The sequence below is a fragment of the Providencia sp. JUb39 genome (assembly GCF_012272845.1).
In the GTDB taxonomy this organism is placed as follows: domain Bacteria; phylum Pseudomonadota; class Gammaproteobacteria; order Enterobacterales; family Enterobacteriaceae; genus Providencia; species Providencia lanzhouensis.
On the sequence record NZ_JAAWXD020000001.1, the window covers coordinates 1,557,132 to 1,614,617 of the forward strand.

Annotated in this window: 62 protein-coding genes (2 of these 62 running past the window's edge); 36 read left to right on the plus strand and 26 right to left on the minus strand. The window is 43.1% G+C overall.

The window, feature by feature from the left end; all coding sequences use genetic code 11:
• The 10 genes from motA to HFU86_RS06965 form a co-directional block, all read left to right on the plus strand.
• Positions 1-787: the 3' portion of a flagellar motor stator protein MotA gene (motA, locus tag HFU86_RS06920; protein ID WP_036951501.1), read on the plus strand. Its footprint begins 101 nt before the window's first position; the window shows 787 of its 888 coding nt (coding positions 102-888); its start codon lies beyond the left edge, outside the window; the stop codon is at positions 785-787.
• Between the two features lie 6 nt (positions 788-793).
• Positions 794-1,729 carry a flagellar motor protein MotB gene (gene motB, locus HFU86_RS06925; protein ID WP_036951498.1) on the plus strand — a complete coding sequence of 312 codons (936 nt, stop codon included), beginning with the start codon at positions 794-796 and terminating at the stop codon, positions 1,727-1,729.
• 92 nt (positions 1,730-1,821) lie between these two features.
• Positions 1,822-4,020, plus strand: a complete 2,199-nt coding sequence (gene cheA, locus HFU86_RS06930) for a chemotaxis protein CheA (RefSeq protein ID WP_187128970.1) — start codon at positions 1,822-1,824, stop codon at positions 4,018-4,020.
• Positions 4,021-4,036: 16 nt separating this feature from the next.
• Complete coding sequence (gene cheW, locus HFU86_RS06935) at positions 4,037-4,534, plus strand: chemotaxis protein CheW (RefSeq protein ID WP_006662059.1); 498 nt, start codon at positions 4,037-4,039, stop codon at positions 4,532-4,534.
• Between the two features lie 120 nt (positions 4,535-4,654).
• Complete coding sequence (locus HFU86_RS06940; protein WP_036951493.1) at positions 4,655-6,340, plus strand: methyl-accepting chemotaxis protein; 1,686 nt, start codon at positions 4,655-4,657, stop codon at positions 6,338-6,340.
• Positions 6,341-6,452: 112 nt separating this feature from the next.
• Positions 6,453-8,018, plus strand: a complete 1,566-nt coding sequence (locus HFU86_RS06945) for a methyl-accepting chemotaxis protein (RefSeq protein ID WP_132494643.1) — start codon at positions 6,453-6,455, stop codon at positions 8,016-8,018.
• Positions 8,019-8,176: 158 nt separating this feature from the next.
• Positions 8,177-9,016 (plus strand): CheR family methyltransferase, encoded by an 840-nt coding sequence (locus HFU86_RS06950; protein ID WP_132494645.1) that lies wholly within the window; start codon positions 8,177-8,179, stop codon positions 9,014-9,016.
• The gene (locus HFU86_RS06955) at positions 9,013-10,080 is read left to right on the plus strand and encodes a protein-glutamate methylesterase/protein-glutamine glutaminase (RefSeq protein ID WP_036951484.1); all 1,068 of its coding nucleotides are present in this window, start codon (positions 9,013-9,015) and stop codon (positions 10,078-10,080) included. Before HFU86_RS06950 ends, HFU86_RS06955 begins: the two co-directional genes overlap by 4 nt.
• Before the next feature lie 42 nt (positions 10,081-10,122).
• Positions 10,123-10,515, plus strand: a complete 393-nt coding sequence (cheY, locus tag HFU86_RS06960; RefSeq protein WP_036951481.1) for a chemotaxis response regulator CheY — start codon at positions 10,123-10,125, stop codon at positions 10,513-10,515.
• Positions 10,516-10,539: 24 nt separating this feature from the next.
• The gene (locus HFU86_RS06965) at positions 10,540-11,184 is read left to right on the plus strand and encodes a protein phosphatase CheZ (RefSeq protein ID WP_132494647.1); all 645 of its coding nucleotides are present in this window, start codon (positions 10,540-10,542) and stop codon (positions 11,182-11,184) included.
• Between the two features lie 149 nt (positions 11,185-11,333).
• On the opposite strand, the gene HFU86_RS20290 is transcribed toward HFU86_RS06965, so the two are convergent.
• Both HFU86_RS20290 and yajD read right to left on the minus strand, forming a co-directional pair.
• The gene (locus HFU86_RS20290; protein ID WP_132495132.1) at positions 11,334-11,480 is read right to left on the minus strand and encodes a CcdB family protein; all 147 of its coding nucleotides are present in this window, start codon (positions 11,478-11,480) and stop codon (positions 11,334-11,336) included.
• A 110-nt stretch (positions 11,481-11,590) separates the two neighbouring features.
• A complete protein-coding gene (yajD, locus tag HFU86_RS06975) occupies positions 11,591-11,938 on the minus strand; it encodes an HNH nuclease YajD (RefSeq protein ID WP_006657500.1) in 348 nt (115 codons plus the stop codon).
• Between the two features lie 284 nt (positions 11,939-12,222).
• On the opposite strand from yajD, the gene flhB reads away from it, so the two are divergent.
• The 3 genes from flhB (at position 12,223) to HFU86_RS06990 (ending at position 15,858) form a co-directional block, all read left to right on the plus strand.
• On the plus strand, positions 12,223-13,374 hold the full coding sequence (flhB, locus tag HFU86_RS06980) for a flagellar biosynthesis protein FlhB (RefSeq protein WP_036951475.1): 1,152 nt from the start codon (positions 12,223-12,225) through the stop codon (positions 13,372-13,374).
• The gene (flhA, locus tag HFU86_RS06985) at positions 13,367-15,463 is read left to right on the plus strand and encodes a flagellar biosynthesis protein FlhA (RefSeq protein ID WP_187128971.1); all 2,097 of its coding nucleotides are present in this window, start codon (positions 13,367-13,369) and stop codon (positions 15,461-15,463) included. Before flhB ends, flhA begins: the two co-directional genes overlap by 8 nt.
• A gap of 257 nt (positions 15,464-15,720) precedes the next feature.
• Positions 15,721-15,858: a hypothetical protein gene (locus HFU86_RS06990; RefSeq protein ID WP_187128972.1), complete on the plus strand. Its 138-nt coding sequence runs from the start codon at positions 15,721-15,723 to the stop codon at positions 15,856-15,858.
• A gap of 76 nt (positions 15,859-15,934) precedes the next feature.
• Here HFU86_RS06990 and HFU86_RS06995 read toward each other — a convergent pair whose 3' ends face one another.
• The 3 genes from HFU86_RS06995 to flgA form a co-directional block, all read right to left on the minus strand.
• On the minus strand, positions 15,935-16,375 hold the full coding sequence (locus tag HFU86_RS06995) for a flagella synthesis protein FlgN (protein WP_036951468.1): 441 nt from the start codon (positions 16,373-16,375) through the stop codon (positions 15,935-15,937).
• 11 nt (positions 16,376-16,386) lie between these two features.
• Positions 16,387-16,689 carry a flagellar biosynthesis anti-sigma factor FlgM gene (flgM, locus tag HFU86_RS07000; RefSeq protein ID WP_036951464.1) on the minus strand — a complete coding sequence of 101 codons (303 nt, stop codon included), beginning with the start codon at positions 16,687-16,689 and terminating at the stop codon, positions 16,387-16,389.
• Positions 16,690-16,935: 246 nt separating this feature from the next.
• On the minus strand, positions 16,936-17,607 hold the full coding sequence (gene flgA / locus HFU86_RS07005; protein WP_132494651.1) for a flagellar basal body P-ring formation chaperone FlgA: 672 nt from the start codon (positions 17,605-17,607) through the stop codon (positions 16,936-16,938).
• A 240-nt stretch (positions 17,608-17,847) separates the two neighbouring features.
• Here flgA and flgB point away from each other — a divergent pair, with 240 nt between their 5' ends.
• The 13 genes from flgB (at position 17,848) to HFU86_RS20085 (ending at position 29,933) form a co-directional block, all read left to right on the plus strand.
• Positions 17,848-18,261: a flagellar basal body rod protein FlgB gene (gene flgB, locus HFU86_RS07010; RefSeq protein WP_187128973.1), complete on the plus strand. Its 414-nt coding sequence runs from the start codon at positions 17,848-17,850 to the stop codon at positions 18,259-18,261.
• A 5-nt stretch (positions 18,262-18,266) separates the two neighbouring features.
• Positions 18,267-18,671, plus strand: a complete 405-nt coding sequence (gene flgC / locus HFU86_RS07015; protein WP_036951457.1) for a flagellar basal body rod protein FlgC — start codon at positions 18,267-18,269, stop codon at positions 18,669-18,671.
• A gap of 12 nt (positions 18,672-18,683) precedes the next feature.
• On the plus strand, positions 18,684-19,550 hold the full coding sequence (locus tag HFU86_RS07020; protein WP_036951454.1) for a flagellar hook assembly protein FlgD: 867 nt from the start codon (positions 18,684-18,686) through the stop codon (positions 19,548-19,550).
• A 45-nt stretch (positions 19,551-19,595) separates the two neighbouring features.
• Positions 19,596-20,864, plus strand: coding sequence for a flagellar hook protein FlgE (gene flgE / locus HFU86_RS07025; RefSeq protein WP_036951452.1), 1,269 nt, complete (start codon positions 19,596-19,598; stop codon positions 20,862-20,864).
• A 15-nt stretch (positions 20,865-20,879) separates the two neighbouring features.
• Positions 20,880-21,635: a flagellar basal body rod protein FlgF gene (locus tag HFU86_RS07030; RefSeq protein WP_036951450.1), complete on the plus strand. Its 756-nt coding sequence runs from the start codon at positions 20,880-20,882 to the stop codon at positions 21,633-21,635.
• Positions 21,636-21,682: 47 nt separating this feature from the next.
• On the plus strand, positions 21,683-22,465 hold the full coding sequence (gene flgG / locus HFU86_RS07035) for a flagellar basal-body rod protein FlgG (protein ID WP_006657513.1): 783 nt from the start codon (positions 21,683-21,685) through the stop codon (positions 22,463-22,465).
• An 80-nt stretch (positions 22,466-22,545) separates the two neighbouring features.
• Complete coding sequence (locus HFU86_RS07040) at positions 22,546-23,280, plus strand: flagellar basal body L-ring protein FlgH (RefSeq protein WP_154604439.1); 735 nt, start codon at positions 22,546-22,548, stop codon at positions 23,278-23,280.
• A 35-nt stretch (positions 23,281-23,315) separates the two neighbouring features.
• On the plus strand, positions 23,316-24,431 hold the full coding sequence (locus tag HFU86_RS07045; RefSeq protein WP_036951445.1) for a flagellar basal body P-ring protein FlgI: 1,116 nt from the start codon (positions 23,316-23,318) through the stop codon (positions 24,429-24,431).
• On the plus strand, positions 24,431-25,411 hold the full coding sequence (flgJ, locus tag HFU86_RS07050; protein WP_036951441.1) for a flagellar assembly peptidoglycan hydrolase FlgJ: 981 nt from the start codon (positions 24,431-24,433) through the stop codon (positions 25,409-25,411). The genes HFU86_RS07045 and flgJ overlap by 1 nt, the downstream gene beginning before the upstream one ends.
• A 139-nt stretch (positions 25,412-25,550) precedes the next feature.
• A complete protein-coding gene (gene flgK / locus HFU86_RS07055) occupies positions 25,551-27,191 on the plus strand; it encodes a flagellar hook-associated protein FlgK (protein WP_132494655.1) in 1,641 nt (546 codons plus the stop codon).
• Between the two features lie 49 nt (positions 27,192-27,240).
• The gene (gene flgL / locus HFU86_RS07060; protein WP_187128974.1) at positions 27,241-28,176 is read left to right on the plus strand and encodes a flagellar hook-associated protein FlgL; all 936 of its coding nucleotides are present in this window, start codon (positions 27,241-27,243) and stop codon (positions 28,174-28,176) included.
• Positions 28,177-28,900: 724 nt separating this feature from the next.
• Positions 28,901-29,152, plus strand: a complete 252-nt coding sequence (locus tag HFU86_RS07065; RefSeq protein WP_187128975.1) for a helix-turn-helix domain-containing protein — start codon at positions 28,901-28,903, stop codon at positions 29,150-29,152.
• Positions 29,153-29,789: 637 nt separating this feature from the next.
• A complete protein-coding gene (locus HFU86_RS20085; RefSeq protein ID WP_187128976.1) occupies positions 29,790-29,933 on the plus strand; it encodes a hypothetical protein in 144 nt (47 codons plus the stop codon).
• A 67-nt stretch (positions 29,934-30,000) separates the two neighbouring features.
• Here the strand turns inward: HFU86_RS20085 and fliR are convergent, their stop codons facing one another.
• The 13 genes from fliR to fliF form a co-directional block, all read right to left on the minus strand.
• On the minus strand, positions 30,001-30,780 hold the full coding sequence (fliR, locus tag HFU86_RS07075; protein WP_036951417.1) for a flagellar biosynthetic protein FliR: 780 nt from the start codon (positions 30,778-30,780) through the stop codon (positions 30,001-30,003).
• A 2-nt stretch (positions 30,781-30,782) separates the two neighbouring features.
• Entirely contained in the window at positions 30,783-31,052 is a 270-nt protein-coding gene (gene fliQ, locus HFU86_RS07080; RefSeq protein WP_036951410.1) for a flagellar biosynthesis protein FliQ, read from the minus strand.
• An 8-nt stretch (positions 31,053-31,060) separates the two neighbouring features.
• On the minus strand, positions 31,061-31,804 hold the full coding sequence (gene fliP / locus HFU86_RS07085) for a flagellar type III secretion system pore protein FliP (RefSeq protein ID WP_132494659.1): 744 nt from the start codon (positions 31,802-31,804) through the stop codon (positions 31,061-31,063).
• Between the two features lie 12 nt (positions 31,805-31,816).
• Positions 31,817-32,314 carry a flagellar biosynthetic protein FliO gene (gene fliO / locus HFU86_RS07090; protein ID WP_132494661.1) on the minus strand — a complete coding sequence of 166 codons (498 nt, stop codon included), beginning with the start codon at positions 32,312-32,314 and terminating at the stop codon, positions 31,817-31,819.
• A 2-nt stretch (positions 32,315-32,316) separates the two neighbouring features.
• Positions 32,317-32,733, minus strand: a complete 417-nt coding sequence (gene fliN / locus HFU86_RS07095) for a flagellar motor switch protein FliN (protein WP_036951399.1) — start codon at positions 32,731-32,733, stop codon at positions 32,317-32,319.
• Complete coding sequence (fliM, locus tag HFU86_RS07100) at positions 32,726-33,733, minus strand: flagellar motor switch protein FliM (protein WP_036951396.1); 1,008 nt, start codon at positions 33,731-33,733, stop codon at positions 32,726-32,728. Before fliM ends, fliN begins: the two co-directional genes overlap by 8 nt.
• A 5-nt stretch (positions 33,734-33,738) precedes the next feature.
• Positions 33,739-34,224 (minus strand): flagellar basal body-associated protein FliL, encoded by a 486-nt coding sequence (gene fliL / locus HFU86_RS07105; RefSeq protein WP_036951392.1) that lies wholly within the window; start codon positions 34,222-34,224, stop codon positions 33,739-33,741.
• Positions 34,225-34,386: 162 nt separating this feature from the next.
• Positions 34,387-35,802 (minus strand): flagellar hook-length control protein FliK, encoded by a 1,416-nt coding sequence (locus HFU86_RS07110; protein WP_187128977.1) that lies wholly within the window; start codon positions 35,800-35,802, stop codon positions 34,387-34,389.
• Positions 35,803-36,246, minus strand: coding sequence for a flagellar export protein FliJ (gene fliJ / locus HFU86_RS07115; protein WP_036951388.1), 444 nt, complete (start codon positions 36,244-36,246; stop codon positions 35,803-35,805). It lies immediately after the preceding gene.
• 11 nt (positions 36,247-36,257) lie between these two features.
• A complete protein-coding gene (gene fliI, locus HFU86_RS07120) occupies positions 36,258-37,622 on the minus strand; it encodes a flagellar protein export ATPase FliI (RefSeq protein WP_036951385.1) in 1,365 nt (454 codons plus the stop codon).
• Entirely contained in the window at positions 37,619-38,350 is a 732-nt protein-coding gene (fliH, locus tag HFU86_RS07125; protein ID WP_036951383.1) for a flagellar assembly protein FliH, read from the minus strand. The genes fliI and fliH overlap by 4 nt, the downstream gene beginning before the upstream one ends.
• Entirely contained in the window at positions 38,343-39,335 is a 993-nt protein-coding gene (gene fliG / locus HFU86_RS07130; RefSeq protein WP_006657530.1) for a flagellar motor switch protein FliG, read from the minus strand. Before fliG ends, fliH begins: the two co-directional genes overlap by 8 nt.
• A complete protein-coding gene (gene fliF, locus HFU86_RS07135; RefSeq protein ID WP_132494667.1) occupies positions 39,332-41,023 on the minus strand; it encodes a flagellar basal-body MS-ring/collar protein FliF in 1,692 nt (563 codons plus the stop codon). The genes fliG and fliF overlap by 4 nt, the downstream gene beginning before the upstream one ends.
• Before the next feature lie 250 nt (positions 41,024-41,273).
• On the opposite strand from fliF, the gene fliE reads away from it, so the two are divergent.
• The 4 genes from fliE (at position 41,274) to HFU86_RS07155 (ending at position 43,030) form a co-directional block, all read left to right on the plus strand.
• Positions 41,274-41,585: a flagellar hook-basal body complex protein FliE gene (gene fliE / locus HFU86_RS07140; RefSeq protein ID WP_187128978.1), complete on the plus strand. Its 312-nt coding sequence runs from the start codon at positions 41,274-41,276 to the stop codon at positions 41,583-41,585.
• A gap of 217 nt (positions 41,586-41,802) precedes the next feature.
• Positions 41,803-42,222: a hypothetical protein gene (locus HFU86_RS07145; RefSeq protein ID WP_222717605.1), complete on the plus strand. Its 420-nt coding sequence runs from the start codon at positions 41,803-41,805 to the stop codon at positions 42,220-42,222.
• A gap of 24 nt (positions 42,223-42,246) precedes the next feature.
• Complete coding sequence (locus tag HFU86_RS07150) at positions 42,247-42,660, plus strand: hypothetical protein (RefSeq protein ID WP_036951373.1); 414 nt, start codon at positions 42,247-42,249, stop codon at positions 42,658-42,660.
• 10 nt (positions 42,661-42,670) lie between these two features.
• On the plus strand, positions 42,671-43,030 hold the full coding sequence (locus HFU86_RS07155) for a hypothetical protein (protein WP_108479072.1): 360 nt from the start codon (positions 42,671-42,673) through the stop codon (positions 43,028-43,030).
• A 95-nt stretch (positions 43,031-43,125) separates the two neighbouring features.
• Here HFU86_RS07155 and HFU86_RS07160 read toward each other — a convergent pair whose 3' ends face one another.
• The 3 genes from HFU86_RS07160 to HFU86_RS07170 form a co-directional block, all read right to left on the minus strand.
• Entirely contained in the window at positions 43,126-43,590 is a 465-nt protein-coding gene (locus HFU86_RS07160; RefSeq protein WP_108479108.1) for a DUF1097 domain-containing protein, read from the minus strand.
• Positions 43,591-43,848: 258 nt separating this feature from the next.
• Positions 43,849-44,982 (minus strand): YadA-like family protein, encoded by a 1,134-nt coding sequence (locus HFU86_RS07165; protein WP_187128979.1) that lies wholly within the window; start codon positions 44,980-44,982, stop codon positions 43,849-43,851.
• Between the two features lie 286 nt (positions 44,983-45,268).
• The gene (locus tag HFU86_RS07170; protein WP_154604148.1) at positions 45,269-45,751 is read right to left on the minus strand and encodes a DUF4822 domain-containing protein; all 483 of its coding nucleotides are present in this window, start codon (positions 45,749-45,751) and stop codon (positions 45,269-45,271) included.
• A gap of 563 nt (positions 45,752-46,314) precedes the next feature.
• Here HFU86_RS07170 and def point away from each other — a divergent pair.
• On the plus strand, positions 46,315-46,821 hold the full coding sequence (gene def / locus HFU86_RS07175) for a peptide deformylase (protein ID WP_036951367.1): 507 nt from the start codon (positions 46,315-46,317) through the stop codon (positions 46,819-46,821).
• A gap of 129 nt (positions 46,822-46,950) precedes the next feature.
• Here the strand turns inward: def and fliT are convergent, their stop codons facing one another.
• Genes fliT through fliD form a run of 3 tightly spaced genes read right to left on the minus strand, consistent with a single transcriptional unit; the run spans position 46,951 to position 49,166 of the window.
• Positions 46,951-47,340 (minus strand): flagellar protein FliT, encoded by a 390-nt coding sequence (gene fliT, locus HFU86_RS07180; RefSeq protein WP_036951364.1) that lies wholly within the window; start codon positions 47,338-47,340, stop codon positions 46,951-46,953.
• Positions 47,330-47,728, minus strand: a complete 399-nt coding sequence (gene fliS / locus HFU86_RS07185; RefSeq protein WP_006657543.1) for a flagellar export chaperone FliS — start codon at positions 47,726-47,728, stop codon at positions 47,330-47,332. Before fliS ends, fliT begins: the two co-directional genes overlap by 11 nt.
• Before the next feature lie 4 nt (positions 47,729-47,732).
• A complete protein-coding gene (gene fliD, locus HFU86_RS07190) occupies positions 47,733-49,166 on the minus strand; it encodes a flagellar filament capping protein FliD (protein ID WP_132494679.1) in 1,434 nt (477 codons plus the stop codon).
• A gap of 476 nt (positions 49,167-49,642) precedes the next feature.
• Between fliD and HFU86_RS07195 the strand changes: the two genes are divergently transcribed.
• Both HFU86_RS07195 and HFU86_RS07200 read left to right on the plus strand, forming a co-directional pair.
• Complete coding sequence (locus HFU86_RS07195; protein WP_187128980.1) at positions 49,643-50,797, plus strand: FliC/FljB family flagellin; 1,155 nt, start codon at positions 49,643-49,645, stop codon at positions 50,795-50,797.
• A gap of 384 nt (positions 50,798-51,181) precedes the next feature.
• Positions 51,182-51,898, plus strand: a complete 717-nt coding sequence (locus HFU86_RS07200; RefSeq protein ID WP_039861494.1) for an RNA polymerase sigma factor FliA — start codon at positions 51,182-51,184, stop codon at positions 51,896-51,898.
• A 187-nt stretch (positions 51,899-52,085) separates the two neighbouring features.
• Here HFU86_RS07200 and HFU86_RS07205 read toward each other — a convergent pair whose 3' ends face one another.
• Complete coding sequence (locus HFU86_RS07205) at positions 52,086-52,526, minus strand: GNAT family N-acetyltransferase (protein WP_036951356.1); 441 nt, start codon at positions 52,524-52,526, stop codon at positions 52,086-52,088.
• A gap of 271 nt (positions 52,527-52,797) precedes the next feature.
• Between HFU86_RS07205 and HFU86_RS20090 the strand changes: the two genes are divergently transcribed.
• Complete coding sequence (locus tag HFU86_RS20090; protein WP_154600289.1) at positions 52,798-53,193, plus strand: hypothetical protein; 396 nt, start codon at positions 52,798-52,800, stop codon at positions 53,191-53,193.
• Between the two features lie 74 nt (positions 53,194-53,267).
• Here HFU86_RS20090 and HFU86_RS07215 read toward each other — a convergent pair whose 3' ends face one another.
• On the minus strand, positions 53,268-55,310 hold the full coding sequence (locus HFU86_RS07215; RefSeq protein WP_187128981.1) for a choline transporter: 2,043 nt from the start codon (positions 55,308-55,310) through the stop codon (positions 53,268-53,270).
• A 209-nt stretch (positions 55,311-55,519) separates the two neighbouring features.
• Between HFU86_RS07215 and betI the strand changes: the two genes are divergently transcribed.
• Both betI and betB read left to right on the plus strand, forming a co-directional pair.
• On the plus strand, positions 55,520-56,122 hold the full coding sequence (gene betI / locus HFU86_RS07220; protein WP_036951954.1) for a transcriptional regulator BetI: 603 nt from the start codon (positions 55,520-55,522) through the stop codon (positions 56,120-56,122).
• Positions 56,123-56,143: 21 nt separating this feature from the next.
• Positions 56,144-57,486: the 5' portion of a betaine-aldehyde dehydrogenase gene (gene betB, locus HFU86_RS07225; protein ID WP_132494689.1), read on the plus strand. The gene runs 136 nt beyond the window's last position; the window shows 1,343 of its 1,479 coding nt (coding positions 1-1,343); its start codon is at positions 56,144-56,146; the stop codon falls past the right edge of the window.

Genomic DNA, 57,486 nt, shown 5'->3' on the forward strand with positions numbered 1-57,486 from the left:
TGTCATTATTTTAGGGGCTGGTTTAGGCGCATTTGTTGTGGGTAACAGTGGTAAAGCCATCGTTGCATTATGCAAAGTATTACCAAGACTCTTCCGTCGCTCTTCTTACAACAAAGCCATGTCAATGGACTTAATGGCTTTGTTATTCCAGCTTTTGAATAAATCTCGTCAACAAGGTCTACTTGCGCTCGAAAAAGATATTGAAAACCCGCAAGAGAGTGAGATTTTTTCTCAGTATCCTCGCATTCTCAAAGATCAAACTGCCATGATGTTTATCGTGGATTATTTACGTTTAATGGTGACAAGTAACTTACAAGCTCATGAAATCGAAGCATTAATGGATGAAGAGCTAGAAACATTCCGTCAAGAAAATGAAGTACCAGCATCCGGTTTGAACATGGTGGGTGAATCCATGCCTGCGTTCGGGATCGTGGCGGCTGTTCTAGGTGTGGTGAATGCACTTGCAGCTGCAGACCGACCTGCGGGTGAATTGGGCGCCTTGATTGCTCATGCAATGGTAGGAACTTTCCTCGGTATTTTAGTGGCTTATGGATTTATTTTGCCACTGGCTAGTTTAATTCGTCAGCGCAGTAGCGAACAATTAAAAATGATGGAGTGCATTAAAGTCACTTTCCTCTCTTCGTTGCAAGGGTATGCCCCTCAAATTGCGGTTGAATTTGGTCGTAAAGTCTTATTTAGCGTTGATAGACCATCATTCCTTGAGCTGGAAGACAAAGTCCGTGAAGTCAAAGTCGGTAATCGCGCAACAGAAACCACTGAGGAGTAATCGCTAATGGCAGCCAATGGCCCTCAAATTATTCGTGTTAAGAAAAAAGGCGGTCATCAGCAGCATGCCCACGGTGGAGCATGGAAAATTGCTTACGCTGATTTTATGACTGCGATGATGGCGTTCTTTCTGGTTATGTGGCTGATTTCCATCTCCAGTCCTCAAGAATTAACCAAGATAGCGGAGTATTTTCGTACTCCGCTCAGTACTGCCATCAATCCAGGAACGAAAAGCGGAGATGCCACTAACCCCATTCCCGGTGGTGGAAAAGATCCGATTTTTCGTGATGGTGACGTGATGCCAGAACCAAATGACATCATTTCCGGTGATGCGAATTATCGCTTTGAAAAATTAAAAGAAAATCTTGAGCAAGCAATTTTACAAGACCCGCGTTTGAATGAATTAAAACCCCATTTATTGATTGACATGATCAACGATGGTTTACGAATTCAAATCGTAGATAGCGCCAATCGCCCTATGTTTAAAGTGGGTTCTGCCACCGTCGAGCCTTACATGCGCGATATTCTGCGTGCCATTGCGCCACTACTCAATGATGTCCCGAATCGCATTAGTATTTCAGGACATACGGATGACTTGCCGTATGCCAGCGAAGCCTATTACAGCAACTGGGAACTCTCATCTGATAGAGCCAATGCCTCTCGCCGTGAGCTGATCATGGGGGGAATGGATGAGCGCAAAGTTTTACGTGTAGTAGGGATGGCCTCATCCATCCATTTAGACAAAGAAAACGGCTTAGCACCCGTCAACCGGCGGATCAGCATCATCGTATTGAATGAAGATGAAACAAATCAAATTTTACATGAATACGATGGCGCAACACCGATTAACGATGTGCTGAAAAAAGGCCCAGAAGATGTGCCAATACCGGCAAACAGTGATGTCGTGACTGTGAAGGTGACAAAGTCACCCGATAAACAGTAATGACAAAAACCATAATTACCCGAATCTCACTACTGCCGGACTTATCCGGCAGTCAGTGTTAAGTGAAACTTAAGCGAAATTGGATAAAAAGCATGGATATTACCGAGTTTTATCAAACATTTTTCGATGAAGCCGATGAGTTGCTTAGGGATATGGAACAGCATTTGCTTGAGCTTGATCCTATTGACCCAGATAGCGAGCAGCTCAATGCCATATTCCGCAGTGCCCACTCAATTAAAGGTGGGGCGGCAACCTTTGGTTTCACTCATCTGCAAAACACCACGCATACCTTAGAAAACTTGCTCGATAAGGCACGTCACGATGAGCTGACATTAACGCCAGATATTATTGACGTTTTCTTAGATGCAAAAGACGTGATGGTGTCCCAATTGGATGCTTATAAAAATGACTCATTACCGGATGATGAGACGTTCAAACGCATTTGTGATGTGCTCAAAAGCATTGAACATGATGTCAGCGAAGTCGGTCCGGAAGAGATTGCCGCTCTTGTTAACGTGAGTATTGAAGAGACTGACAGTGTTGTGGTCGACGGTGCTGCGACGGATGAATCCTCGTCGGAAATCGCGATGCAAACCCATGCGACATTGACAAATAACGAATTTTCTCACTATTTCATCATTACGTTGAACGGTTTGAAATCAGCGGAAGTGGATGTATTAGCGGATGAACTAGGCTTATTCGGTAGCTTATTTGGCTCTGAAAAAAGTGATTCCAGCTTAAAAGCGTGGTTAGGGACCAATACGGATATCGAAGATATCTGTGGGGTACTGTGTTTCGTCGTGGATGAGTCTCAAATCCAGCATAGCGAAATCAGTTTTGAAGAGTGCCAGCGTGCAACACAAGGTAGTAACCAGAAAAGTAAAGTTGCTGCAACTCTCGAAGAACTGGAAGCAACGGTGGAAGAGTTGGCAGCAATGGTTGAAGCACCTGCCGATCCAGTTGAAGCGACTCAAACGGTTGCACCGACACCTACACCTGTTGCGACACCAACGTCTGCATCATCATCTTCAGCATCGTCATCCGCAGCCACTAAAAAAGCCGCTGCAGCGAAGCCCAAAGGGGATTCAAGCAGTATTCGTGTTGCAGTTGAAAAAGTTGACCAACTGATCAACTTAGTCGGCGAGCTGGTAATCATCCAGTCAATGTTGACTCAGCATAGCCAACAAGTTGACCAAAACGAATATGCAGATTTACTCAGTTCTATCGTTCAATTAGAGCGTAACTCACGCGCTCTGCAAGAGTCAGTTATGTCCATTCGTATGATGCCGATGGATTATGTCTTCAGCCGCTTCCCGCGTATGGTGCGCGATATTGCCTCTAAACTGGGTAAGAAAATCGAACTGAAGGTGGAAGGTAGCTCAACTGAATTAGACAAGAGCCTTATCGAACGCATCGTCGACCCTCTTAATCACCTTGTCCGAAACAGTCTTGACCATGGTATTGAAAAACCAGAAGTTCGCTTGGCAAATGGTAAACCTGAAGCGGGAACATTAACGCTCTCTGCGGCACATCAAAGCGGCAATATCTGCATCGAAGTGCGTGATGATGGGGCAGGGCTAAACCGCGAACGAATTTTAGCAAAAGCTCGCTCTCAAGGTATGAATGTTCACGATGGCATGACCAACGATGAAGTCGCGATGTTGATCATGGCGCCGGGCTTCTCTACTGCCGAAGTGGTGACGGATGTTTCAGGGCGTGGTGTCGGAATGGACGTGGTTAAACGAAACATTCAAGACATGGGCGGACGTATTCAAATCGGTTTCACAGAAGGTAAAGGCACCATCATTCGTATTTTACTGCCATTAACCTTAGCCATTCTTGATGGTATGTCAGTCAAAGTCTCTGACGATGTGTTTATCGTGCCACTTAGCGCAATTATTAGCACATTACAGCCACGTCCAGAGGATATCTATCGCCTTGCCGGTGAAGAAAAAATGCTGCTCGTTCGCGGTGAATATTTACCACTGGTCGAATTGCATCACGTCTTTTCTATCAAGAATGCCGAACCAAATCTTGCCAATAGTATCGCGTTGATCATCCAAAATGCGGGGCATCGTTTCGCTTTATTGGTTGACAAGCTGGTGGGGCAGCAGCAGGTCGTGGTGAAAAATATCGAAAGTAATTATCGCAAAATTCCGGGAATTTCCGCTGCAACCATCATGGGCGACGGTTCTGTTTCGCTGATTTTAGACGTCGCAGAATTGCAGAGAATGAACAACAACATTTTGATTAATAAGAAACAGCCTGTTTCTCAACCAGTAATGCACTAAATAGAGGTTATATACCATGTCTATGTTAGATGACGATTTAAACAAGCTTGAAGAAGAAAAGAATGGCGAAGGCTACCTCATTTTTACGCTTGGTGAAGAAGAGTACGGAATCGAGATTTTAAAAGTGCAGGAAATTCGTGGTTATGAGCAAGTGACTCGTATTGCGAATACTCCTGACTTTATTAAAGGTGTCACCAACCTGCGTGGCGTCATTATTCCGATCATCGATCTGCGCATTAAGTTTTCCCATGAAAACGTAGTTTACAACGACAACACCGTCGTCATCGTTGTGAACTTAAAAGACCGAGTTGTGGGAATTGTGGTTGATGGTGTTTCCGATGTACTGGTGTTGCATGAAGAGCAAATTGCACCACCGCCAGATTTCGCGGTGACATTATCCACTCAGTATCTGACCGGTCTAGGAACAGTAGGCGAACGTATGTTGATTCTGGTTGATATCGAAAAATTATTGACCAGTGAAGAGATGGCGTTAATCGACAATATCGCGGAATAACGAGTCATTAGATGCGTTAAATACGCTGATAATTTGCTCAAAAATGCTAAGTGAATGACTAAAGTTTTTGAGCAACTGTCCGATATCCAAACTACAACAACACTATGTTAGTAAAACACCATGTACAGTCGAATTAAAATCGTATCAGGACTTTTGTCCGTTATTTTTGTATTTATTTTATTGCAGCTGGTATCAAGTGGTTTGATGTTTACCAAACTCGGCGATAACAGCGACAGTATTAATTATTTGAATTCTCTCCAACGCCAAAGACTCGTTCTGACTCAAAGCTGGGTCAATCTATTGCAAGCTCGTTCTGACTTAAACCGCGCTATTAACGCGTATTTATTAGAAGAGTTAAGCATTAAAGATGATGCCTCTGCTGCGGATCTTATTGCTTCAGCAAAAGGTAAATTCAAAGCTGCCGATGAAGCGTATGACAGCTACAGAAAGTTGATGGCAAACGCAGATGTGGATAAGGGGTTATTTGATAACTTACTAAAATCCTATGAGGATTATCGTGTTGCATTAACCAAACTGTCGGAATATGCAGAGAAGGGGGATTTAAACGGCTTCTATGCGCATAGAACGTCAGGGCTACAAGCCAAATTTGAAGAGCAATTTGGCCTCTATTTTGCTGAAATTTCTTCAGATTTTGAAAATGAAGTCGTGAATGCAGAATCCAATTACCGCCAATCACTGTATTTGCTGGTTATCTTATCCGTACTGTTAGCAGTGATCAGCGTGATTAGCTATCGCTATGTGCGTAAAGGGATCACTGAGCCATTAAATACGCTGATCGAGCGCATTAAAGTGTTCGCTTCAGGGGATTTAACGCCAAAAATTGATACCTCAGCGAACAATGAAATTGGTGAGTTAGCGCGTGGTGCTCAGCACATGCAACAAGAGCTGATCAATACGGTTCGTGGTGTACTGGATGGTAGTGAAACTATCTATCAGGGAACCACTGAAATCGCAGCGGGTAACAATGACTTATCTTCACGTACCGAGCAGCAAGTGGCTTGCTTAGAAGAAACGTCTGCTAGCATGAGTGAGCTGACAGCAACCGTTAAGCAAAACACTGAATATGCTCATCAAGCTAGCGAGTTTGCAAGCCAAGCTTCTGTTATTGCAAAAGAAGGCGGCAAAGTGGTGTCTAACGTGGTTCATACCATGCGCAACATTGCTGATAGCTCGCAAAAAATCTCTGACATTACCGCTGTTATCGACAGTATTGCTTTCCAAACCAATATCCTCGCATTGAATGCTGCGGTTGAAGCGGCGCGTGCTGGTGAGCATGGCCGTGGATTTGCTGTGGTTGCCGATGAAGTTCGTAGCCTTGCTCAACGCAGCGCAGATGCAGCAAAAGAGATCAAAGGCTTGATTGAAGACTCTGTTTCTAGAACAGACGTAGGGGCTCGCCAAGCAGAAGATGCTGGTGAAACAATGACAAAAATTGTCGACTCAGTCACACGTGTTACTGACATCATGACGCACATCGCAACCGCGTCTGATGAGCAGAGCAAAGGTATTGCTCAAGTGAGTATTGCCGTGGAAGAGATGGACAAAGTGACTCAGCAAAACGCCTCACTCGTTGAGCAATCCGCTGTTGCTGCAAATGTACTGGAAGAGCAAGTCGCTAAGCTTTCCCAGTTGATCTCCATTTTCCGTTTACCTGCAATGGATCAAGCAAAAGTACGCAACGCACAACCTGCACCAAGAACAGTATCTAATATTGTTAAAACACCAGATTTATCCAAAATCGCATCGAAAAATCATAAAGATGACGATAACTGGGAAACCTTTTAAGGGTAAATCTGTTCGAGCGCTGTGAGAGTTTCTCTCGCAGCGCTTTTATATGTTTAAGCTCGATAATTAAAAAAGGGCCAAATTTTTGGCTGGCATAAGTAGGGGATTAAATATGTTAGGAAAGAATATCCGAATTTCAGTGAGCTTATACTTACTCCTGATTTTATTTTGTGGCATGCAGTTAACCTCAAGCGGCGTTTCTGTTGGCATCGTTAACAGCGAATTAAACGCGCTAGAAAGAATCGATATGGGTTCTAAAAAACGCGCATTACTGGAAGAGACCAGTAAAAACTTAATGCAGGCGCGTAATAGCCTGACCCAAATTGCCTTACTGATGAAAGTGGGTGACCACGTTCCATTAATCGAAGAAACCCGTGTTGTTTTCGATAACTACTTAATTTCAGCTAACAAATCGTATAACGAATTCAAAACTCAGCCAGTGCTAAGCGAAAAAGAAAATTTAGCGGCATTGGAAGAGAAATTTAATGCCTTTGTCGTCACATTAAACGCATTGAAAGGTAATCTTGATAACAACGATGTTGCGGCTTATATCAATCTGCCTGCACAACAAAACCAAGATGAATTAATCAGTGTTATTAATAATTATCTCTCTGTTTTAAATGATGAAAGTAATGATTCTATTGCGGATGCAAGATTTTATAACCAATTTGCATGGGCTTCATTCTTTACCGTCATTGTCATTATTTTCGGTGTGATTGCCGTTGTGCATCTGTGGTTAAAACGTAAAGTCATTTCACCATTAAACAGCATGAGTGAACACTTTATGCACGTTGCGGAAGGAAAACTAAATCAGAATATTGAAATTAATTTCCGTGATGAAATCGGTGATGTATTCGAAAAATTAAAAGTCATGCAGCAATCACTGGCAAAAACCGTTACCTCTATTCGCTCTAATACAGACCAAATGTATACGGGTATTCGTGAGATTGCTTTAGGGAATAATAATTTATCATCAAGAACAGAACAGCAGGCCGCCTCGTTAGAAGAGACGGCAGCAAGTATGGAAGAATTAACGGCGACAGTGAAACAAAACGCCGATAACGCGCGTCAAGCTAGCGAACTTGCTGTGAGTGCATCGCGCACAGCGACAAAAGGCGGTGAAATCACGGAAGGTGTGATTGACACGATGACTGCCATTTCTAATAGCTCTCAGAAAATTAGCGCCATCATCAGTGTCATTGATGGCATCGCTTTCCAGACCAACATCCTTGCATTAAATGCTGCAGTAGAAGCGGCGCGTGCGGGTGAACAAGGTCGTGGGTTCTCGGTAGTTGCAGGTGAAGTTCGCGCATTAGCGCAACGAAGCGCTGAAGCGGCGAAAGAGATCAAAGGCTTGATTGACGAGTCAGTAGGGCGTGTGAACCAGGGCTCTCAGTTGGTGAATGAAGCAGGTCAAACCATGAATGAACTGGTTGCCGCTGTTAACCAAGTGACTGAGTTAATGGGCAATATTGCGTCTGCATCGAATGAACAGAGCCGAGGTATTGAGCAAGTTGCGATTGCAGTAAGCCAAATGGATTCTGTTACACAACAAAACGCCGCATTAGTAGAGCAATCAACCAGTGCGACAGCAGCACTTGAAGACCAAGCCAATAATTTGGTCGAGACTGTGGAATTTTTCGAATTACCAGAACAGTCGACCCGAGTTAGACGGTAATGGGTATTCATGCGATAGCGTGAATAATGAACTCTCAATCTAGATAACGAGAGCTAGGGAGAGGCGGTTAGTTAGACAACGCATAAGTTAGACGATGATAGTTAGGCAGCCACTTTCGGCTGCCTCGCCGGTTTTTATTGAATAGGACGACAAGTACGATGCTATTAGTACCACAGATAGAACCTTTGACTGATGACGAGTTTGGTCGGGTTTGTCGATTTATTCATAAAAAGTCTGGAATAGTCCTTACGATGAATAAGAAAAATATGGTCTATAACCGCTTATTAAAGCGCTTACGTGACTGTAATATCGACAATTTTTCTGACTACTTGCGGATGTTAGAACGTGAACCGTTGAATGCGGAATGGCAAGCATTTATCAACGCACTGACCACAAACTTAACGGCATTCTTTCGAGAGCCTCACCACTTTGCGACATTGACAGATTTTTTAAAAAGCCGTCGAAATAGCAATATCAATATTTGGTGTTCGGCCTCTTCGACAGGGGAAGAACCTTATTCTATCGCCATGACAGTGAGCGATGTTCTGGGAGCCAACGCTGTTAATGCCAAGGTCGTTGCCAGTGATATTGACACGGAAGTATTAGAGAAAGCGAAACAAGGGATCTATCGAATCGAAGAACTCAAAACCCTGACAGCACTGCAACGGCAGCGCTACTTCATGAAAGGGGTAGGTGAGTACGAAGGGTTTGCTCGCGTAAAACCCGCACTTAGCAACATGATTGAGTTTCGTTACTTAAACCTGACGGAAGGCGATTGGCAATTACAACATCGCTTCGATGCGATTTTTTGCCGCAACGTCATGATTTATTTTGACAAGGAAATGCAGATAAAACTGCTAGAGCGCTTTGCGCCACTGCTCAAGCCGGATGGCTTATTGTTTATTGGTCACTCTGAAAATATTTCGCAACTGACAAAACAGTTCGTGATCAATGGGCAGACCGTCTACAGCTTAGCGTCGGCGAGGAGAGGACAATGAAAAAAATAAAAGTATTGTGCGTCGATGACTCTGCACTCATGCGCCAATTAATGCGTGAAATTATCAACAGTCACACTGATATGGAAGTGGTCGACACAGCGCCAGATCCATATGTTGCTCGGGATTTAATTAAGCAACTGGAGCCAGATGTTATCACCCTCGATGTTGAAATGCCGAGAATGGATGGCATTGATTTTTTAGAGAAATTGATGCGGCTGCATCCAATTCCGGTCGTCATGGTCTCCACATTAACCTCTAAAGGTTCTGAAGTGACATTAAAGGCTTTAGAACTGGGTGCCGTAGATTTTGTGACAAAACCACAGATTGGTATTCGCGAAACCATGATGAGTTATCGCGATATGATCGGTGAAAAAATTCGCGCAGCGGCGATGTCTAAAATGTCGCAGCGTAACCGTTTTGCTCGCACAGAGAAAAAAGTTGCTGAGCCGACAACTCTCGCTAAACCGCTGACGCCATACGTGTGCAACAACCGTGTGATAGCCGTGGGAGCCTCAACCGGTGGAACAGAAGCTATCCGACAATTTTTAGAGATGCTGCCAAGAGAATGCCCGCCAGTGGTGATCACTCAGCATATGCCAGCAGGCTTCACTCGCTCTTTTGCTGAACGCTTAAATAAACTGTGTGCACTTACAGTTAAAGAGGCGGAGCACAATGAGATTTTGCAAAAAGGCTGCGCTTATATTGCGCCGGGTGATTCACACATGTTGATTGCCGATAAAGGTAAAGGTTATCAAGTGGTGTTGGAACAGAGCGAGCCGGTTAACCGCCATCGTCCTTCCGTCGATGTGCTATTTGACTCAGTCGCTAAGCATGTCGGACGTAAATGTATTGGCATTTTGCTGACAGGAATGGGAATGGATGGCGCTAAGGGCTTACTCAACCTGCGTCAACAAGGGGCTTTCACTTACGCTCAAAACGAAAGTAGTTGCGTCGTATTTGGTATGCCGCGTGCTGCAATCGAAATGAATGCCGCAGATGAAGTGCTGGATCTACTGAAAATCGCCCCAAGCGTATTAACAAAACTTTCTACTGTCACCGTTTAGTGGTGACAGTTTATTTATCATTGTATTTTTGAAGGAGTGGTTATGGCCGCTAAAGATCTGAGCTTTCTGGTTGTCGATGACTTTTCTACTATGCGTCGCATCGTCCGTAACTTATTAAAAGAACTTGGTTTTAACAAAATTGAAGAAGCGGAAGATGGCGTTGATGCTCTCGAAAAAATCCGTGCTGGGAATATTGATTTTGTTGTTGCTGACTGGAATATGCCAAATATGGATGGTTTAGAGTTACTCAAAACCATTCGTGGTGATGATGCACTTAAACATATCCCTGTCTTAATGGTGACCGCAGAAGCGAAAAAAGAAAACATCATTGCGGCAGCACAAGCTGGTGCAAGCGGCTATGTTGTGAAACCGTTTACCGCAGCTATCCTCGAAGAAAAATTAAATAAAGTATTTGAAAAAATGGGGCTGCAATAATCGCGGGCGGTAAAGGAGACAGTGATGATTGAACAAGTAGCAATGAATGGCAGTCGTAATGGCACTGGCAACGAAGATCTAAAACACGTCATTACACGTATTGGAACTCTGATGCGAACCTTACGTGAAAGTATGCGTGAGTTGGGTTTAGAGAAAAGCGTTCAGCAGGCAGTAGCAAGTATTCCAGACGGTAAAGACCGCCTGCGTTATATTGCGCAAATGACAGCCCAAGCGGCAGAAAAAACACTCAACGGCATTGATGTTATCAAGCCGCTGCAAGTGGAAATGAACAAAAATGCGATTGCGTTGCAGCAACAGTGGGAAGAGGCGGCATCCGGTGAAGTCTCCGAAGCGTTACGCGGTTCCACTCAAGCATTTTTGGGACAAGTTATCCAAGATAGCGAAGTGACGAAAGCTGAACTATTAGAAATCATGATGGCGCAAGACTTCCAAGACTTAACGGGGCAAGTCGTCAAAAAAATGATGGAAGTGGTTGAAGAAGCAGAGAAACAGCTATTAGCGTTGCTGATGGAAAATACACCACCAGAAATGCGAGTGAAGACTCAAAGTGAAAGCCTGCTCAATGGCCCTCAGATTAATAAAGAAGGTGTGAATGTGATGGCATCACAGTCACAGGTGGATGATCTGTTAGATGAATTAGGTTTCTAATTCGCTCCTTCGAGATATTTTGAGCTATAGCGTTATTGGCTGAGTTTACCTGCTTGCTATGGCTCAAATTATTTAGGGTAGTTGTGCATCATTATTTTATTAGCAATTTTTCATTAAAACCCATCGACCAGTAGATCGCATTTTTAATTTTATCTCTTTGGTACCCAATGCTGTCCTTCAATATCAATAATCGGGTTAAGTCGAATCGGTAGGGCGGCTTGTAGATGACGTGTATCAAATAATGGAATGATAAGGCGTGTTGTTAGGTCATGAATAAGTTGCAATTGCTGACGAATGACTGGATAGCGTGCCGAGAAATGTTGGGGCCGTAAAAGAGGATATTAATAGGGCATTAACGCAGGCTTGAATAGCTTTTCAAACCTGCGCAAACAAAACAGAGATAAAGTTATTTCTTTTTATTCAACATAGCTTTTAAATCTGCAAACGGGTTATAAGTGGCTTCACCCACATCTTTTTGTGCATCTTCACCCGCAACCACATTTGTTCCGTACTGGTCGGCTTCTGTATACTTAGAGTGCTCATGGTCATGGCAGAAGAGACACAATAATTCCCAGTTACTGCCATCTTCAGGGTTATTGGTATGATCATGATCGATATGATGAACAGTTAATTCTCTTAGATTCGAATAAACGAATTCCCGTGTGCAGCGTCCACATATCCATGGATAAATCTTGAGTGCTTTTTCACGGTAGCCACTTTCTAAGCGAGCATAGTTTTTAGGGATCAAAGCCATAACGAATATCACCTGCTATAAATAGAGTGTTTTATATTGATGCTGTCAATATACCCCATTTTACAGCACGGGTATTATATGAAGTGATTTTTTAGGTCATCCTTTTTGACTTTTTCTCTTGTTACCTTTCATTTGCCTCTTTGCGAAGCGCTTCGCAAAGTTGTTGCCATATTGCTCAATAGCCAAAAAACCCCTGCGAACTACGTCTATTTTCCACCATTGATTTTTTTACACTCTGTCATGCTATAGCGACTATGCGTATAGGCTAATTTTTTGGAAGTCACGTGTCCGACGAAAGTGATGTAGAAAAAACAGAAGAACCCACGCCCCATAAAAAGCAGAAAGCGAAAGATGATGGGCAAATTGTTCGCTCCAAAGAATTAAGCTCCCTCATGATGATGTTGGCTGGAGTCAGTTTGCTGTGGTTAAGTGGCGGGCATTTGGCAAACCAGCTACGACAAATCATGCGCCAAGGATTTATCTTTGACGGGCATTACCTGCAAAACACAGGGTTAATGCTCAGTTATTTGGGGAGGGTGGTTAGTGAGGCGTTATTTGCTCTACTTCCAATTATCGGGGGGTTAGCGCTGGTGGGGATCTCTGCTTCGTCACTGGTGGGTGGGCTGTTATTTAATAGCAAATTGATTAAGTTTGATTTGAAAAAATTAAACCCAATCAAAGGATTAAAACGAATTTTCTCCATGAATGCCTTATCTGAATTATTTAAGGCGATATTAAAATCACTGTTTGTGGGGTTAGGAGCATCCATTTTCCTCTGGCAAAGTTGGCCTTCACTACTCCATTTGGTGATGGAGCCACCGACAACGGCATTAGCGAATGCACTAGAGAAGGTAATTTTTGCAGGTTATTTAATTGTCTTTCTCTTAATCCCGATGGTGGCATTTGATGTGTTTTATCAATTTCGCTCCCACTTGAAAAAGTTGCGGATGAGCCGCCAAGAAATTAAAGACGAATTTAAGCAGCAAGAGGGTGATCCGCACATTAAAGCCAAAATTCGTCAGCAACAACGAGCGATTGCGCGTAACCGAATGATGGCAGATGTCCCCAGTGCGGATGTGATTGTTACTAACCCGACTCACTACGCTGTCGCCCTAAAATATGACGATAAAAAAATGGGGGCGCCGAAAGTTTTGGCAAAAGGTGCAGGAGTTATTGCTCAACGTATTAAAGAAATTGGTGCAGAGCACCGTATTTTACAACTTGAAGCTCCACCGCTCGCGCGTGCGTTATACCGTCATGCGGAGATTGGACAAAGTATCCCTGTTGCGCTGTATGCAGCGGTAGCAGAAGTTTTAGCATGGGTTTACCAATTACGCCGTTGGCGTCGTGAAGGTGGCCTGAAACCAAAGAAACCGAAGAATTTACCAGTGCCACCGACGCTGGATTTTGCTGGAGATAACAATCGCGATGGCTAATTTGGCTGCACTTTTAAAATTGCCGAAAAACTTACAAGGAACTCAGTGGCAAATCCTCGCTGGACCCGTGCTGATATTACTGATTCTGTCGATGATGGTCTTACCATTACCGGCATTTTTGCTTGATTTGTTGTTCACCTTTAACATTGCTCTGTCCATTATGGTTCTGTTAGTGGCGATGTTTACCAAACGGACATTGGATTTTGCCGCATTCCCCACCATTTTGCTGTTCGCAACCTTATTGCGCCTATCTTTGAATATCGCTTCAACACGTATTATTTTGTTGGATGGTCATACTGGGCCTGATGCCGCTGGGCGTGTTGTCGAAGCTTTTGGTCACTTCCTGGTTGGCGGTAACTTTGCCATTGGTATCGTTGTTTTCATTATCTTGGTTCTGATTAACTTTATGGTCATCACCAAGGGTGCGGGGCGTATCGCCGAAGTGGGCGCTCGTTTTGTGCTTGATGGTATGCCCGGTAAGCAAATGGCCATCGATGCCGACTTAAACGCCGGTATCATTAATGATGATGAAGCGAAAAAACGCCGAGCAGAAGTCACTCAAGAAGCCGATTTTTACGGTTCAATGGACGGTGCGAGTAAATTCGTCCGTGGTGATGCTGTCGCCGGAATTATGATCATGGTGATAAACGTCATCGGTGGTCTGATTGTTGGTGTGGGTCAGCACCATATGACCCTCGGTGATGCAACGAGCGTTTATACCTTATTAACCATTGGTGACGGTCTAGTTGCCCAAATTCCAGCATTGATCATTTCAACGGCAGCGGGGGTTATCGTCACTCGCGTTGCAACCGATGAAGATGTCGGTGAGCAGATGGTTACTCAACTGTTCAATAATCCGCGCGTGATGTGGCTCAGTGCTGGGGTGTTAGGGTTGATTGGTCTTATTCCAGGGATGCCTAACTTTGTTTTCCTACTGTTTACTGCGGCATTGGCTGCATTAGGCTGGTATCTGTTAAAACGCTCACGTAACCCAGAAAAAGTGATGGATGATAGCCAAGCGCAACATTTCCAAGAAGCCAATAAAGTGGTCGAAGCAACATGGGATGATGTACAGTTAGAAGATTTACTGGCAATGGAAGTCGGTTATCGCTTAATTCCGTTGGTTGATAACGATCAACAAGGGGAGCTATTGGGTCGACTTCGTGGGTTACGTAAGAAATTTGCTCAGGAAGTTGGATACTTACCTCCGGTGGTACATATTTGCGACAACTTAGAGTTATCCCCATGTGAATATCGCATTCTTATCAAAGGGGCTGAGGTGGGGCGCGGAGAAGCTCAACCTGGCCGTAACTTAGCGATTGATCCGGGTAATGCGGCGGGAACTTTACAAGGAGATATGACTAAAGAACCTGCGTTTGGTCTGCCTGCAATATGGATCGATGACGATTTACGTGAACAAGCACAAATCCAAGGTTATACCGTCGTTTCTGCAAGTACCGCGGTAGCAACACACTTTAACCAAATTTTACTTCAATACTCGAGTACTTTGTTCGGCCGCCAAGAAGCCCAAATGTTGTATGACCGAGTGAAAAAAGAGATGCCAAAACTGGCGGATGATTTGATCCCTGACACCATTTCACTGACCATCTTGCACCGCGTTTTACAAAACTTACTCATGGAAGATGTGGTGATCCGCGACATGCGCACCATTATTGAAACGCTGGCTGAAATGGCAGGTGAAAATGGTGAACAAAAAGACACTGATTACCTTACCTCTCAGGTACGTATTGCTTTAGGACGAGCCATTACCCAGCAATGGTTTGGTAGCGCTGAAGAGATCCAAGTGATTGGGTTGGATGCGAAGTTAGAGCAAATCCTGCTACAAGCCGCAAAGAATGGCGGTGGCTTAGAGCCAAACTTAGCCCAGTTTATTCAAACTCAAGCTGAAGAAGCAGTGGGGCATCAAGAAGCGATGGGGGCGCCAACCGTATTGTTAGTGAATCATGCCCTGAGGTTGATTTTATCCCGCTTCCTGCGTCGTAGTTTGCCGCAATTAGTGGTGATGTCCAATTTAGAAATGACAGATCACCGTAAGATTAGAATGACATCGATGATCAGTGGGTCATAAACAGTCGATTGATTTCAAGTTAACGAAACGCAAATAAGTATCACAATAGGCAGTGTAGTGAGATGAGTGTCATAACTCCTCACTCACTGCCTATTTTTTCGTGCATTAGTTTTATACAAAAGCACAGTTAAGGTCTTTGCAGACTTTAAACCGAACGCTGCGAACAGCATCAAGTCTCACTAACATGAGCCCAAAAATGCTAGATATTAATCATTAATGTGCATCGATACCTTATACATAATCATGGTGTAAAGAACATGGCAGACACATTGAAGGAATTATTGGAATTTGCTAAAGGACTAGAAAAAATCGGGGTTACAGATGGAGATGTTGTGAAACGTATTGAGGTGAGAATAAAAGCAAAAAAGGTGAAATCTAATCGACCAAAAGGCTAAATTTAATAAACCAAAAGACTCTGATCATTTAACCAGATAAAAATGGGGGGCGAGGAAAACAGGTTTAGTCAGAAATCTAAATTGAAATTTTCTTCCCTAACGCAGGGCGTTTAGATTCTAAGCCATCGGCACCGTAAGTTGACTGATTATTATGCTTTTTCACAAAATTTAGACGTTGTGCATTCAGCTCAATATGCAGTTGAAGCATTTGGTGATTACGATAATTTAAATCTTTTAGTTGGGTCGTTAGGTCTTTAATCGTATTCCAAGTATGGTTGAGCACTGGGTTACCTTCATAAGGTGCAACGATTTTTGCTTGCTCTTCCAGTTGTAAACGGTGGTTCTCACCATGACTGATAGCGGCAACTAAAAAACGTTTTTGCTCCGTCGTTTCCTGAAATGGAGAAGGTGGCACACGATGGTAACCCAATAATAACTCTTCATTCTTCATCACAATTTCCAGTGATTGCAAATGACCAAGCTGCTGTTCTAATAGTAGTAATAATTCGTCGTTCATAGTCGTTCAGTTTATTTCATAGAAAGCATGCATTCATGGGCATCACGTAAAATACCATCAGCGATTTTACCTGCATCCATGGTTAACGTACCGTCTTTGATGGCTTGTTTGATTTTTTCAACTTTAGCGACATCAATATCAGAAGCTTGAGGTTGAAGTAATTTCTTTTGTAACTCACTCGGTGCAAAAGAGCTTTCTTTAACGGCTTCATTTGCGGAGACTTTTTTCTCACGAACCAGCGCTGCGGTTTCTTGCGGATCGCGAGTGGTTACCTGAGTCAAGGCAGAGATTGCAGATGTTTGCTCAATAGCCATAGTATTTTTCCTGTTCCCGATATTTTTGATATAGAAGGTTATCGGCAGATATTAATGAACCTTTAATATTCGGTTAGCTTTCAAATTACCAATGAGATAGGTAATTTCACTTAAATCGCGATATAAATCCTGATAATTAACTGCATGTTTAACTACTTCAGACGAATTGCAAAAATTATACCTGTAATTCACTTCAAAAACAGAAAATTATCACGCTATAACTTGATGATTTAATTTTAAATTAAGTTAGTTAAGCGCTACTTGAACACTGCCATTTTCTTGAGCTTCACCATTAACCACTTGCCCATTGATAAGTCGAACTCGAATATTTTCACCCATGGCGGCATTATTAATTGCCCTACCTTCATATTTAACAGAAAAGTTATTGCCAGTGGCAAATACATACACGGTTTGACCCGCCTTAATAGCCCAAGGGCGCCTAACCATTGAGCTAGTAAACGTCTGCCCTGCGGTAATATTGCGAAGGGCTAACGTGCCACGCAGCGCCATCTTGTCGGTAGATGCCCCAGATGGCAATTGGTGAATAAGCCCTTTTTTGGTGCCAATATCCACAAATTCAATGGTTTCTCCCCGTTGAATATTACGGGTGGCAACATAATATTGCCCGGTGACATTCACCGTCAGCTGTAAATACTGTTTTTTCTTATCGCATTGCACAGGAAGTGAGATATTTCCCATATTACGACCCCCACTTGGTAAGCCAATTTGCGGCTTATCACAATTTGGCCATTTATCAATAGGGGTTTTTATTTCAATTGAAACGCTATTTTGCTTTCCATGAATTTTACGGAAATACTGGTCAATATCTTGTGGGAGAGATGCTTGTACAGAAAAAGAAAATAGATTTAATATACTGATAATTAAAATGTATTTAATTGAAAAAACAGTTTTCATCATCCCATTTCCTTTTTCATCCCATACCTTTTCACCCTTGAAGTTTACCTACATCGTCAATAATGAATGAGGCAAATAGGTCAATTATTTTGCCTTTATCTCGCCATTAGATTTTTTATCTGCCAGCTAATATGAGCATCGAATTTCTATATTCAAACTTTGCGTTTATAAAAACTGCAATTAAAAAATTCTTAATTTTCGTCTAAATCGATTAGGAATTAACTGAAATCCATTGAGGAAACCATGATTGATAAATTAGATGCCACCTTTGCTTTTCAGCAACGGGCTTTGTCCATAAGAGAAGCAAGACAGACTGTTTTGGCTTCTAACATCGCCAATGCGGATACCCCTGGTTATCAAGCGCGTGATATTGATTTTAATCGTCAATTACAACAAGCGATGGATAAAGGCGTGGTGAAAGGAAAGGGTATTTCACTGGCAGTGACAGTCAAAGGGCATATTGAAGGACATGATATGAAGCCTGCTGCATTGGATCTGAAATATCGTGTGCCTTATCAAACTTCAATGGATGGAAATACGGTTGATATGGATGTTGAACGCAGCCAATTTGCTGATAACACATTGAAATATCAAGCTGATCTTACATTCATCAATAGCCAAGTCAAAAGTATGTTGGCCGTTCTACAACAAGGGTAAGGGTTATGGGTCTACTCAGTATTTTTGATATCTCCTCTTCTGCATTAACCGCACAATCTCAGCGTTTAAACGTTAGCGCGAGTAACATGGCGAACGCAGAAAGTGTGGTGGGTCCTGATGGTGAACCGTACCGCGCGAAGCAAGTGGTTTTTCAAATGGCGCCACAAGGTCGCAATCAAGTCGGTGGCGTTCGTGTGAGTGAATTAATCGAAGATCCTGCTCCTCCGCGTATGGAATACAAGCCCGGTCATCCTCTTGCAGATGAAAAAGGCTACGTGAAGATGCCTAACGTCGATACCGTAGGTGAAATGATTAACACCATCTCCGCATCGCGCAGCTATCAAGCCAACTTAGAAGTCATGAATACCGCAAAAACATTGCTACAGAAAACCTTAACGCTAGGTCAGTAACGGAGGCGCGCAATGGGAATTTCTGCATCAATGAATGATTCTTTGGATAACACAGTTGCTGGGCCAGCAGCTGCAGCCAGTAACATTCCAAAGAAAAGTCAAAGTGATGATATGCGTGACACATTTTTAACCATGATTGTCACGCAGATGAAAAACCAAGACCCGACCAAACCAATGGATAACGCGGATTTAACGGGGCAACTAGCTCAAATCGCTACACTTGAGAGCATGAATAAGCTCAGTGATAGTGTGACAGGGATTTCGCAACAGATAGGGTCTGGGCAGTCATTACAGGCGACGCAACTCGTGGGCAAAGGGGTGCTTATCCCGCGCAATGAAATTGTGCTGGCACCACTGAAAAAAGAGAGTAGTGGCGAAAATAGCAATGTAGCTAAGCCAGCGAACCCATTACCTGACGATGTGATTAGCGCGAATAGCCCATCTAATTTTGGGCTCAGTAATTTTGGCGCAACAGAGGGTAATGAAGGCGGAGAAGGTACTGAAGAGCCGCAAACTGATTACATTTCATCGCCATTTGGCTTCTTCCTACCGAAGATGGCAGATAGCGTTGAAATTACCATTCGAGACAAAAACCGCACAGTAATCCGCACTATCACCTATGACTCAGAAGTGAAACCCGATATTTACGATATGGCATGGGATGGTCGCGATAACAACGGCAATGTGGTTGCCGATCCGAAAGGGAAATATTTCTTTGATGTGAAAGCCGTCAGGATGGGGTCTGAAATTGAGGTCACCAAACTCGGTTATACCCGTGTCAATGGTGTCACACCTGGCTCAGATGCACCATTACTGGATGTTGGAATAGGGCAAAGTGTGCCACTAAGCAGCATCTTTAAAGTGTATCCCGCATCTTAATTTTATTCCCCAAACTTTTATTCCCCAAATATTCATGGAGAAAATATGTCTTTTTCACAAGCAGTCAGTGGCTTAAATGCAGCATCAGCGGGGTTAGACTCGATTGGTAACAATATTGCCAACTCCGCAACTAACGGTTTTAAAGGGGCGACAACCTCGTTTGCTGATATGTTTGCCGGCTCTGGTGTTGGGCTAGGTGTTAACGTCGCAGCCGTTACTCAAAACTTCAAAGATGGTCCAATTACCCGTACTGACAGAGCAACCGACGTTGCGATTTCTGGTAACGGGTTTTTCCGTGTTCAAGACCAAAACGGTGATGTTTATTACAGCCGTGACGGTCAATTCCTGCGTGATAAAAGCGGTAACTTAGTCAACAACCAAGGCATGGTAGTGACAGGATATCCGGCAAGTGTGGATGAGAAAGGTAACATCACTGTGCAAAGCGGCGGTGTTCCGGCTGGGATGAATATCCCAACGGATATGATGGATGCGAAGCAATCTGATTTAGCTAAGTTAACGATTAACTTGAACTCAGAAGATAAAGTTAAAGATAAGCCTTTTGATCCAAACAAGCCTGATGATATCGCGACATATAACTTCAGCACTACCATGACAGCTTATGACAGCCAAGGTAACACCCATGAAATTTCTGTTTATTTTGTGAAGGATGCAGATAACAAATGGAGTGCATACGCTAAAGATTCTAGTGAAACCAAAGCTGAAAAGCTGGGGGAACTAGAATTTGACGGTAACGGTAAGCTAATGACTGAAAAAGTAGTCAAAGGTCCAAATCCTGGTGACCCAGATACTACGGTTCAATTACCAACAACGTTTGCTTTCCCATTCAAAGGCTTAAATGGTGCGAATGATGGTACTCTACAAGTTGATTTGGGCAAAACTCGTCAACAAAAAGTGAGTGAATCTTCAGTCAGTGCTATCGATGTGAACGGCTACCCAGCTGGTGAATACACCACCTTCAAAATCGAAGATAACGGTCTGATTGTTGCTAACTACTCCAACCAACAAAAACGCGTCGTGGGTCAAATTGCGTTATCTGCATTTGCTAACCCGAACGGTTTAGTTTCCCAAGGTGGTAACGTCTGGGCAGCGTCGAACGCTTCCGGTAACCCAATGGATGGCGTTCCGGGTGTAGGTCAATTCGGTAAGTTGACCAGTGGTGCGCTGGAATCGTCCAACGTGGATATGAGCCAAGAACTGATCAGCATGATCGTAATGCAGCGTAACTATCAGTCCAATGCCCAAACCATTAAGACCCAAGACCAGATGTTACAAACACTGGTTAACTTACGTTAATCCTAGAGGCTGGCGATGGATCATGTCATTTATACCGCAATGGGCGGGGCGCGTCATGCGCTTGAAAACCAAAGTATTGTTTCGAATAACATTGCGAACGTTTCAACAGCGGGCTTTAAAGCTCAACTGTCAGCGATGCGCGCAGTGCCTATTCACGGTGATACCGAGCAGACGCGTACGCTAGTTGTCGCATCAACACCGGGTGCGGATATGAGCCAAGGTCAACTGAACTATACCGGTAGACCGATGGATGTTGCGTTGAATGATAAACACTTTTTGGCAGTCGCTTTAGGCGATGGCACGGAAGCGTATACCCGCAACGGTAACATTCAAATTTCGCCAGACGGTGAATTAATGATTGGTGAGCGTGTGTTGCAAGGGGATGGCGGGGCTATCAACGTGCCACCTAACGCGGAATTAACCATTGGTAACGATGGCACCATTACGGCTTTGCTGGCAACCGATCCACCAACCATGTTGGGACAGATTGGTCGCCTCAAAGTGGTTGAAGCGCAGCCGCAAGACTTAGTCCGTGGCGAAGATGGATTATTCCATTTATCTCCTCAGGCACAAGCAGCAAATGGCGAAGGATTACCCATGAGCGAGCGTGCTATCGTGACTTCCGGCGTGATTGAAGGAAGTAACGTCAATGCCGCTGAAGCCATGGTCTCCATGATAGCCAATGCTCGCCATTTTGAAATGCAAATGAAAGTGATCCACAGCGCAGACGAAAATGCGCAGCGTGCCAATCAACTACTGACTATCAGTTAATCACTAACAGCTAGCCGCTAGTCGGCAAATGTTAGTAAGGAATGACTATGATCCGCTCTTTATGGATTGCAAAAACAGGGCTTGATGCTCAACAAACTAACCTTGACGTGATTTCCAACAACTTGGCAAACGTCAGCACTAATGGCTTTAAACGCCAACGTGCGGTATTTGAAGACTTACTGTACCAAAACATCCGTCAACCGGGTGCGATGAGTTCAGAACAAACTTCATTACCATCAGGTTTACAAATGGGTACAGGTGCGCGCCCAGTGGCGACCGTACGTATTCATAGCCAAGGTAACTTAAACAAAACTGGCACGACCACGGATATCGCTATCAAAGGTCAAGGCTTTTTACACGTTCAAATGCCAGATGGTACTGATGCTTATACCCGTGATGGTGCTTTGCAGCGTAACCAAGATGGTCAGTTAGTGACATCGAGCGGTTATCAAGTGGTTCCGGCGATCATGATCCCAGAAAATGCCAACAGCTTGAGTATTGCCCGTGATGGTACGGTTTCTGTCACCGTGTATGGGGATAACCAACCACAGCAAATCGGTCAAATCACGTTAACCACCTTTATTAACGATGCTGGCTTAGAAAGCATGGGTGAAAACCTGTATATGGAAACCGCAAGTTCAGGTGCACCGAATGAGAGTGCTCCGGGTACTAATGGTGCAGGGTTGCTGTATCAAGGTATGTTAGAAACCTCAAACGTTAACGTTGCCGAAGAGTTGGTGAACATGATCCAAACTCAACGCGCATACGAAATTAACAGCAAGGCAGTTTCTGCATCAGACCAAATGCTGCAACGTCTGACACAGCTGTAAGTAAGGATGGCAGTTCATGAATAACATTGTGAACTGCCTTTCGTGATGACAAAGGTATCCAGTAGCAAAAGAGTCGCATGATGATTGAAAACGGTATTGTTCCTAAGCGGAAAAAAACAGTGTTACAGACCACAAAATCCGTCTGTTTGGTTGCGGCAGTGGCGGTCACATTAAATGGCTGTGCACATATTAAGCCACGCCCGCTGGTGGACACACAAACCAGTGCAGTACCGACTGCACCCACAGCACCCGCTCCTAACGGTGCTATTTTTCAAAGTGCTCAACCTGCTTACTACGGCTACCAGCCGCTATTTGAAGACAGAAGACCACGTAACGTTGGCGACATCTTAACGATCAACCTACAAGAGAACGTGAGTGCGAGTAAAAACTCGTCGGCAAATGCAAACCGTAGCGGAAAAACCGGATTTTTGGCAGCGATTCTGCCTGGATTTATGCAAGGTTGGTTAGGCGGTAGCAACACAGAAATTGATGTGAAGGGAAACAGCGATTTTAACGGTAAAGGTGGCGCAAATGCCAACAATACCTTTAAAGGCACAATTACAGTAACCGTTGACCAGTTATTAGCAAATGGCAATTTGCATGTCGTGGGTGAAAAACGCATTGCGATTAATCAGGGAACGGAATCTATTCGTTTCTCAGGGGTAGTTAACCCACGCACGATTGGCGCAGATAACAATGTAAGTTCCACGCAAGTGGCTGATGCTCGGATTGAATACGTTGGTGATGGCTATATTAACGAATCCCAAACAATGGGGTGGTTACAGCGTTTCTTCTTAAATGTATCCCCTTACTAAGTGAATATCCGTCAGCTAATAGCCGAGAAAAATCAATGAAAAACAAATTATTCGTTCTCATTTCATTTGTTTGCCTTTTCGGGAGCCTATTTGTTGCTCCTGCCTACAGCGAACGAATTAAAGATCTCACCACAGTACAAGGGGTGAGAGATAACCCATTAATTGGTTATGGTTTAGTGGTTGGATTGGATGGAACGGGTGACCAAACCATGCAAACGCCCTTTACCACTCAAAGCTTAAATAACATGTTGTCCCAAATGGGCATTACCGTTCCACCAGGCACCAATATGCAGCTGAAAAACGTTGCCGCAGTTATGGTCACGGCGAAGATGCCGCCATTTGGTCGCTCTGGTCAATCGGTGGATGTGGTTGTTTCCTCGATGGGTAACGCAAAAAGCTTACGTGGTGGTACCTTGTTGATGACCCCATTAAAAGGGGTTGATGGGCAAATTTACGCGATGGCGCAAGGTAACGTTTTAGTGGGCGGCGCAGGGGCTAGCGCGGGTGGCAGCAGTGTAAAAGTCAATCAGCTTAATGGTGGGCGTATTACGGATGGCGCAACGATTGAGCGTGAACTGGCCAGTAGCTTTGGGCAAAGTGGTGCTATCAACCTGCAACTTAACGAAGATAGCTTCGCATTAGCGCAAGACATTTCAGATGCAATTAACCGTCTGGGGGGAATGGGGTCTGCACGCGCATTAGATTCACGAACTGTTCAATTACTCGTTCCTGCAAATAATACAGACCAAGTCCGCTTTTTATCACGAGTTCAAGAGCTGAATGTGCGCACACCGATGGCAGAAGCCAAAGTTATCCTGAATTCACGCACCGGCTCTGTGGTGATCAACCGCAGTGTTACCTTAGACAGTTGCGCGGTCGCGCATGGTAGCTTAGCTGTGACGGTTGACCGTCAAACCCAAGTTAACCAACCGAATACGCCATTTGCTGGTGGACAAACGGTGGTCACTCGTAACACAAATATTGGCGTGAAAGAGCAAGGTGGGGCGCTACAGAAAGTGAATGCAAGCGTTCAGCTTAACCAAGTTATCCAAGCGCTCAATACGTTAGGGGCAACGCCAACAGACTTGATGTCTATTCTGCAAGCGATGGAAAGTGCTGGCTGCTTACGTGCGAAATTGGAGATCATCTAATGAGCGATATGCAGTTATTACAAGGGGCTGCGTATGATGTCCAGTCGCTCACCAGTTTAAAAGGCGAATTAAACAAATCGCCAGAACAAGGGCTGCGTCAAGTGACGCAGCAACTGGAAGCGACATTTGTGGAAATGATGCTCAAGAGTATGCGTTCAGCATTACCGCAGGATGGCATGTTTTCCAGTGACCAAACGCGCATGATGACCAGTATGTACGACCAGCAAATTGCCCAAGATCTTGCCCAAAAAGGGCTTGGTTTTGGGGAAATGATGTATCAGCAACTGACCCGTGACCAATCGCCAAGTTCACCTGCACAAGGCGCTTTTATGCCACTCAATGAGCAGGATCTACAATCGTTACCGCCGTTTGCTTTAGAGCAAATGGTACGACGATTCGCTCCTGCCATGGGGGATGCACTGGCATCGCCATTTAAGCAAATCAAATCCTTATCACTCAATAGCAGCAATTTTATCAATCAACTGATTGAGCCTGCTAAAAATGCCAGTGAAAAAAGCGGTATTTCTCATTTCTTAATTCTGGCGCAAGCGGCATTAGAAAGCGGTTGGGGAAAACGCGAAATTTTGACGGCGGAAGGCAAAACCAGCCATAACTTATTCGGTATTAAAGCGGGTAAAAATTGGCAAGGACCGGTCACGAATATTATGACCACGGAAGTGATCAACGGCAAAACTATCAAAATGCGCGATGATTTTCGTGTTTATGGTTCCTATGAAGAGGCGATTTCCGACTATATCAGCCTGTTAACGGAAAATCCTCGCTATAAAGACGTTAAACATGCCGCAACCCCTGAAATTGCCGCACGTCGACTTCATAAAGCGGGATATGCGACTGACCCCGGATATTCAGACAAACTGATCACGTTAATTAACCAGATTCGTGGTTCGGGCAGTGTGGCGAATACCTCGGCGTCACGGGCTATTCAAGCTTATAACATCGACTTAAACGATATCTTTTAAAGTGTCGCAATAAATCAAAGTTTGCGCTAAACATTTGCGCCAATTTTCCGATAAATAAATAAGTGAAAAATTTTGAGTGGCTAGCGCTGAGATTGAGTCAGCCAATCAAAGCGCTCAGTCCCAAGAATAGGAAAAGCTTATGCTGAACAATGTAATGAATAATGCGCTCAGTGGTGTGAACGCTGCGCAAGGCGGGTTAAGTGTTATTTCTAACAACTTAGCGAACGCCGGCGTAGGTTACTATCACCGCCAAAGTGCTGTTTTCGGGGAGAATCCCGGTACGATGACACCTAATGGTTATTTTGGTAACGGCACCTATTTCAGCCATGTTCGCCGTGAGTTTGATGAATTTGTTAATGCGCAATATAGCCAATCCCGCGCGCGTAGCGGTGATTTCGAAGCGTATGTGAAAAACTGCAACAAAGTTGATGATTTGCTGACAAACGATGTCGAAGACTTGTCTGGTAGCATCGGAAGCTTCTTTACTGCACTGGATACAGCTAGCAGTGATGCGAGCGACAAAACGCTGCTTGATGTTTTCTTAGGTCAATCCAACGCGTTAGTTTCTCAATTCAAAGAAGCTGATAAGCAACTGCAAGAGATGGAACGTGATATCAACCGCCAAATTGAAAATAAGGTGAAAGATATCAACATCTACGCAGAAAAAATTGCGGGATTAAACCAACAAATCGCGCGCGTGCGCTCCGTCAGTGGTTCAGAGCCTAATGACCTGCTGGATGTGCGTGACCGCTTAGTGAATGAAGTTAACTCGCTAGTTGGCGTTAAAGTTATCGAGCAAAACGGTAACTACAACGTGACCTTTGCCAACGGTTTACCGTTAGTCACGGGCGAAAAAGCTAACCGCTTAGAAGCGGTGCCATCTTCAAAAGATGACAGCCGTTTTAGTATTGGTTTTGTGGGGGCGAATGACCAAGTTCGTGAAATCCCTGACGAAGCGTTCAAAGGCGGTGAATTGAGCGGTATTTTGCGTTCACGCCAAGAAGTGCTCGACCCTGCTTATCAAAAAATCAATAAATTAGCGTTAGTTTTCGCGACTAAATTTAATGAAATCCACCAAAAAGGCTTTGATTCTAATGGCGAAACTGGCAAAGACTTTTTCGCGATTGGTAAAGGCTCTGTGGTCAGCAACACCTACAATACTGGCAAAACTGACTTTGACCTGAGTTACAGCGATGTTTCTCAAGTGACGGGCAAAAACTATGAAATGCGTTTTGATGGCGGCAAATGGAATGTGACCCGTTTACCGGATGGCGTTGACGTCAAAGTTGATACTAGCACTCCAGGCTCACTGAAATTTGAAGGTATTGAACTCAAAATCACGACCAATTCTCCTGCACAAGGAGATACTTTCGTCGTTAAACCGATGAATGGCGTGATTAACAGTATGTCAACGCTAGTGACGGATTCTTCGCAGTTTGCAAAAGCAGGCAGCAAAGATGGTGGTCCAGGAGACAACGAAAACATCAAAGAGTTAGTTAAGCTGCAAGATCAAAAACTGATTGATGGTGGCTCGACGTTCTCTGATTTTTACGCAACATTAGTCAATGATGTGGGAAGCCGCACTAAGCAAGCGCAAATTGATTCTGAAACCCAGAATAAAATGACCGAAAGTTTCTATCGCCAAGAGCAAGAAATTTCAGGGGTCAACATGAATGAAGAGAGCATTCAGATGCAAAAAATTCAGCAATTCTTTAATGCTAATGCTCAGGTATTAAAGACGGTTGATGATTTATTCAATGCATTAATGCGTGCGTTCTAATTAATTAAAAATACTGGGTTTTAATCAGAATTTAATAAGGATTTAAGCGATGCGTTTAAGTACCAATATGATTTTCCATCAACGCTTGCAGGACATGAATAGCGCTCAATCTCGTTGGATGGAGGCAGGGAGCCAAATAGCTTCAGGAAACCGCGTAAATAAGCCTTCGGATGACCCACAAGCGTCATCCCAAGCCGTGCGTATTAACCAGTCTGAAAACCGTAACCAGCAGTATGTGACCAGCCGTGGTTTCGCGAAAACAGGTATGACGCTGCAAATGAGTATTCTGACTCAAATGACGGATGTCACGACGCAAATCGATACCACTATCATTCAAGCCTCTAACCAAGGTGCTCTGAGTGATAAAGACCGAAACTCACTGGCTGAGCAACTGACTGGTCTGAAAGATCAATTGGTTGCCCTGGGTAACACCACTGACGGTAATGGTCGCTATATTTTTGCAGGCTTTAAATCCGATAAGCCGCCATTTGAAATTGATGCTGACGGTGAGGTGCTGTACCACGGTGGCGATAAGCCAATCACTCAGAACGTCGCGAGTGAGCGTGAAATGACTACCTATTTCACAGGCGCACAAGTGTTTGAAACCGATGGTGCGGGTATGGTCAATGTGTTTAAAGCATTGAACGAAGGCATCAAAGCGCTGGGCATTCCACAAGAAAATGCACCGCAAGCGGATTTAGACAGAGCGCAAGCGGGTATAGACACGGCTAACCGTGGTATCAAAGCGGCATTGGATCAAATTTCCAATATCGAAGCGAAGCAGGGTTTACAGCTGCAAGAGATTGATAAACTTGATTTCTTAGCGGATACCCGTTCAATCCAGAATTCGGCACGTAAAAGTGAGTTGTTAGAGACTAACTGGACCGCAGCCACAACGGATTATTATAAAGAGAAGGCGATGTTCCAAGCTTCTCAAGATATTTTCAAAGATCTAAACAGCATGTCATTATTTGGCGGCCGTTAATTGATTTTTACCGCACCCTGTAGCAGTGGCATGTGTATCGGGTGCGGGTTTTCTTCTGAGATTATTTTCAATTTTCCCTTCTGATTTTTCTCGCCTAATTTTTTAGCGTTTTAATATTTATATTCCAATCTATATTTCCGCTTTTCTCGTTCGAAATAACAGAGTTTATTTTTCTGTTGTTGGCTTATAGTATTTTTCACGATAAATTTGACCTTTGTTTTTTGCTCTTTAATAAATTGCTGAGTAAACAATAGGTTATTTATTGACTGAAAATGGAAGGTATTTTTGTGTATTTTGCGCTAATCGGTTGTTGTGATTTGTTTTATCTCTGATAAGTTATAGTTCACTGCCGTACAGGCAGCTTAGAAAAGTAAGTTATATCCGCCGACAAGTTAAAGGGAGTTCACTGCCGTATAGGCAGCTTAGAAATTGATAACCTGTCGCGATAGGCACAATCCAACGTTCACTGCCACATAGGCAGCTTAGATGTATAAATATAAAAAACATGAATAGCGCATCCAGTTAATTACCCGATATAACTCTTTTTTATTTATCACCATAGAACGTACTTTATCCCTTAAGGAGGATATTCTTGATTTATCCCCTTTAGAGGATAATTCTCTTTTATCCCTTGTGGGGGATATTCTTGATTTATCCCCTTTAGGGGGTAATTTTCTTTTAGCCTTTATAGGGTATAAAAGAAATGATAATTGTCGGAGGTAAAATGAAAATAACAACTCCCCTTATGCTATCTACCACAATTCGTGAATATCGTAAGAAAAGCAAATTGACTCAAGCAGAAACTGCTGAACTAGTGGGAATTAAGCAGGCTACGGCCTCAGATTTTGAAAGCAAACCGGAGTCAACAAAACTTGGAACATTATTCAAAATTCTTGCTTCCTTAGAGTTGGAGCTTCGTGTAGTAGAGCGAGGTTCAACACTAGGTGAGGTTAAAGGCTGGGATAAGGAGTGGTGAGTGTCGAGAATTCAAACATTGTTGCTATGAATGGCGACTTGATAGAAATAGGGTAAAACGGACTGAAATTAATATTCACTCAGTAATTGATGATGAAGTAATTTAATAGTTATTAACAATATAGTTAATATATAGAAAATAAATGTTTTTTGATAAAAGATTAAATAGATTTTAATTTGTATTAAGCTATGAAATTCTGGCTTAATTCAGTTTTCAACATATTGTTAAATTTAGAAAACTCAGCAGCATTTTCTTCATAATGTTCAATGATAGTGCACATAATTTCTAATAGTGGATTGTCAGGAACATTTTCAATTAAGTGTTCTATTAATTTGGTTGTATGCTCGTAATTTCGGCGCGAGTAACGTGTACCAATAACAGGGTAAATTGAATGATTAACTAGGATGGTAATTTTATTTGGTATCATAGATATGTTTCCTAATCTAATGGTTGTGTTGGCAAGGTCTGATTTTCACCAGTGAAAATTCAGCAATATTTATTGGCTTTTTTAAACTAAAAAATTAGATTCATTTTTTTATATAAAAGCAGACTGTATTTTATATTATCTAGTTCTAATAAAAATCGATTTTATCGAAATAATTAATTGTTCTTTATTTCAATATTATTGGAGAAAGAAATGAAAACTCATGCAGAGTTACATAGTGAATGGATGAAAAAACCAGAATATCGTAGAGCTTACGAAATAGAAGAGCGAAGTAATACGTCGGTGGAGATAGTTATATTAGAGCTAGAAGACGAAAATGACTTTTTTGAAAGCTAGTAGGCTGAGTAAAATGAATGGCTAACATTACTTGGGTGACCTGCGGCTTAGAAGCCCGTAGGTCATATCAAACCCACAAATTAAACATCAACGACAGCTGCTCAAACGCTTGATGGATCAGGCGTTCTGTATAGCGTGGTAGGATAGAAATAATCAGCCCCAACATACTGATACCGATAGTTAATGTAAGGGGGAAACCTACCACAAACACCGATAACTGCGGCGTCATTCGGTTTAGAATACCGAGGGACAAGTTGAGAATTAAAAACAGCGTAATAAACGGCAGGGCGAGCATTAACCCATTGATAAAAATGGTATTCGCAAATTGCAAAAATACCCAAAAACCATCACGGTGAAGAGGGGCGGTTTGGATAGGGATCAGCTCAAATGAGTTTGTCAGAATATAAATCAGCCACAAATGCCCATCGAACGACAAAAACAGCAGCAGCGTGATTAAATTTAAAATTCGTCCAAGGATCGGCATATTGGGACCGCCGGTCGGGTCAAAGAACGTCGCGAATGACAGCCCCATCTGTAAACCAATCACTTCCCCCGCATGACGTACCGCGGCGAAAGCCATCTGCATGGTTAATCCCATGGCGGCACCAATCACGATTTGTTGTACACACACCCATAATCCCATCGCTGAAAATAGTGGAATGGTTGCGACAGGCAATTGTGGAGAAATGACTAAAACGGTAAAAAATGCGAGGGCGATACGTACCTTACTGATTGCCTGTTTTTCATTAAAAAACGGAGCGGTACCAAATAGGGCTAACAGGCGAACAAAAGGATAAAAACCTTGGCTTAACCATAGCGTGAGCGTTTCGCTGGTAATGGTTAACATGATCAGCCAATGATAAACGGTAAGTTACTAAACAATGTGCGGATATAGTCCGTAAGCAGGTTTAGCATCCAAGGTCCCGCGATGATTAATACCGCAATTACCGATAAAATCTTAGGAATAAACGACAATGTCATTTCGTTTACTTGGGTAGCCGCTTGTAGCAGGCTGATAATTAAACCCGCTGCTAGAGCAGCTAACAGCAAAGGCGCCGCCAGCATCAATGCGATTTTCATCGCTTCCGTTCCCATTGCCATTACAGATTCAGGTGTCATATGTGCTCCTAATTAAAAAAGCTTTGGGAAAGGGAACCGAGTAGTAACTGCCAGCCATCGACTAACACAAATAGCATTAGCTTAAACGGCAATGAAACCGTTGCAGGTGGCACCATCATCATCCCCAACGCCATCAATACGCTGGCAACCACTAAGTCGATAATCAAAAATGGGATAAAGATAGTAAAACCAATCTGGAATGCCGTTTTTAGCTCACTGGTAATAAACGCCGGAATTAAAATGCGCATTGGCACATCTTTGGCCTCTTGGATATCACCCACTTTGGCGATACGCGCAAACAGCGCTAAATCAGATTCCCGAGTTTGCCCAAGCATAAAGGTACGCAGTGGCGCAGTGCCTTTTTCTAATGCGGTTTCTAGGCTAATTTTATCTTCGCTAAAAGGTTGATATGCCTCGCGATAAACCTGATCGGCAACCGGGGACATCACAAAGAATGTGAGAAATAAAGCTAAGCCTAATAAGACTTGGTTCGGTGGTGCTGACGGTGTGCCTAGGGCGTTACGGAGTAACCCTAATACGATGATAATACGGGTAAAACTGGTCATCATCAGCAACATTGCAGGGATAAAACCCAGCAAGGTTAAAAACAGTAACGTTTGAACGGGCAACGACCAGGATTGACCACCATCGGCCAATGTATGGCTGATTACGGCAGGCAATGCCGCAGAGGCAGATTGTGGCAGAACAAGTAACAGAGCGCTGATAATGGCAGCAGGTTTTAAAGGTGACATGGGCGCTTCCGGTTACTGTTTTTCAGGTGCCACAGCGTTTGCAGCATCCTGTTTTTTCTTGAAAATCGACTGAAACGTTAACGGTTCAGAGGCAAAGTTCACAACATCATTTTCTAGTGGTGCAGGGTACTGGTGCAGCAAATTCACGGATTGTGATGTGACGCCCAGCACTAAATACTCGTTATTCACTTCCACCACGACAACGCGCTCTTTGCCACCGAGAGTACAACGGCCTTTCACATTAATCAGTTGTTGCTTAACAAGCGGATTACGTCCAAACCCAAATGTTTTAAACAGCCACGCACCCAGTAAGATCAGTAAAATGATCCCGCCAAGAGCGCCTGAAATCTGCGCTAAGCTATCATTTTGGTTGATAGCTTGTGCGGAGTGACCTTCGCCGCTGACAGTGCTGGTCAAAAAAGGCTTTTGAGTGTGCGCGGAATCAACCTGTGAAGGTGATGTCTGCAAGGATTCCTCGGTTTGCAAAGGTGCGGCTGTTTCGTCAGACATTTTTAACGGCTCAAGCGGCGCATACGTTCTGATGGTGTGATGATGTCAGTGATACGAATACCATAATTGTCTGACACCACGACCACTTCACCTTGGGCAATTAAATAGCCGTTGATCAGGATATCCAGTGGTTCACCAGCTAAGCCATCTAAAGAAACCACAGAACCTTGAGACAGGCTCAGCAATTTTTTAATCGTCATTTTAGTGCGACCCAGTTCCACTGATAGGCGAACCGGAATATCCATGATCATATCGACATCAGATAACTGATTTAATGGATTTTGCCCGTCGAAATTATCGAAATTTTGCATACCTGCGGAGGCGGATTCCGCTTGTTTTTGCTGTTCCAGCGCCTCAGCCCACAGATCCTCTTCATTGTGGTTGGTTGATGCATCAAGAGAATTCTTCGCCTCACTCATTGGTACTTTCCTCATCTAGAGTGTTTAAAACAGGATTAATCAAATGTTCCACACGCAGCGCATACTGGCCGTTTTGGGTACCGTATTGACTGGTTAATACTGGCACGCCATCAACATTGACGATAAGACGGTCAGGTTTCTCGATAGGGAGCACATCCCCTTTTTGCAATTGCAGTAAACGAGAAATACGCAGCGGGATCTCAACCAAATTGGCAATCAGTTCAAGTTCTGAACGTTTTACTTGCGTGACTAAATTGGTTACCCACGCTTCATTTTCTTGATGCCCTTGTTCCATTGGTGGGTTAATTAACCGCTCACGTAATGGCTCAATCATGGCAATAGGAATACAGATACTGAATTCACCGACGGTATTACCAATTTCCACTAAGAACGGGGTGGTAACCACGATATCGTTCGGGGAAGTGGTGATGTTGGTGAATTTAACTTGGATTTCAGAACGCACATATTCGACTTCCACGTCAGCAATTGGCTTCCACGCATCACGATAAGCGCCTAAAGCCAGCTTCAGCATACGGTTGATAATACGTTGCTCTGTATTGGTAAATTCTTTGCCTTCCGAACGAACAGGGAATCGACCATCTCCCCCAAACAGGTTATCCACGGCGATGTACACTAACGCAGGTTCGAAAGTGAATAGTGCGGTACCGCGAAGCGGTGGCATATGGATCAAGTTCAGGTTTGTTGGAACTGGCAAGTTACGCGCAAATTCATGATAAGGTTCGATTTTGATGGCGCCAACCGTGATATCCGGGCTCCGGCGCAACATGTTAAACAACCCCATACGAAACTGACGGGCAAAACGCTCATTAATAATTTCCAAGGACTGCATACGTTCACGAAATACCCGACGTTGGGTATTCGGGTCATAAGGGCGAACGTTGTCTTTACCTTGAAGATCCGTGGATGGCTGCTCGCTTGATGGCGCATCATCATTGAGTAGCGCATCAATTTCAGCCTGAGATAAAATATTATCGCTCATGGGTCTTATCGCAGAATAAAAGTAGTAAATAACACGTCTGAAATATCCTGATCGGTATCGCCTGGGATCAGGGTAGGGGTAAGTGTCCCCTTAATATCTTTCATTAATTGCAACTTACCTTCGTTAGTACCCATGTTTTTAGATTGCTGTTCTGACAGCAATAACAGTAGGCGGCTACGCACTTCTGGTAGGTATTCATGAAGTTGCTTACGCGACTTTTCATTCGCTAGACGTAAGGTGATGTGGATATAGAGCACGCGATCTGCCGCATTGTTTACCCCTGGCAGGTTAACGGTAAACGGTTCTAACTCCATAAAAATCGGTTGAGGCATATTTGGGCGTTTTTCTTCCCCATTCGCAGTCTCCTGCGCCTCTTGTTTTGTCGTCCACCAGCTGTAACCACCGAAACCTGCACCGGCTAAGGCGATGAGGGCAAACAGTAAAATTAACCCTTTGTTCGAACGTTTAGATTGATTGCGTGAAGACGACATGTTGCAAAATTCCTGTTGTAAATGCCAAACCCATACGGAGTTTTATACTTTATGATCTCTAGCATTATCCCTAGATTGGGAAGAGTTAAAGGAGTGAAAAACGAAACAAAAAGGCGGTAACTCGACGCTTTAGACCTGAAATTACCGCCATTAGATTATTTCTTAGGCAAAGGTATTAATTCCACCTTGATGTGTTGGCAATTTAACCCCACTCACGCTGGCATGAGATTCACTGATACCAACCGCGCCCATTGTTGGATGGGTTGGCTGAATTTGCCCATCATGTTGGCGAGATTGCTGTTCCGCGTTTGATTGACCGCTAAAATTATCTTGCCCCACAGAGCCTTGCGCTAAATGAATACCACTTTCCTGCAATGCACTGCGCAGGACTGGCATCATGCTTTCCATCGCAGCACGAACATGGCTATGTGGAGAAACAAAGTGCATCACGGCTTGATTATCTTCGATACGTAAATGCACATTTAGGGAACCTAACTCTTCAGGATGTAAGCGAATTTGCGCTTGAGAAACCCCTTGGCGAGAGAAAAACAGCATTTGTTGGCTAAGTTGTTGTTGCCAAGCTTCAGTACCAAATGGCGCAGCAAGGTTCATGGTTGGCGTTGGCATTGCAGGCGTTGCCGTTGGCATTGGTGTGGCAGATGGTGTCGCCATAATACCGGCTACATGCGTTACAGAAGGTGTCGCTGTATTGTTAAATGCGCTGCTTTCAGTTTGAACACTAAAAGCCCCTTTAGCACTGTTTTGCAGATTCTGGGTATTTTCAGCCGTTGCACTGGCGATTTGTGACAATGATTCTGTGCCTGGCGTTTTTTTACCAAGCGACATCGCATCTTGATTCAGATCTTTCGTTGGGATTGTGCGTGGATTATCCAGTGCAAATAACGCTTGATCGCGACGCTCACCGACCTCTTTTTTGCTCATTAAAGCGAGTGTCGGTTCATCGGCTTCCCCGGCGAGCTGCAATTGTGCTCCAGCCAAGGTTTTATCATCAAATGGCGTCACGTTACGCGCCACATCTGTCAGTTGTTGCAGTGTTTGAGTGAACGGAGTTGCAGAGGGTTTCTCCGCACTGGTTTGCGGGTTAGCGGCCGCTTGAATACGCTCATCCATAGCTTGTTTTAATTGGCTAATTAAGGCGTGTTCCTCGCCTTGTTTACCCGTTAATAGCTCCGCTTGCAGTGGTGATTGTGCATTGAGGTCACGGCGGAAATTCAGCTGTGCTAAGGTATTTTCAGCTTGTTGTTTTTGAGTTAACTGATTTTCTGTGGTCGCGATTTTGTCCGTTGCTAATGGCGCGTCAGTGGATTTTTCTGAGGCGGCAGTGGCTGCATCAGATTGTTTTTGCTCACTGATCTGTTGATTCAAAGGCGTTTCGTTAGCAGTGCCATTAAGCGTTGGGGCGCTATCACCATTTTTTTCTGGTAATTGCTGGTTTTCAAGAACTGCCTGAAAGGGTACGGCAGGTGCTTGATTTTCATCAATCTGCTTGTCTCGCGGCTGTTCTTTTGCTGCATTAGCGGCAGGGGCAACCGGTAACAGGTTTGCATTGACGTCCATTTATTGGGTTCTCCGTAAAGTCGCGCGTTGAGCAAATTCATCCATCTGTTTCTGCTCTAAGCGATTTTGACGTTGGCTTTGAGTGTGTTCTGCACGCTGGATCAAGGTATCGAACGCATTGACGCGTTGCTGTTTTTCTTGCCAATGACGATTGGCGTCACTGACACGTTGTTCCCAGAGCGTTAACTGTTGCTGTTGCTGCTCAATAGTTAGCTCCAAGGTCACAAGAAATTGCTGATAGTTTTGCCATTTGTCCGAGTCCATGCCCGTGTGCAACGTTTGGTTTAATTTCTGCCGATATTCCGACTGATAGTTTTCCAACATGTGCAATTGCTCCGCCATTTGCGTGTGCGTTTGGCGGACTTGTGCAAGGACTTTAGCCGCTTCCTCTGAGGCATCTTCTGCTAAGCTCAGTAAGGTTGCTAATGCATGACTATTGGACATCGCATTCCTCGTTATTCATTGGGAACAACATGAGCCAGTTGTTCACAAGCGGTTTGATAATCACAACGTTCATCAATATCTTGCTGTAAAAACTTCGACATTCTTGGGTAATACTGAATTGCGGTATCGAGCATTGGGTCGCTACCCATGGCATAAGCGCCGACGTTAATCAGGTCACGGTTGCGTTGATAGCTGGATGTGAGCTGTTTAAAGCGCTGGATCTTACGATAATGTTCTTTGGCGATAAGCTCCGTCATTGCACGGCTAATGGACGCTTCAATATCAATGGCAGGGTAGTGCCCAGATTCTGCCAATGAGCGCGACAGAACAATGTGTCCATCTAAAATAGCGCGAGCGGAGTCGGCAATCGGGTCTTGTTGGTCATCCCCTTCGGTCAATACGGTATAAAAGGCGGTAATCGAACCGCCGTTTTTACCATTACCAGCACGCTCAACCAATGCAGGTAATTTTGCAAACACGGACGGTGGATAGCCTTTGGTTGCCGGAGGTTCACCGACAGCAAGCGCAATTTCACGCTGTGCCATGCTGTAGCGTGTGAGTGAATCCATGATAAGCAATACGCTTTTACCTTGATCACGGAAATATTCTGCGATGCGGGTAGCGTAAGATGCCCCTTGCATTCTCAGTAACGGTGAAACATCAGCAGGCGCGGCGACGACAACGGCACGGCGTAACCCTTCAGCACCTAAGATATTTTCAATAAAGTCTTTAACTTCGCGCCCACGCTCACCGATCAACCCAACGACAATAATGTCCGCTTGAGTGAAACGCGCCATCATGCCGAGTAAGACGCTTTTACCGACGCCAGAGCCTGCAAACAGCCCCATACGTTGACCGCGACCGACAGTTAACAGTGAGTTAATCGCTCGTACGCCCACATCTAAAATATCGTGGATTGGTGTACGCTCTAGCGGGTTGATGGATGGCGTGATTAGCGGCGCACGTTGTTTGGTTTCCAGTGGTCCTTTGCCATCTAATGGAGTGCCTTGAGCATCTAATACGCGCCCAAGTAATTCATTGCCGAGTGGCAGTAGGCGACTCGTTTGTCCGTCTTCTCCCGAAGTTTGCGCATACACGCGCGCACCCGGGGAAATACCTTCGAGGTCGGAGAGCGGCATCAACAACATGCGAGGACCGTTAAAGCCAACCACTTCGCAGACAACTTCGTCAGTGCCACCATTAATAATGCGTTCGATATAGCAGGTGGCGCCTAAAGGCATCTTAATGCCTTCGGCTTCCATCACGAGACCTGTAATTTTGGTCAAACGTCCATAGCGGCGTACCATCGGAATGCCTTTCATGCGTGACTCTAAGTCATCAAGAGACGCTATCCAACGGCCGAGTCTCGCAGTCATGACAAGCTCTCCGGTGCATACAGACGGCATAATTCTTGCCAGCGAGTGGCTACGGTCATATCAATTTCACCATCTTCAGCGACCACGCGACAGCCACCCATATGCAGGCTTGGGTCGGCGACTAAGCGCCAGCCATTCAAGTCTAACAATGAGCCTAAGTGTTGTTCGATAAGCGCCACATGATTCGGGTTCACATGCAGTTCAGGCTGGCTTGCAAATATCGGTTTTTGTTGCATTAAATGGCTAATTTCTTCTAACAGCGCGGTGCCATCGCATACCGTAGATTGTCCCAACACTTGCTTCGCGGCAGTTAGCGCGATTTGCAGTAATTTGGTGGTAACGACGGTATCAAAAGTATCCAGCGAATAGTGAAATTCTGATAATAGTTTTTGCCACGTTTCAATTACCGGTTGTTGAAGGGCGAGGGCTTGCTCGCTCCCTTGCTGCTCACCAGAACGTAAGCCTTCCGTAAAACCAGCTTGATAACCCTCTTTTTGACCTTTTTCAAAGCCTTGTTGAAAGCCCGTTTTCTGGGCATCCTCTTTGATGTTATCCAGCAAGTTGATCTGCTCGAGCACTTCTTTTGGCTCTAAGCAGGGGACTTTCGGCGTGTTTGGCTCAGGAACGTCATTCAACGGCGGAATAGCCGATGAATTCAGATCCCATTGATTAAGTTCCCGTAACTGCCAAGGCTGCCACTGCTGATTATTTTTGGATGTATTAGACATACACGTCGTCTCCACCACCAATCGCGATTTCGCCTTTCTCCATTAAGCGGCGAACAATCATCAGAATAGCCTTCTGCTCGGTTTCCACTTGTGACATACGAACTGGCGCTCGAGATTCCAGATCGTCGCGAACAATCTCGGCTGCACGCGCGGCCATATTGTTGAGGAAGTGGTCGCGCAGTGCTTGGTTGCTGCCTTTGAGGGCAATAACCAGCGAGTCGGTAGACACGTCTTGCAGAATGCGTTGAATGCTGCGGTTGTCCACTTCGATAAGGTTTTCGAACAGGAACATTTCGTCGATAATGCGCTGAGCCAGCTCACCATCGTAATCACGCATGGCATCGATAACGCTTTCTTCTTGCTGATTTTTCATCAGGTTGATAATTTCTGCCGCGGTTCTTATGCCACCCATTTTGCTGCGTTTGAGGTTCTGGCCGTCTAGCAGGTTGTTCAGTACTTCGGTCAGCTCGGCTAATGCGGCTGGCTGAACCCCACCAAATGTCGCGATACGTAGCATAATATCGTTACGCTGACGCTCTTCGAACAGTTCTAAAACATCGGCCGCTAAGTTGCGTTTTAAGTGAACCAAGATTGTGGCGATGATTTGTGGATGCTCGTCGCGAATAATATCGGCAACCGTTTGTGGCTCCATATAGTTGAGGCTTTCGATACCCGAGGTGGTCTCTTGTTTCTCAAAAATATCTTCCAACAGGCTGGCAGCACGTTCTTCCCCAAGGGCTTTGACCAACACCGAACGCAGATAGTCGTTGGTGTTGATATTTAAGGCGGCAAACTGAATTGCCGACTCTTCAAACTCGGTGAGTACTTCCGCCAGTTCGTTGTTGGAGATTTGGCGCATGTTGGACACCGCCATACTCAACTGCTGAACTTCTTTGGGATTTAGGTGCTTAAACACTTCAGCCGCCTGATCTTCGCCGAGTGTCATCAACATCACGGCGCTTTTTTCTGTTCCAGTTAAATTCATTGGGATTTTCCTAACCACTGACGGATAACCATTGCCACGACTTGTGGGTCTTTCTCTGCCATTTCACGAATACGCTGGCTTTGAATTTCAGCGCTAACACGTTGGCGAGTAAGACGGCGACGGGTTTTCTCGTCCATATCTTCACTAATTTCTTCTTCCACCACGAATGGCGCTTTAACTTGAGATGCATTGGCAATGGACATTTCAGCATCAATTTGCGCTTGTTGGGTTTTGCGATATTTCACCCACTGAGGTTTGATACCAAAGCGCCACATAAACCACGCAATCAACGCAATCAGCAAGATTTTGCCGTAATCTAAAGCTTGACCAATCACCTGTGGGTTATTCAATAACGATGGCTCTTCAACCACTGGCGTATCGTCAGTAAATAAGGAGTTAGTGATATTGATGGAGTCGCCACGCTGCGCAGAATAGCCCATCGCTTCACGGGTTAATGCATCAATTTGCTGTAACATTTCCGGTGGGAGCGGCTTCATTTCTGGACCTTTCTCACCTTCTTGGGATTGGTAATTGACGATCACCGCAACAGACAGTCGGTCAACGACACCAATTTGGCGCTGTGTGTGACTGATTTTGCGATCCACTTCGTAGTTTGTGGTTTCATCACGCTGAGTATTGAGAGTGCCATTACGGGTATTCCCTGCGGTTTTTCCATCGGTGCTTTCTTTATTAGCATCAATCGGTGCGCTTGGTGCACTAACAGGTTGATTGGATAAGGCACCCGGTACGCCACTTGGACCGCCATTACTGTTTTGTAGGCTTTCGCTATTCTGGCGAGAACGTACCGCAGCGGCATCAGGAGTTTGATTTGGCTTGTACTCTTCAGAAGTCTGCTCAACTTTTGAAAAATCCATTTGCGCGGTGACTTGCGCGTGAATATTGGCACGACCGACTAATGGCGACAGAATATCTTCAATGCGCTCTTTAAGATGAGCCTCCATCTCTTTGGTCATTTTGATTTGTGCGCTATTGGCAGATTGTTGGCTGTTGTCGTTGTTGGTCAGCAGGCGACCCGTTTGATCGACAATGATCACGTTGGCGGCAGTTAAGCCGGTCACGCTGCTGGAAACCATGTGAACGATAGCGCTAATTTGCCCTTCATCCAACATTCTGCCTGGCAATAAACCGACAGTGACCGAGGCGGTTGGCAGTTTTTGTTCACGGACAAATAAGGTTGGTTTAGGGATAGCCAAATGGACTCGGGCGCTTTGAACTGGGCTGAGGGATTCAATGGTACGAGACAGCTCGCCTTCAAGGGCGCGCTGATAGTTGATTTGCTCACTAAATTGGCTGATACCAAATTGTTCTTTATCAAGCAGTTCAAAACCGGTATTGCCACCTTTCGGTAGACCTGATTGCGCCAGTTTCAAACGTAATTCATGGACTTTATCAGCAGGCACAAGAATAGCGCTGCCGTTATCCGCGATTTGATAAGGGACGTTCATCTGGGTCAATTGACCGACAATATCGCCACCATCTTTTGCACTCAGATTACTCAGTAGCACACGGTAGTCAGGGCTACGAAACCAGAGGAGCAGGGCGACAATAATAGATATCGCAGCAGCACCGGCAATAATTAATGGTATTTTAGGGTCGGCTTTGATGCTTTCGATCAGTGAGGCAAAACCTTTTTTGGCCTCCCCCGTATCTTTAGATGCGGTACTCATAAATATTCCCTGCTATGCAAACTAAACGGATGAATATACGTTTGGTGAAACAATCTTATTTCCCTCTTCGTAACCTCATTTTTTTACGCTGCTATTATTTATTGTCTTGATGCAATCTAATGACGGAATCAGCCTATAATTTTGGTGTTATTTATCGGCTTCAAGTAAAAAACGGTGTGGTAGGGTAGGCAAACTAAAATTCGTGACGGCAATTTTTTGCTCAACTTATCGACTAACCGAAGAGAACAAAATGACGATTCAAGCGATTGAAGGGGTGGTTTCCCAATTAAATGTGGTGGCAGCTCAAGCGGCACATAATACCAAACCCGTTGTAGAGCCGGTGGGTTTTGCCGATCATTTAGTGGCATCCGTGAACCAAATCAATGAAACCCGCGTACAATCTGCACAGAAGGTGCAAGATTTTACCCTCGGTAAGCCGGATGTTTCATTAAATGATGTGATGGTCGATATGCAAAAAGCCAGCTTGAGCCTACAAATGGGCATTCAGGTGCGTAATAAGCTGGTAGCAGCGTATCAAGAGATTATGTCAATGCCAGTGTGATTATCATTCATTAATATTTATGTATTGATACGAAACGCAGGCAATGCCTGCGTTTTTTATTTGTTTTTAAATTGCGAAGTAAGCATCAATAAATAAGTTAATCTATTATTATTTCCTTTTGTCATTTTTAATATAACTATTTCTTACTCATGTAGGGTGAATGGGTAATACACTAAACTAGTGTTTATTTTATGAGCTCAATAATAATGGGTATATTATGAATGATAATAATATTAGTGAAAATCACGGGCGAGATAATATTGCCAATAAAAAGGAGTACGAAAGTGTTATTAAAAAAGGTGCGTTCTTTATATTAAATAGTAGCGGTGAAACTATTAATTCTATTGTTGTTAGTTATTATTCAGGATTGAAAGGTAATAAAGCGATACAACGAATTGATAAGCTAGAGCATTTGGAAATGGCTGAGTCTGGATGTGAATTTACATACACGGTAATGGCATGGAGTCATACGGATTATTGGGATGTTGATTTCAAAATATCAACAGGAAAAACTATCTCTTATAGAAAACAAGCCTGTAATATACGATATTGGGATAATGGCATTGTGATTATTAATATAGTAAAAGATTTTAGGTTGTTTATAAAGTTCTCAAATTCAGGTGGTTGCCATAATTAATTTTTTAATAAAAATTGGAGGCAAATGGATAACGTAATAGAAAAATCACTTGCAACTAACCATACTGGTTATTTCTATGTGATGAACTGCTCTTTGCAGGAGCTAAAATCTGTTAGTGTCACGCACTCTACAGATTACCCTCATAGTATGCTTAATATTACTGCTGATTACAGTAACCTAAAAAATATGAGCACAACTAAATTAGGACATTCATTTCCATATGAGACCGGTTTTTTATCTCATTTTGATTACTGGACTGTTGAAATAGAAACAGCATCTGGGTACAAATATAAAACTAATGACTATTTTCTTTGTAATTTAAATTTCGACGATGATGGTTTTGTGTATATGGCTATTCTTCCCGATTTATCAGTCCATACTATTTTTTCTTATTCATCAGGATGTGTAAATCATTTAAAAAATAACTTTACAAAATAGGATTTATATCATGAAGAAAAAAATAATTTTATTAGTCTGTGTGTTGTATTCAAGTTTTTCAATGGCAAATCAGAATATTATAAATAAGGCATTTGCAGATAATTGTAATGCCTACCTCAACAAAGAAAAAAGAATTTCCACTATCACATTAGGTGAGCAAGATGTATTTAATAAAAGGGCTTTTTTTACAATAACTCTACGTGATGGAGATGCGGATACAAAGGAAATATCTATATTGGAATCGGTTGGGAACGAGTATGGTAGAGCAATGTTCCAGCTTATGAATACTGCATATTTATCAAATTCAAATATTAAAATAACTAGCTGTTCATCAAATAAAATCAGTGCAGCATCAATATCCTACAAATAAAATGTAAATTGTTTTGATAGTAAGAGGGTAATTATTACCCTCATTTTTATAAGTCGCTTAGATATTTCTGATTAAAAATAGGTTTACGTTATACATCAGGAAGTTCTATCCAGTTTTTTGACTAGCCAGAGACCACTTTGCTTCATGGCGTAGCCAAATAAAACGCCGACAATAAGTGACGGGATAGTCAATTGCCAATTTCCTTGTGCTGCAAAGGTTGCACAGGCACCAATAAAGGTTCCTGGAATATAGGCAAGCCACGATTTTTGGGCTTGAAAACACATGACAAAAGCGATAAATGTGGTCACAAAGTAGCCTGTAAAATTAGGTAGGTCATGGGTGAGTTTATCGCTATGAATAATAACTAATCCCCAAACAACACCACTTAGTGCTGTTAATGCTGTCACTAGCAAACCCTTCACACCATCTTTCGGATAGGCAAAATAAGCGGTACATCCTAAAAATCCCGCCCAACTGATCAAGCCAAATACATCAGCAACCCATGCCCATAGCCCAGAAAGAATAGCAGTCGTTAATGACAAAGAAAAAAGTAGTTTCACAATGATGACTTTATAAATAAGAATTTGGGAAAGCAGAGCATTGTATAGAGGGATTTTAATTGTTGCAATTAAATGATGGATAATCAGCACAGAGAAAAGACATGATGGTTAAGTTAAAAGTGCTAACGGTGAATTAAATTTAATTTTGGAAAATTGAATAGGGATATTGATAATTAATCGTTAAATAAAAATTAGCATCAATTTACATTGATGCTAATAAATATGGCGAGAAGAATAAAGATAGTTATTGGTTAAAGATTACCAACCGTAAGCAATACCTGCACCGAGAACGGCTCTATCCGAGTTATTCCAGGAAATAGAGCTACGCAAGTTTAAGTTTTGCTTAACTTGATATTGAGCACCAGCTGCGATGGCGTTACCATTTTTAAAATTACCTAAGCCTAATCCGGCGCTAAAACGTGTGTTGGTGGTGTAAGGAATATTGGTCATTGCAGCAACTGAAGCAATACCGGCATTTGCATCACGAGCTGTTTGGTGGATTTTACTTTCCATTTGGTCAACTCGGGTATTTATTTGATTGAGCTGCTGTGTTTGAAGTTTTTCTTGTTTGTCGAGTTTATCAAAACGGTCGATATTAAGCATTTGTTGATTACGTAAAATTAAATCAGCATGAGCTTTACTATTTTTTTCTGCATCTTCAATTAATTGGCTTGTAATTAGATCACTTTCTTTAATGTCTTTATCGAGTTTTTCTATAGCAATATTCAGTTGTTTGGTATCTGTTTCATGTTTTTTGTTTGTGTCATCAATTAATAAAGTTGTAATAGCTTCACTTCTAAAAACTTCATCATCAACATATTTTTTATTCTTTATTTCACGATCATCAAAGTTTTTTTCTAAATCAGATAAAGAGCTTTGTAATTTCTTAATGGATTTTCCTTTTTCATCTATGTTTTTTTCTTGATTATTATTTTCTTGATTTAAATCATTAATAGACATGTTTAATAAATTAATTGCATAATTATTATCTTCGATTTTATTCTCTAAATGGATAAGATTTGCTTTTGAGGAACTTGATAGAGGACGAGAGCGAGTTGATGAGGGTGATGGTAAATCGGCCGGAGTACTATGAGTCAATAAAGATTCATTTTTAATTAATGGTGATGATGCTTCAAGAACATACTCAAAAAAATCAATAGTAGGTTTCATTGTAAAAGCTATCTCGGTATACCTATCAATTTTAGCATTGGTTTTTCTATCATTTTCAACCTCGAAGGTATTTCTATTATCTTCATAAACATGCGCTGGATAATCATAAGGCTTATTAATTTCATTTTTTAAATTATTAATGTTATCACTAGAAAATGACTGAGATGATAAGGATGCTAAAATAGTAACACTGAAGGCACTAAGTAATGATTTTTTCTTCATAACGAAATATCCATATAACGTAAAAGGAATAAATATCGAAACTTATATAAGTCGATGTTTATGATCGGAAGGGAATAATAAGAGATATATTTTGGTGGGTAAAATCCGTTTTTTAATTTAATTAATTCGGGAAAATCGTGTTGGGTTAAGATTAGTACAATAGAATTGATGGTGGGAATAAAGTATAATTTCGGAGTGCTTTAAAGTAATTTAAAAATTAATTTTTACCACGCTAATAACTGAGAAATAGGGGAATATTAAATACATTCCCCAATCATGGTATAAGCTATTTCTTCACTTTATGGACGATATCAAAATATTTGGTTTTATCATCCTGTGATGGGTAAATTCGGTAAGTATATTCTTCCGGTGTCACGGTCACGTTTTCAACCACACGAGTAAACAGGACTTCACCCTTGTCATCTTTTGCGGTTAATGAACGGGTTTTACCATCTTCGCTGAATGACCAATCACCCTGCATTTTTGGCGCACCCTCAAGGGTTAGCATCTTAAACGTGCCATCAGGGAAATACTCTGCAAGTCCAAAGAAGTTCGCCACTTGTTTATCTGTTGCTGGCACTTCTTTTTTATCTTGATCGACAGCTTGAGTAGTTACCCAGACTTTATCAATCATAATCTCTTCATAGGCATTGGCTTTTTTTGCGCTAACAGCTTGTTTTGCAACAGGCGCTGTTGAGTTAGCTTGAGCCGTAAAAGCAGCAGTTGTGGACATCACAATCAGGGCGGCAATAATCGGTTTTAATTTCATAAGAACTCCATTTATTAAGATTAGAAATGTGAGTAACAAAATCGAACAGGTCTTCATCATTAATTAAACAGCGGGCAAAGCAAAGGTAAGAATTATGATTAAGTATTAAAAACGTAAGCTTATGTTGGGTTATGTATTCAAAGAAAAGAGGTTCCAGCAAACAAAACTCAGCTTATCCCATGTGATTTTTCTGTTAAAAACAGTATTAAATAGAAAGTCGAAATAAAATTATAGCTAAGCTATCTAATCAGTGTTAATTCAGATTTATATTTTGGTCGGTTTACCATGAAAAATTTACAAATACTTGTTTATACGGATTGTCTGATCTCAATCAAATACGTTGGATTTTGCCTGTAGAAAGGGGTTATACGGAGAATTTTCTGGTGATTTCAGATGTATTTTGTCTTAGATCATGTTATTTTTCTGTGAAATTTTCATCTCCAAGCCACTTTGCCATTTTTTGCATCTTTTGTGGGTAAAAAAAGGGCGATACTTTAACTTATAGGTTTAAGTAAAAATACATGGGCTTGAGTAAAAGTAATTGAATCAACAGGATTTTAGCTATGGCAGTAAGAGAAATTATTGAAATTCCAGATGAAAGATTGCGTATTCAGTGCAGTCCCGTTACGGATTTCGCATCAGTACAAACATTGGTAGATGATTTAATTGAAACCATGTACAGCACTGACAACGGCATCGGGTTGGCGGCAACGCAAATCGCCGAAACCAAAGCCATTATGGTGATTGATATTTCGGAAGAACGTAATCAGCCAATGGTATTTATCAACCCACAAATTATTGAGAGCGAAGGGGAGACGAGCTATCAAGAGGGTTGTTTATCCGTACCAGATGTTTACGCTGATGTGCCACGCTTTTTGCGTGTGAAGGTGAAGGCGTTTGACCGTGACGGCAAGGAGTTTGTTGTCGACAGTGACGAGTTTTTAGCGATTGTCATGCAACATGAAATTGACCATTTAAACGGTAAAGTGTTTATTGACCACTTATCCACGTTAAAGCGCAATATGTTGTTGAAAAAGCTCAAAAAGCAGCAAAGATTAAAACAGCAGTAAGTTCCCACCTATTTTACGGCTTCCCGAGACCCAACAAGTGTGATTCGGGGAGCTGCTATTGCGTGCTTTGTGCCAATTGGGTTGTCCTATTAAGTTAAGCGTCAGGTTAACTGCCTGACACTTTACCGTTTACTCGAGAGGTTTAATAACCCTTGGAGCATCGGGTTGATCAAATTGGCCGTAGCTATTATTTAATACCTTTTGTTGGTCGAGCTGTTTGATTTCTTTACTTAAAAAATTCAAATGATTTTGTAAGTGTTCTTTTGTCACTCGTTCGTTTTCAATGATCTGGTGTAGTAACTGCACAAAGTCGTCAGTAATAGGTTGTTCCTGCTCATATTCTTGAGTCAGAGCCGTTAAATTCTCAACGGCAAGGACATATTCAGTTTCTCGGGAGATTAATGACTCCCATTCCCCTGATTGTGCGAGCGAAACTAAGTTTTCACTTAATATTAAGACATTACGATATATTTCAAGTAAATAGAGAGGATTTTTATTGTCCACCTGGTTATCTTTCATCCACATTTGCACCGATTTGTTGCCATGCAGAGGCGATATCGGAGAGTAATTGGTAAACTTCTTGGACATAAGTCACGTTGTTTTCTATGTTGGCGCGGAGCAATTGCCGCGTCATGTATTCATACAAACTTGCTAAATTTTCAGCAAGTTCGCCACCAGCCTCGTAATTTAGCGATTGTTTTAATCCCGTGTCAATGATGTCGATTGCTTTTGAGATTTCTTTACCCTTTTCAGCAATGTTTCCCTGCTCCATAAAAATTTCCCCCCGTTTAAGGGCACTTAAGGCCCCTTTAAACAGGATTTGGATCAGTTGATACGGGGTCGCATTGGCGATTTCACTCTCCAAACTGACCTGCTGATAGGCTTGATTAGCTTTACGTTGATACATGCGGTTAACCTAAAAGTCTGCCTAATGAATTAGTCGTACTATTTAATGAACTCATCATCTTATCGAGGTTTTGGAATTGACGACGATAGATATCCATGGTGTTTTCAATTTGTTTATTGGTTTGCTCGATACGTTTATCGATACTTTTCTTTTTCTTCTGTACACCATCTGTGGCGTTATGCAGCGTACCTTCTTTGCTATCTAAGGTTTCTTTTAAGAAGTTAAAGTTCTCAGTGGCAAATCCAGTTTTTTCACCGTCACCAGCAAAGAATGTTTTTACGCTTGATGGGTTCTCTTTTAGAGCGGCATCGAGTTTTTTATTGTCGATTTCTAACGTACCGTCCAGTTTTTGCTTAATCCCCATTTTATTCAGCAGGTTTAATTCGCCGCTATCTTGTGAGGTACGTACTTGGGTACGTAAGGTGCTTTGAATTGCACGTAAGGTGGAATCGCCAATTAATGGTCCATTGGTTTTATCCGGTGCAGTACCTTTTTCGGTTGGGGTATATTTAGTCAGTTCTCTGGCTAAGGTTTGGAACTCATTATAGGCATCCACCCATACTTTGATTTTAGCTTTAGCTGGTTCAATATCTTCAGAGATAATTAAATGGTCGGATTTACCATCTTCACTCTCTTTCTTTAAAGACAGAGTTAAACCAGGAAATAAGTCTTTGGCTTCGTTGGTTTGTGACTCAAGGTCAAAGCCGTCGATATTTAAGAGAGCATTTTGCGGTGGAACTTTTTGTTCCATACCACTACTGGCTTCATCCACAATCGTGACTTTACCATCGACCAAGGTTGACTCAACATTCAGCACTTTTGCTAATTTATCATCGCCGTCAACACTGATGCTCATACGGCTATCAGTACCTGCTTTTTTCGCGGTGACAACGAGATGGTATTGGTTATCTTTATCTTTAATAACGGAAGCAGAAACGCCTTTATCCGATTTGTTGATAGCATCGGCAATTTCAATTAATGAGGTACTTTCATTATCGAGTTTGATAACAATCTTATCTTTTGCTTCTTTTTGCGAAGGTTGGGTAATCGTAATAGTTCGTTCTTTTGCATCACTACCCAGTAATTCTTTATTATCACTGTGTCCTTTGGTCGCAATAGTTTGCGCTTTAGCCAGTTGGGTGACTTTAATATCATGTACACCAGCAACCGCTTTACCATCGGTTTTCACATCAAAAGATTTATATTCACCACTCACTTTGGTGGTGCTGATATCTTCGTATTTTTTGAGATCTTCCGCCGCTTTTTTCAGTTTTTCTAATGAAGATTGCATTTTACCAAATGCACTGATTTGCGCATCATAGCTGGCTTTTTGCTGTGTTAATGGATCGAGGCGGCGCTTTTCCATTGCCTCTAATTGGTCCATTTGCACATTTAAGTCTAAGTTAGCCCCGATACCAAGTGTGGATATGCCTGCCATAAATCTCTCCTGAATATAAACCCTGAAAATAAATTCGTATTTAGTCCTTTATCGGCGAATTGGGGAAAAATATTAGACTATTCTGCGAAATAATAATGGAAGGAGTTAAACCGTAAAAAGCAGGTAATTAGGCTTATTGAATAAAAATGATAAGGATACTAACCATAATCGAAGAGTTTAATAAAAAATTTAGGGTGAAAAAAGCTGATTCCAGCGCGCTTTTGCCAATAGACGTGAAAAATTTTTATAAAAATGGCTAAAGGGGTTTTGGGCGCCGCCGATAATGTACTTGCTGACAAAATTTCTTAACAGAATACTCGTCATACTTCACGCTGTATCGGTGTTGGCTGCACTCAGTCACCCTAGTCACATACTTCAGTATGCTCCTAGGGATACCTTCGCTGGCCGCCTAGATACAGCCTTAATTATTTAGAGTATTAACACTGTAATATATTGAATAATAAAGGACATACATTATGGCACAGGTCATTAACACTAACATTCTGTCTCTGACTACTCAGAACAACTTAAACCGTTCACAAGGCGTACTGGGTACTGCGATTGAGCGTTTATCTTCTGGTTCACGTATCAACAGCGCAAAAGATGACGCTGCGGGTCAAGCAATCGCTAACCGTTTCACTGCAAACGTTAAAGGTTTAACTCAAGCAGCACGTAACGCAAACGACGGTATCTCTATCGCACAAACCGCTGAAGGCGCAGTTAACGAAATCAACGATAACTTACAACGTGTTCGTGAACTGACTGCTCAAGCACAAAACGGCACTAACTCTAAGAGCGACATCGAGTCTATCAATAAAGAAGTTAAAGCTCGTATGGAAGAAATTGACCGTATCTCTGAACAAACTCAATTTAACGGTGTAAAAGTATTAACTCAAGACACTAAAATGAGCATTCAAGTCGGTACTAACGATAATGAAACTATCTCTATCGGCCTGAAAAAAATTGACAGCAGCACTTTAGGTTTAACAGGCTTTGATGCAGCAAGCAAAGGCGATATGGGTAAAGAAATTTCTTTATCTGACTTTGATGCAATGAAAGGGGCTGTGGGTAAAGAAGTTGGCGCTGGTAATACAGATACAGCTTTAAAAGCAATGACTTTTACAGCAGCAGATGGTACGACTAATGTTAAATTTGATGAAGCTAAAGTCTATCAGAAACTTGATGCTAAAGGTGAACCTGACGGTAACAAAGTATATGTAGTTGGTAAAAGTGCAGATGGTAAAGAACATACAGTAGAAACTGAATTTGCGATTACTGATGGTGCTTCTGCTGCTGATGCATCAACAATTAAGTTTACTGATGGCAAAACTGCAATGGCAGAAAAAGATTTAGCTGCAATGAAACCATTAGACACTTTAGACAAAGCATTGGCTCAAGTTGATAGCTTCCGTTCAGACTTAGGTGCTATCCAAAACCGTATGCAGTCTACTATCAACAACCTGAATAACTCTGTTAACAACCTGAGCGCAGCACGTAGCCGTATCCAAGATGCTGACTTCGCTACAGAAGTTTCTAACATGAGCCGTGGTCAGATTCTGCAACAAGCAGGTACTGCTGTGTTAGCGCAAGCTAACCAGGTTCCACAAGGTGTTCTGAGCCTGTTACGTTAATTTAGACTTTTATAGTTTATTAAAGACCAGCTTTGCTGGTCTTTTTTTTGCCCGTTATACTTCGCGCCGCAGCGTTGTTGGCTGCACTAAATTACCCTAGTCACATACTTCAGTATGCTCCTAGGGATAATTCAGCTTGCCGCCTAGCTGCAACACGAATTATTTAGGGCGCGCTTTGACATTGTTAAGGTCAAAACAAAGGTCAAAGGCAAGGGCAAGGTCAAAAGAAAAAGCAAAAATAGACTCAAAAAATATTGGGCTTCATCAAATTTATTTAGGATAAAAAGAATAACGGCTGATTTAGTGCCTTACTCTGCGGATTGAAATTACGCGTAACACAGATAATGGCTACCTTTAGTTAAAACTTGAAGGGTGATTCAGGTTGTGAGTGATTTATATACTGCCGAAGGTGTCATTAATAAAAATAGCCTATGGGAGCGTTATTACCCTCTAATACGCCATGAAGCCCTGAAACTGCAAGTCCGACTTCCTGCCAGCGTTGATATCGATGACCTAATCCAAGCGGGTGGCATCGGGCTACTCCACGCATTAGAACGTTTCGATGCCTCATTAGGTGCCTCTTTTGCCACATACGCCGTGCAGCGGATCCGCGGATCCATGCTCGATGAACTGCGTAGCCGTGACTGGGTTCCCCGTAGCGTGCGTCGCCAAGCGCGAGAAATGACCAAAGCCATTGGTGAACTTGAGCAAAGTCTTGGGCGCAGTGCGACAGAGCCGGAAATTGCCAAAGCGCTGGATATCGATTTGGCAGAATATCGCCAAGTGCTGCTTGATACCAACAATAGCCAACTGTTCTCCTACGATGAATGGCACGAAGTGCATGGGGAAAGCTGCGAACCGTCAATGGATGAAGACGATGGCGGCAACCCACTGAGCTTATTAATGGAATCCAGCCTGAAAGACCAAATCGTGGCGGCAATAGAACAATTGCCAGAGCGCGAAAAAATGGTACTGACGCTATATTACCAAGAAGAGCTGAATTTGAAGGAGATTGGTGCGGTGCTGGAGGTGGGGGAGTCGAGAGTGAGTCAATTACACAGCCAAGCCATCAAACGGTTGCGCTCTAAGTTGAGATCGTAGCTCGTCATACTTCACGCTGTGACTGTGTTGGCTTCATAAGCTAACCCTAGTCACATACTTGTGTATGCTCCCAGGGCTTAGCGTATTCGCCGCCTTATCACAACGCGAATTATTTAGAGTTATGTTTGGCTAAGGTCAAGGGAAAAAACAAAGCAAAAATAAGGGCTAAGTTAAGGAAAAATAAAAACTAGCTTTTCATTTTGTCTAGAAAGCTTTTGGCGGAGATATGCCAGGTGTTGGGGCAGGGATTGAAGCCGAGTTTGGGGTAGGTGTTTTGGGAGTCGGGGGTAGAGCGAAAAATTAAATGACACTCGGGGGGAAGCTCCTCGGCGGTGAGTCGCAGCAAATGCTTACCGACACCTTGGTGAAGATACTGAGTATCTACAGCAATTTCAGAGATATAGCAGCAAAAACTAAAATCTGTGATCGCGCGAGCGAAACCCACCACTTGCTCATCCACCCAAGCACTGATCAACAAATCCGCATTATTTAACATCGAATCCAGCAACGCGACATCGTCAGTGGGCACAAACGTATCCAGTGGGGATTGCTTCAATAAATTCAAAAAATCATCCACCGAAATCGAATGGTTCACTTTATATGTAATGTGGCTATTCACTGGCTCCATGTCATTCCCTCATAAATAAAAACGCTAATATAGTTTTAGCTCGAAATCATGAAAATTGCCTGTTTTTCTTTGCATTTTTGCGTAATGGCATCGAGCTATTTGATGGGAAATAGTGAAATCAATAAATAAAAATGTAGAAATAATCACTATGGGTATTAATGAGTATTCAAACAATTGATTTTATGATTAATTAATTCCAACCATTTAATAAATAACAACATTTAAAAATCAAAAATAGATTTTATACACCAATGGGTTGTAAGAGAATATAATGCCAAATTATGCATTTACAGTAGGTATCCATATGTTCAAAAAGGTTATTGTTGTCTTTTTTCTTGTTTTCTGTGCTCCTTTTGGCTTTGCCACCGACTTGTCATTTAAAGAAAAATCACCCGTTGATCGCCTATATCATGAAAACTACCAAGGAGTGGACTCACTGCGGGAAGAGCAGAAGTTCAAATTTGACCCTAAATTAAAAATTGCTCAGCAAGATCGTAGCTACCAATCGCTACTCGAACAACGGGATGAAGATGAAAAGTCCTTGCTCAATCACATCCGCCCTTGTGATATCAACCCAACGGCAGCAGGCTGTCCGGGGCATTTATCGTGGATGAACAACCCGCGGGAGCTTCAATCCATGCTAGAGCAAAAATATCAGAATGAATAATTAGCATTCCCCGTGTTGCAAACAAAAGGCGCTTTTTGAGCGCCTTTTGTATTGTTTAAATAATCAGCTCTGTATCAATTTCCTTCGGGAAAGGTCAATGTTGCTCCCGGTGCTTCGCGGCTTAAATGAATAAAATTCAAATGCTTCTCATACTGGTCAAGAATATCGCTGATCACCTGCTCTTTGGTGTAGTCCATTAAATCGTTAGCTTGGGTACCTTCCCACAAGTAAGTTTCAAGGCGGTAATAGTGGGATTTACCGGAACGAGCGCGGTAGGTAAAGCTTGGCACCGTGTAGCGGCGTGGCCAAATTTGATAGATAAAACTTTGCTCTTCTTCTAAATCGACCACTAACTCTAAATGGTTAAGTCGCTCTTCTTCGGCAAGAGGATAGATTGCAAATTCCACCTTCGCGCCACGCAATTCTAATTCTTTAGCTACATCTTGCATCGCAGGGATACAGACTAAATCTAACATCCGTTGGGTATAGGTGGTGCCTGGGAAATTCATCACGCGTCCCAGACGTTGTTTCCACTTAATGGGCTCATTACCATACAGCGGCGCAGGGGCATTGGTATTAATGGCACTGACGCGGCGATAATCTTCAAACCGCAATGACTTATACAGCCCCGCCATAATAAAGAAGATCACAAAACTAAACGGCAGCCCCATAATCACGGTGGTGTTTTGCAGAGCGGGCACCCCATCGGCCATTAACATTCCAAGAGTGAGTAAACCAATGGCGACTGACCAGAAAACTCGTAGCCAATTAGGTGAATCACTGTTTATATCGCTCAGTTTAGAGGTGAAATTCCCCAGCACTAGTGAGCCAGAATCTGCGGACGTTACGTAAAATAGTAACCCTGTAATGGTGGCAACGGAGGCGGTTAATCCAAACCCCGGATATAACTCGAGTAGGGAATAAAACCCTTTTTCGGGGGCCTCTAATACCGTTTCAGCCAACGCTTTGTTGCCATGAATAATTTCATACAGAGCGCTATTACCAAAGATAGAGAGCCAAAGTAGTGTGAAGACAAAAGGGATGATTAGAGTGCCAATCACAAACTGGCGAATGGTGCGACCACGGGAAATTCGTGCCAAAAACAACCCAACAAAAGGCGACCATGCTACCCACCATGCCCAGAAAAACAGCGTCCAGCTATTCATCCAATCAGTCGGTCTATCAAATGCAAAACTGTTCAGGGTCATACCCATAAAACGGTTCACATAATCCCCAACGTTGAGTACTAGCGCATTGAGCAGAAATTCCGTATCCCCCACAAATAAGATAAACAGGATCAGCCCCAATGCCAGCAGCACGTTGAGTTCCGAGAGAATGCGGATCCCTTTATTGACCCCTGATGTGGCGGAAATGACCGCCATGATTACCGAAAGGAAAATTAGCCCGCCTTGCACTGTTAGCCCTTGGGGAAGGTCAAACAGCACTTTTAGCCCGTAATTGAGCTGCACCACGCCAATACCGAGGGTGGTGGCGATACCGAAAATCGTCCCGAGCACGGCGGCAATATCGACGGTATGACCAATCGGTCCGTTAATTCGATTACCAAAAATCGGATATAGCGCAGAACGGATGGTTAATGGCAAATTATAGCGATAACTAAAGTAACCGAGCGCAATGCCCATCAAGGCGTACATTGACCAGCCCGTGAGTCCATAGTGAAACAGTGTCCACACCATCGACTGACGAGCCGCTTCAAGGGTTTCGCCTTCACCTGTTGGCGGTAACATATATTGAGTGACCGGTTCAGCCACCGAGAAAAACATCAAATCAATGCCGATCCCCGCGGCAAACAGCATCGCCGACCAGCTAAGCAAACTAAATTCCGGTTTGGATTGTTCCGGTCCCAGTTTGATGTTCCCAAAGCGCGAGGTGGCGATAAAAATCACAAAAACGATATACAAGGTGGCGGCAAGTAAGTAATACCAGCCGAAGGTTTTTGACACCCAACCCAGTGTTGCAACAATCCATTGATTTGCGGTGTCAGTCATCAGGATGGTGAAAAAAGAAAACGCCAGTATTAAGGCGGCGGAGGTAAAAAAAACAACGTGATTAAGTTGGTCTTTCTGCCCATTTTTTGGACTTTTTGAATTTGTCATTGGCAGTTCCACAGTTTTATCTGGATGAAAATTTAAAATTAGATTATTTACTAATGCATTGAATTATTAGTAAACATTTAAAATTTCACGGGTATCTCCTCGAGTTATTTGTGAATGAATTGTTGTAAACAATAGTTAATATTGATTGAACATTCAATTAAAAAATCGTTTAATGAATGGGTTCAATGGTCTTATTAGGTCTTCATGCCATGCCGAAAATAGGCGTTCAATCGATACGTAAACAGCAGTTAATTCAGGCCACTTTAGCTGTCATCAACGAAGTGGGAATGCAAGAAGCCAGCTTTGTGCTGATCGCCCGTAAAGCGGGAGTCTCTACTGGGATTATTAGCCACTATTTCCGTGATAAGAGTGGTTTATTGGAGGCCACCATGCGCCATATCCAGTATCAACTCGGGTTTGGTATTGCGATGCGACTCAGATTATTGAGTGGTGAAAATCCTAAAGCGCGAATTCAGGCAATTGTGGAAGGGAACTTTGACTCCACCCAAATCAGTGAAGCCGCAATGAAAACGTGGCTAGCATTTTGGGCGAGCAGTATGCATCAGCCAAATCTGAACCGCTTACAGCGGGTGAATGATCGTCGCTTATATTCAAACCTAAGCTATGAGTTTGGACGAGCGTTAAGTAAACCTGCCGCACGCCGTGCTGCTAAAGGTCTGGCTGCCTTGATTGATGGATTATGGTTACGCAGTGCGCTGAGCAATGAGTCTTTTCCTGTGACGGAAGCGCTCAGCATCACTAACGAATATATCGATATGCAATTGGCACGAGCAGGAGACCATTCGACCTAACTATTTTTCAAAGGAGACGTTATGCAACATCCACCGATTCATAAGCTTTACATTCATGGCGGATATGTCGACAGTTCACAACCTGAATGCGGGCAGTTTGAGGCAATAAACCCAGCCAATGGCGACGTGATTGCACATTTGCAGTCAGCCAGTATCGACGATATTCACTGGGCGGTGGAGAGTGCAAAACAGGGGCAAAAAATTTGGGTGGCAATGACCGCGATGGAACGTTCACGTATTTTGCGCCGTGCTGTGGATATTTTACGTGAACGTAATGATGAACTCGCCTATTTAGAAACCCTCGATACAGGGAAGCCACTTTCTGAAACGCGTTTTGTGGATATTGTGACGGGCGCGGATGTTCTTGAATACTATGCAGGCTTGATCCCCGCTCTAGAAGGGCAGCAAATTCCGCTACGTGAAACCTCGTTTGTCTATACTCGCCGTGAACCATTGGGGGTTGTTGCGGGGATTGGCGCATGGAACTATCCCATTCAAATTGCGTTATGGAAATCCGCACCGGCACTGGCGGCAGGTAACGCCATGGTATTTAAGCCCAGCGAAGTTACCTCATTAACCGCATTAAAGCTGGCGGAAATCTACACTGAAGCGGGTTTACCTGCGGGGGTGTTTAATGTGGTCACGGGAATGGGCGGTGAAGTGGGTCAATGGCTAACAGAGCATCCGGATATCGCCAAAATCTCATTTACTGGCGGCGTCCCGACGGGGAAAAAAGTAATGTCGAATGCCTCTAGCTCAAGCCTTAAAGAGGTCACTATGGAGCTTGGAGGAAAGTCACCGCTGATTATCTTTGATGATGCTGATTTAGACAGAGCCGCTGATATCGCCATGATGGCGAACTTTTATAGCTCTGGGCAAGTGTGCACCAACGGGACGCGAGTATTTATCCCAGAAAACCTGAAAGCCGACTTTGAAGCCAAAATCGCGGAGCGCGTTGCGCGCATTCGTATTGGCTCACCAACCGATGAAAATACCAATTTTGGGCCTTTGGTCAGCTTCAAGCATCTGGACAATGTGCTGCGCTATATCGAGATTGGCAAGGCGCAAGGGGCGACAGTGTTGTGTGGCGGTGAGCGTCTTATGACTGAATCACTGGCAAACGGCGCTTATGTGGCTCCGACGGTGTTTACTGATTGCACAGATGAAATGCAAATCACCCAAGAAGAGATTTTTGGTCCTGTGATGAGCATTCTCAGCTACCGCACAGAAGATGAGGTCATTGAGCGAGCAAATCACTCGATTTATGGTTTAGCCGCAGGAATTGTCACGCAAGATCTCGCCCGTGCTCATCGCGTTATTCACCAATTAGAAGCGGGAATTTGTTGGATCAACACCTGGGGAGA

Coding starts and splice junctions, on each gene's coding strand:
- motB (WP_036951498.1), top strand. CDS start 794: ATGGCAGCCAATGGCCCTCAAATTATTCGTGTTAAGAAAAAAGGCGGT.
- cheA (WP_187128970.1), top strand. CDS start 1,822: ATGGATATTACCGAGTTTTATCAAACATTTTTCGATGAAGCCGATGAG.
- cheW (WP_006662059.1), top strand. CDS start 4,037: ATGTCTATGTTAGATGACGATTTAAACAAGCTTGAAGAAGAAAAGAAT.
- HFU86_RS06940 (WP_036951493.1), top strand. CDS start 4,655: ATGTACAGTCGAATTAAAATCGTATCAGGACTTTTGTCCGTTATTTTT.
- HFU86_RS06945 (WP_132494643.1), top strand. CDS start 6,453: ATGTTAGGAAAGAATATCCGAATTTCAGTGAGCTTATACTTACTCCTG.
- HFU86_RS06950 (WP_132494645.1), top strand. CDS start 8,177: ATGCTATTAGTACCACAGATAGAACCTTTGACTGATGACGAGTTTGGT.
- HFU86_RS06955 (WP_036951484.1), top strand. CDS start 9,013: ATGAAAAAAATAAAAGTATTGTGCGTCGATGACTCTGCACTCATGCGC.
- cheY (WP_036951481.1), top strand. CDS start 10,123: ATGGCCGCTAAAGATCTGAGCTTTCTGGTTGTCGATGACTTTTCTACT.
- HFU86_RS06965 (WP_132494647.1), top strand. CDS start 10,540: ATGATTGAACAAGTAGCAATGAATGGCAGTCGTAATGGCACTGGCAAC.
- yajD (WP_006657500.1), bottom strand. CDS start 11,938: ATGGCTTTGATCCCTAAAAACTATGCTCGCTTAGAAAGTGGCTACCGT.
- flhA (WP_187128971.1), top strand. CDS start 13,367: ATGGCTAATTTGGCTGCACTTTTAAAATTGCCGAAAAACTTACAAGGA.
- HFU86_RS06990 (WP_187128972.1), top strand. CDS start 15,721: ATGGCAGACACATTGAAGGAATTATTGGAATTTGCTAAAGGACTAGAA.
- HFU86_RS06995 (WP_036951468.1), bottom strand. CDS start 16,375: ATGAACGACGAATTATTACTACTATTAGAACAGCAGCTTGGTCATTTG.
- flgM (WP_036951464.1), bottom strand. CDS start 16,689: ATGGCTATTGAGCAAACATCTGCAATCTCTGCCTTGACTCAGGTAACC.
- flgA (WP_132494651.1), bottom strand. CDS start 17,607: ATGATGAAAACTGTTTTTTCAATTAAATACATTTTAATTATCAGTATA.
- flgB (WP_187128973.1), top strand. CDS start 17,848: ATGATTGATAAATTAGATGCCACCTTTGCTTTTCAGCAACGGGCTTTG.
- flgC (WP_036951457.1), top strand. CDS start 18,267: ATGGGTCTACTCAGTATTTTTGATATCTCCTCTTCTGCATTAACCGCA.
- HFU86_RS07020 (WP_036951454.1), top strand. CDS start 18,684: ATGGGAATTTCTGCATCAATGAATGATTCTTTGGATAACACAGTTGCT.
- flgE (WP_036951452.1), top strand. CDS start 19,596: ATGTCTTTTTCACAAGCAGTCAGTGGCTTAAATGCAGCATCAGCGGGG.
- HFU86_RS07030 (WP_036951450.1), top strand. CDS start 20,880: ATGGATCATGTCATTTATACCGCAATGGGCGGGGCGCGTCATGCGCTT.
- flgG (WP_006657513.1), top strand. CDS start 21,683: ATGATCCGCTCTTTATGGATTGCAAAAACAGGGCTTGATGCTCAACAA.
- HFU86_RS07040 (WP_154604439.1), top strand. CDS start 22,546: ATGATTGAAAACGGTATTGTTCCTAAGCGGAAAAAAACAGTGTTACAG.
- HFU86_RS07045 (WP_036951445.1), top strand. CDS start 23,316: ATGAAAAACAAATTATTCGTTCTCATTTCATTTGTTTGCCTTTTCGGG.
- flgJ (WP_036951441.1), top strand. CDS start 24,431: ATGAGCGATATGCAGTTATTACAAGGGGCTGCGTATGATGTCCAGTCG.
- flgK (WP_132494655.1), top strand. CDS start 25,551: ATGCTGAACAATGTAATGAATAATGCGCTCAGTGGTGTGAACGCTGCG.
- flgL (WP_187128974.1), top strand. CDS start 27,241: ATGCGTTTAAGTACCAATATGATTTTCCATCAACGCTTGCAGGACATG.
- HFU86_RS07065 (WP_187128975.1), top strand. CDS start 28,901: ATGAAAATAACAACTCCCCTTATGCTATCTACCACAATTCGTGAATAT.
- HFU86_RS20085 (WP_187128976.1), top strand. CDS start 29,790: ATGAAAACTCATGCAGAGTTACATAGTGAATGGATGAAAAAACCAGAA.
- fliR (WP_036951417.1), bottom strand. CDS start 30,780: ATGTTAACCATTACCAGCGAAACGCTCACGCTATGGTTAAGCCAAGGT.
- fliQ (WP_036951410.1), bottom strand. CDS start 31,052: ATGACACCTGAATCTGTAATGGCAATGGGAACGGAAGCGATGAAAATC.
- fliP (WP_132494659.1), bottom strand. CDS start 31,804: ATGTCACCTTTAAAACCTGCTGCCATTATCAGCGCTCTGTTACTTGTT.
- fliO (WP_132494661.1), bottom strand. CDS start 32,314: ATGTCTGACGAAACAGCCGCACCTTTGCAAACCGAGGAATCCTTGCAG.
- fliN (WP_036951399.1), bottom strand. CDS start 32,733: ATGAGTGAGGCGAAGAATTCTCTTGATGCATCAACCAACCACAATGAA.
- fliM (WP_036951396.1), bottom strand. CDS start 33,733: ATGAGCGATAATATTTTATCTCAGGCTGAAATTGATGCGCTACTCAAT.
- fliL (WP_036951392.1), bottom strand. CDS start 34,224: ATGTCGTCTTCACGCAATCAATCTAAACGTTCGAACAAAGGGTTAATT.
- HFU86_RS07110 (WP_187128977.1), bottom strand. CDS start 35,802: ATGGACGTCAATGCAAACCTGTTACCGGTTGCCCCTGCCGCTAATGCA.
- fliJ (WP_036951388.1), bottom strand. CDS start 36,246: ATGTCCAATAGTCATGCATTAGCAACCTTACTGAGCTTAGCAGAAGAT.
- fliI (WP_036951385.1), bottom strand. CDS start 37,622: ATGACTGCGAGACTCGGCCGTTGGATAGCGTCTCTTGATGACTTAGAG.
- fliH (WP_036951383.1), bottom strand. CDS start 38,350: ATGTCTAATACATCCAAAAATAATCAGCAGTGGCAGCCTTGGCAGTTA.
- fliG (WP_006657530.1), bottom strand. CDS start 39,335: ATGAATTTAACTGGAACAGAAAAAAGCGCCGTGATGTTGATGACACTC.
- fliF (WP_132494667.1), bottom strand. CDS start 41,023: ATGAGTACCGCATCTAAAGATACGGGGGAGGCCAAAAAAGGTTTTGCC.
- fliE (WP_187128978.1), top strand. CDS start 41,274: ATGACGATTCAAGCGATTGAAGGGGTGGTTTCCCAATTAAATGTGGTG.
- HFU86_RS07145 (WP_222717605.1), top strand. CDS start 41,803: ATGAATGATAATAATATTAGTGAAAATCACGGGCGAGATAATATTGCC.
- HFU86_RS07150 (WP_036951373.1), top strand. CDS start 42,247: ATGGATAACGTAATAGAAAAATCACTTGCAACTAACCATACTGGTTAT.
- HFU86_RS07155 (WP_108479072.1), top strand. CDS start 42,671: ATGAAGAAAAAAATAATTTTATTAGTCTGTGTGTTGTATTCAAGTTTT.
- HFU86_RS07165 (WP_187128979.1), bottom strand. CDS start 44,982: ATGAAGAAAAAATCATTACTTAGTGCCTTCAGTGTTACTATTTTAGCA.
- HFU86_RS07170 (WP_154604148.1), bottom strand. CDS start 45,751: ATGAAATTAAAACCGATTATTGCCGCCCTGATTGTGATGTCCACAACT.
- def (WP_036951367.1), top strand. CDS start 46,315: ATGGCAGTAAGAGAAATTATTGAAATTCCAGATGAAAGATTGCGTATT.
- fliT (WP_036951364.1), bottom strand. CDS start 47,340: ATGAAAGATAACCAGGTGGACAATAAAAATCCTCTCTATTTACTTGAA.
- fliS (WP_006657543.1), bottom strand. CDS start 47,728: ATGTATCAACGTAAAGCTAATCAAGCCTATCAGCAGGTCAGTTTGGAG.
- fliD (WP_132494679.1), bottom strand. CDS start 49,166: ATGGCAGGCATATCCACACTTGGTATCGGGGCTAACTTAGACTTAAAT.
- HFU86_RS07195 (WP_187128980.1), top strand. CDS start 49,643: ATGGCACAGGTCATTAACACTAACATTCTGTCTCTGACTACTCAGAAC.
- HFU86_RS07205 (WP_036951356.1), bottom strand. CDS start 52,526: ATGGAGCCAGTGAATAGCCACATTACATATAAAGTGAACCATTCGATT.
- HFU86_RS20090 (WP_154600289.1), top strand. CDS start 52,798: ATGCCAAATTATGCATTTACAGTAGGTATCCATATGTTCAAAAAGGTT.
- HFU86_RS07215 (WP_187128981.1), bottom strand. CDS start 55,310: ATGACAAATTCAAAAAGTCCAAAAAATGGGCAGAAAGACCAACTTAAT.
- betI (WP_036951954.1), top strand. CDS start 55,520: ATGCCGAAAATAGGCGTTCAATCGATACGTAAACAGCAGTTAATTCAG.